The organism is Rhizobium sp. R634 (genome assembly GCF_002211305.1).
GTDB lineage: Bacteria > Pseudomonadota > Alphaproteobacteria > Rhizobiales > Rhizobiaceae > Rhizobium.
Genome location: NZ_LOKW01000006.1, coordinates 165,556 through 221,729, shown reverse-complemented (window position 1 = coordinate 221,729; position 56,174 = coordinate 165,556). Strand labels below are relative to the sequence as shown.

Genomic DNA, 56,174 nt, shown 5'->3' with positions numbered 1-56,174 from the left:
CTGCGAAATCGGTCTCTTCCTTTTCGACGCCTTCGCCGAGGAGAAGACGGGCCATGCCGGCAACTTCGATCGGCGCGCCGACGGCCTTTTCAGCTTCCTTGACGGCGGCTGCGACGGTCAGGTCGGGGTTGATGACGAAAGCCTGCGAAAGAAGGGCGACTTCCTCGAAGAACTTGCGCATGCGGCCTTCGACCATCTTCTCGATGATGTTGTCCGGCTTGCCGGAAGCGCGCGACTGCTCGATGAAGACGTTGCGCTCGCGCTCGGCGACGGCGGCATCGACTTCCTCCGGACGGATCGCCAGCGGCGCAGTCGCGGCGATGTGCATGGCGACCTGGCGGCCGATGGCATTCAGGGCTTCCTTGTCACCGGTCGACTTCAGGGCGACGAGAACGCCGAGCTTGCCGAGGCCGTCGGAAACGGCATTGTGGATATAGGTGGCGACGACGCCGTCTTCGACGGAGAGCGCGGCCGCACGGCGAAGGTTCATGTTCTCGCCGATCGTTGCAACCGCATCCTTGATCGTGTCGGAAACGGACTTGCCGGATGCCGGATAGGTCGCCGCAGCAATAGAATCGACCGTGCCGTCAGTCGCAACGGCGACCTTGGCGACGCCGCGGACGAGATCCTGGAAGGCGTCGTTGCGGGCGACGAAGTCGGTTTCGGAGTTGACTTCGACGACGACGGCCTTCGTGCCTGCGCTCGAAACACCGATGAGGCCTTCTGCGGCGGTGCGGCCGGACTTCTTATCGGCCTTAGCGATACCCTTGGCGCGCAGCCAGTCGATCGCCGCTTCCATGTCGCCATTGGTTTCAGCAAGAGCCTTCTTGCAGTCCATCATGCCTGCGCCGGTCTTCTCGCGCAGTTCCTTCACCATTGCAGCCGTAATCTCGCTCATTAGCTTCCTCTTGTCGGTTCACACGGTGGGCCGCTAAGCGCGGCGCGGCACCGGATTGACGCACGAAATGTACCTGTATCTATGACAGCGTGATGAAGACGCGTCACAGCGAAACTTATCTGGCAAAGAGCCTGAAGCCTTTGCCCTGAAACAGGCAAGGCCGCCGAACTTCGATGAGTCGCGAGCGGCCTTCCCCAATCCCTAAAAGCTTTGGCGGAACTTTCGTTCCGCCTACTTTGATCAGCCTTCGGCTGCTTCTTCGAGAGCCGGCTCGACCGGAACTTCGGAGGAGGCGCCGAGATCGCGGCCGGACGAGCTCTGCTGACGCGCGATGCCGTCGATGGCGGCGCGGGAGATCAGCTCGCAGTAAAGAGCGATTGCGCGCGATGCGTCGTCGTTGCCCGGGATCGGATAGTCGATCAGGTCAGGATCGCAGTTCGAATCGATGATGGCGACAACCGGGATGCCGAGGCGCTTGGCTTCGTCGATCGCGATCTTTTCCTTGTTGGTGTCGATGATGAACATCAGGTCGGGGGTGCCGCCCATATCGCGGATACCGCCGAGAGCCTTGTCGAGCTTTTCACGCTCGCGCTCGAGGTTCAGACGTTCCTTCTTGGTGAAGCCCTGGGCTTCGCCGCCGAGGATCTCGTCGAGCTTGCGCAGGCGCTGGATCGAGTTGGAGATCGTCTTCCAGTTCGTCATCATGCCGCCGAGCCAGCGCGAGTTGACGTAGTACTGGGCCGAACGCTTGGCGCTGTCGGCGATGATCTCCGACGCCTGGCGCTTGGTGCCGACGAAGAGAACGCGGCCGCCGCGGGCAACTGTGTCGCTGACGACCTGAAGGGCGCGCGACAGCATCGGAACGGTCTGGGCTAGGTCGATGATGTGAATGTTGTTACGGTCGCCGAAGATGTACGGCTTCATCTTCGGGTTCCAGCGATGCGTCTGGTGGCCGAAGTGAACGCCTGCTTCAAGAAGCTGGCGCATAGAAAAATCAGGCAATGCCATGCCTTTATACTCCTTTTCCGGTTGAACCTCCGCAAGGCGAACAGCATCCTCTTCGAAGATGCCACCGGGCGGAACGATCCGGATTTCTCCCGGACGATCCCATGCCTTACGTGTGGAATGCCGGTGCCCATACATTCCGTTCGGCATAAATGCAAGCAAAACATTCCGTTTGGAATATTGTACTGAGAAAGCGCCCCGCATTCGCCCACGCGCCCGTCACGCAAAATGGGGAGATGACGAATGCAGGAAACATCCGGCGCCGCGAATGCCGCTGCGAGATGGATCTATGACAGCCGCAGACGGCTCAGTTGCAAGGTTCTGCCTTGCGGTCGAGCAGCTCGAGCTTGGCGAGCTTTCCCGTCAGGACGAAATCGCCGTAATCCATGGTCAGATCGCGGGTAATGCCGTTCTCATAAAGCTTGAAGGACATGCGATAGACCGGCACCGCATCGGTTTTGGCATTTTCGTTGAAATAGGCGATCGTCACCGGCCAAAAGGCGGTCTTGGAGAAGGCGCCGGCGTTGCCGGCATCGGCCTCGTCGGTCACCGGTGTTTCCTGCTTGCCGACGATCGTCGTCGTCACCAGCGACTTATCGCCGTCATCGGAACCATCGAAGACGCGGGCTTCGAAGAAGCGCTTGCCGTCCTTGGCATTCTGGATCACATCCAGCATATGTTCCGTGGGAAAGCGGCTTTCGGCCAGCTGGAGCTCGCGACTTGCCGGCTGCTTCAGATCGACCTTGACTCCATCCGGCCGATCTTCGGCCGCGCCGTTGACCTCCTTGTCGAGCTGCTGGTCGGTGAAGGACTTGGTATCGAAGGTGAATTTGCCGTCCTTCAGGTTCTCGAAGGTCTTCGTCTGCTGGTCGCTGACGCGCACGCTGTCGCCGGTATCGATCTGCGTCACGAAGCGGAAATTGGTGGTGAAGCCCTGGCAATAGTTGCCGTCGAATTCATAGACCATCCGGCCGTACATGGCGGCGATGCCCGAGCGGTCCGAGGCGTCCTTCAGCTCCAGATCGTAGACGGCGCGATGGGCGACGAGGCCGGTCGCTATCGCCGCGCTCGCCGCAGGCGCGCCCGCCCATGCATTGGCGGAAACGCTGGCGAGAAGCAGAGCGGCAAGCGACGATCGGAACATTCATTCACTCCTGTTGGACTCGGCCGCAATGTTATATGAACTCTTTCGGCCAAATCGAGGCTCGAAGCTGTCATATTAAAGATTCTAGTCTTGATGCATAATTTTTGAAACATTGACAACAAAAGCGGAGACGAAAATGTCCAATGAAATCGCAGCGCGCCTCAGTGAGATGGGGATAAACCTGCCCGAAGCCGCAGCCCCTGCCGCAAACTACGTTCCCTATGTCATCAGCGGCAATCTTCTCTACATCTCCGGCCAGCTGCCGCTCGAAGGCGGCAAGGTCGCCGTATCCGGCCATCTCGGCAAGACGGTCGACGTTGCGGGCGGCCAGCGCGCCGCCGAACTCTGCGCCGTCAACATCCTCGCCCAGGCGAAGGCGGCACTTGGCGGCGATCTCGGCCGCATCCGGCGCGTCATCAAGCTGAACGGCTTCGTCGCCTCGGCGGCTGATTTCGTCGAGCAGCATCTCGTCATCAACGGCGCGTCGAACCTGATTGCCGGCGTGCTCGGCGAGGCGGGCAAACATGCGCGTGCCGCCGTCGGCATGGCAGCCCTGCCGCTGAACGCCGCCGTCGAGATCGATGCTATCATGGAAATCGCCGAATGACGAATGCGGCCTGGATCAAGGACGCGCCGGTCGCCCATCGCGGCTATCACGACCTCAACAAGCACGTCTGGGAAAACACGCTTTCGGCCTTCTCGCGCGCCGTCGAAGCCGGCTTTGCGATCGAATGCGACCTGCACTACGCCTCCGACGGCGTGCCGATCATCTTTCACGACGAGGATCTGAAGCGCCTGTGCAATCTCAACGGCGACGTTCGCGAGCGCACATCGAGGGAACTTGGGCTGATCGCCGTCGGCGGCACGAGCGACAAGATACCGACGCTCCGTCAGCTCCTCGATCTCGTCCAGGGGAAGGTGCCGCTGGTGCTGGAACTCAAGGGCCGCGAGGCCGATGACGAGGGATTTGCCGAAGCCGTGCTCGAAGTGCTTCAGGACTATGAGGGCCAGGTCGCGCTGATGAGCTTCGACCACTGGTTGCTGCGCGATCTGAAGGCGCTCGATGCACCCTACCCGCTCGGACTGACCGCCAACGGCAATACGCCGGAAGAGATCAAGACGCATGCCGCGGCAATGGAGATGGGTCTCGATTTCATCTCCTTTTATTATGGCGATCTGCCGAACGCCTTCATCACAGGCGAACGCGAGAAGGGCATTCCCGTGATCACCTGGACGGTGCGCGACGAAGAGGCACGCCGGCGCACGTTCGAAAATGCCGATCAGATGACCTTCGAGGGCTTCGACCCGCGTGTGGCGGTTTGACGCTCGCTTTTTGGCCAAGATCATGCGCAGACTGAGGCAGAGCCGAACCATCTCCCCACAGGCTTCGCATTTGCCCCATGACTGATGAACTATCCATTCGTGTAGAACGCTCCTTCACCGCGATTTCCCCGGAGAGCTGGTCCAAGCTTTCCGGGGCGTCGAAGGCCTGCAGTACGCTTGCCTATAACCCGTTCGTTTCCCACGCCTTTTTGTCGGCGCTGGAGGAATCAGGTTCGGCCACTGCCGAAGCCGGCTGGCTCGGGCACCATCTGCTGCTCGAGACCGATCGCGGCGAACTGATCGGCGCCCTGCCCAGCTATCTCAAGAGCCACAGCCAGGGCGAATATGTCTTCGACCATGGCTGGGCCGACGCCTTCGAGCGGGCCGGCGGGCGGTATTACCCGAAGCTTCAGTGCTCGATCCCGTTCACGCCCGCGACCGGGCCTCGCCTTCTCGTCGCCGAGGGGCTGCAGCGGTTGCCGATCCAGAGCGCCATCGCCGAAAGCCTGAAGGAGGTCGTGCGCCGGCTCGGCATCTCCTCGGCCCATGTCACTTTCGTGCCCGATGACGAGATCGGCGTCTTCGAGATGGACGGCTATCTGCATCGTACAGATCAGCAGTTCCATTTCATCAATGACGGCTATGCCAATCACGAGGAATTTCTCGAAACGCTTGCCTCGCGCAAACGCAAGGCCTTGCGCAAGGAGCGCCGCGCCGCGCTCGAAAACGGCATCAGCATCGACTGGCTGACCGGGAAAGACCTGACGGAACGCATCTGGGACCAGTTCTTCAAATTCTATATGGACACCGGCGGCCGCAAATGGGGCCGGCCCTACCTCACCCGCAAGTTCTATTCGCTGATCGGCGAGCGCATGGCCGACGACATCCTGCTCGTCATGGCCAAACGTGACGGGCGTTATATCGCCGGCGCGATCAACTTCATCGGCGGCGAAACGCTCTACGGCCGTCACTGGGGCTGCATCGAGGATCATCCCTTCCTGCATTTCGAGGTCTGCTACCACCAGGCGATCGACTTCGCCCTTTCGAAAGGGCTGAAGCGGGTCGAAGCCGGCGCGCAGGGTGAACATAAGCTCGCCCGCGGCTACCTGCCGGTGACGACGCATTCCGCCCATTATGTCGCCCATGCCGGCCTTCGCCGGGCGATCGGCGACTATCTCGCGCGCGAGCGGGCCGATGTCGAGCACATGGGCGAGATCTTGAGCGAGCACAGCCCCTTCCGCAAGGGCGAGCGCCTGCAGGAGGATTGACGCGGCCCCGCCGACCGCGCTACCCGATCAAGCAGAAAACGAGGAGATTTCGCGATGACCAGATCGGCCGCCTATGACGATAACAACATCTTCGCCAAGATCCTGCGCGGAGAGATCCCCTCGCACCGTATCTATGAAGATCAGCATACGGTCGCCTTCATGGATGTCATGCCGCAGGCGCCGGGCCATGTGCTCGTCGTTCCGAAGGCGCCTTCCCGCAATATCCTCGACGCCGATCCCGCCACCCTCGCCCATGCGATCACAGTCGTCCAAAAGGTCGCCAATGCGGTCCAGGACGTCTTTGACGCCGACGGCGTGTTCGTCGCCCAGTTCAACGAACCGGCCGCCGGGCAGACGGTGTTCCACCTGCATTTCCACGTCATCCCTCGCCATGAGGGCGTGGCGCTCAAGCCGCATTCCGGCAAGATGGAGGATGGCGCCGTGCTCGCTGCCAATGCCGAAAAGATCAGGGCCGCGCTGGCGTAAGGCCGTTCATCGCCTTAACAAGAAGCTTTCTGCGCACCGACCCGTCACGATTTTTGCGGCCAGAAGGGAACCGCAATATGGAATCGATTATCGAGATTGCGACGATAAAAGATGTCGAGCCCTGGGCGCAGCTTCGCGCTGCGCTATGGCCGCATCACTCGCTTGAAGATCATCGAGCCGAGTTGAACCGGGCGTTTCTTTCAGAAAATGGAGAAGCCATTGCGTTCATCGCTCGCAATGCTGCGAATGAAGCCGTCGGGTTTGCCGAAGCCACTTTGCGGCATGATTACGTGAATGGATGCAGCAGCTCGCCCGTTCTGTTCCTCGAAGGAATTTATGTCCGGTCCATCGACAGACGAAAGGGCATCGCACGATTGCTTTGCAATGTTGTTGCTGATTGGGGGAAGTCGCTTGGGTGTGTTGAGTTTGGCTCAGACGCGCTGCTTGAGAATTCAGCCAGCCATGCGATGCATGCCGCATTGGGATTTAAGGAGACACAGCGCGTCGTGTTCTTCCGAAAGCCTCTGTAGGCCGGTGTTGCCCTTCCGCGAGGATGGCCGGTCGCAAACTTACACGCAGTTAAGGGCCGGGGAAAACCCGGCCCTTTCCAATTCGGTGACGTATCTCACTTCTTGCGCGGAACCTTCGGAACCGCGCTACCCTTTTTCGGAGCGTCGCGGACCTCCGGCTCGGCCCGCGGGACGGTCTTGGCGCGGGTCTTGCGAGCCGTCTTCGTCTTCAGTTCGCCGTCGTCCTCGTCATCGGCTTCGGGATGCGCGACCTCGGCCTCCGGCTTCGGCTTGATCGGGGCCGTATCCGGTATGGCCTCCAGCACGATACCCGGCTTGCCGTCTTCCTTCGGACCGACGGTGACGTTGACGACGCCGCCCTTCTTCAGCTTGCCGAAGAGGATTTCGTTGGCAAGCGGCTTCTTGATGGTGTCCTGGATGACGCGGGCAAGCGGGCGGGCGCCCATCTTCTCGTCGTAACCCTTTTCGGACAGCCAGGCGATCGCGTCCTCGTGCAGGTCGAAGGTGACGTTCCTTTCGGAAAGCTGGGCCTCCAGCTGCATGATGAACTTCTGCACGACCTTGTGGATGACGGCCGTCGGCAGCGCCGCGAAGGGAATGATCGCGTCTAGACGGTTGCGGAACTCCGGCGTGAAGAGACGGGTGAGCGCCTCCTCGTCCTCGCCGGTGCGCTTGGACGAACCGAAGCCGATCGCGGCCTTGGCCATTTCGGACGCGCCCGCATTCGTCGTCATGATCAGGATGACGTTGCGGAAGTCGATCTTCTTGCCGTTATGGTCGGTCAGCGTGCCGTGGTCCATGACCTGCAACAGGATGTTGTAGATGTCGGGATGGGCCTTCTCAATTTCGTCGAGCAGGACCACGCAATGCGGATGCTGATCGACGCCATCTGTGAGAAGACCGCCCTGATCGAAGCCAACATAGCCGGGAGGTGCGCCGAGCAGACGGGAAACGGTGTGCCGCTCCATATATTCCGACATGTCGAAGCGCAGGAGCTCGACGCCGAGCGACGAAGCAAGCTGCTTTGCCACTTCGGTCTTGCCCACACCGGTCGGGCCGGAGAAGACATAGGCGCCGATCGGCTTGTTCGGCTCGCGAAGACCGGCACGCGCCAGCTTGATCGAGGTCGAAAGGGCTTCGATCGCGATATCCTGGCCGTAGACGACCGAGCGCAGTTCCTGCTCGAGATTGGCAAGCACGGCTTCATCGTCCTTGGAGACGGTCTTCGGCGGAATGCGCGCCATCGTGGCGATCGTCGCCTCGATCTCCTTTTCGGTGATGAGCTTGCGGCGCTTGGAGGGCGGCAGCAGCATCTGGGCCGCACCCGTTTCGTCGATCACGTCGATCGCCTTGTCTGGCAGCTTGCGGTCGGAGATATAACGAGCCGACAACTCGACGGCCGACTTAATGGCGTCGTTCGAGTAGCGCAGATGGTGATATTCTTCGAAATAGGGCTTCAGGCCCTTCATGATCTCGATCGCATCATTGATCGACGGTTCGCTGACGTCGATCTTCTGGAAGCGACGGACCAGCGCCCGGTCCTTCTCGAAGAACTGACGGTATTCCTTGTAGGTGGTCGAACCGATGCAGCGGATCGCACCGGACGAAAGAGCCGGCTTCAAGAGGTTGGATGCATCCATGGCGCCGCCCGACGTCGCACCCGCACCGATGACGGTGTGGATTTCGTCGATGAAGAGCACGGCGCCCGGATATTCTTCCAGTTCCTTGACGACCTGCTTCAGACGCTCTTCGAAATCGCCGCGGTAGCGCGTGCCGGCAAGCAGCGTGCCCATGTCGAGCGAGAAGATCGTCGCATCGGCGAGCGCTTCGGGAACCTTGCCTTCGACGATGCGCTTGGCGAGACCTTCGGCGATCGCCGTCTTGCCGACACCCGGATCACCGACGTAGAGCGGATTGTTCTTCGAACGGCGGCACAGAATCTGAATGGTGCGGCTCACCTCGGCGTGACGGCCAATCAGCGGATCGATCTTCCCGCCCTTGGCTTTCTCATTGAGATTGACGCAATAGGCCTTGAGCGCATCCTGCTGCTTCTTGGGTCCGCCCTCTTCCTCGCCGCCGCGTGCCGTCGGCTTGCTTTCCGATTCTTCCTCGGCGCCGCGCGGCGGACGAGAGTCCGAAGCGCCCGGCCGCTTGCCGATGCCGTGGGAGATATAGTTGACCGCATCGTAGCGGGTCATCTCCTGCTCCTGCAGGAAATAGGCGGCATGGCTCTCGCGCTCGGCAAAGATCGCGACGAGCACGTTGGCGCCGGTCACTTCCTCGCGGCCGGAAGACTGCACGTGGATGACGGCGCGCTGGATGACACGCTGGAAACCGGAGGTTGGTTTCGAATCCTCGTCATATCCGGTGATCAGGTTGGAAAGTTCGTTATCGACATATTCGACGAGCGTCTTGCGCAGCGCGTCGAGATCGACATTGCAGGCGCCCATGACCGCGGCCGCATCGGCATCGTCGATCAGGGCAAGCAGCAGATGCTCGAGCGTGGCATATTCATGATGCCGCTCGTTGGCAAAGGTCAGTGCCTGATGGAGCGCCTTCTCTAAGCTAGGCGAAAATGTTGGCACGTTGAGATCCTCACTTCTTTTCCATGACGCATTGCAGCGGATGCTGGTGCTGCCGGGCGAAGTCCATCACCTGGCTGACCTTCGTTTCCGCTACCTCGTATGTGAATATTCCGCATTCGCCGACGCCGTGGTTGTGGACATGCAGCATGATGCGGGTGGCACTTTCACGATCCTTCTGAAAAAAACGCTCCAGAATATGAATGACGAATTCCATGGGAGTGTAGTCGTCATTCAAAAGCAGTACGCGGTAGAGGTTGGGCTTCTTGGTCTTCGGCTTGGTGCGCGTGATGACCGAGGTTCCGCGATTTCCGTTGTCCCCGTTCCTTTCGCTGTCGTTCTGCATCCGGATCGGCTTTGCGATCATTGTCATTCATTCCTCGATCAATCCGGCAGAGCATGGGAGGGTGCTTTTCCCGCCGAATATCTGAAACACTAACTTAGTTCATAATGGGCCGATTTTAAGCCCCCTGTCAGACACTGCAATCAAGAAATGCCGGCATGCACGGGAAAGACTAAAAAAGTCCCCGGCCGATCTCTGGCGGACGCAGCAATGAAAGTGGAAACAAAAAAAGACCGGCTACAGATGCGTAGCCGGTCTTCGTTTTTCAATATGTAGCGGAGGTTGCGCTACTGAATCTGCATCACGCGGCAGCGGGCGTCGCCGGCTGCGGCGATTTCGGCGACTTGACGGCGGCGGCAGCAGCAGCGATCGGCGCCTCATAGGGTTTGTAGGCAGATTTCGCGAGATCGGCATACATTTCGCCGAGCTTCGTCGTTTCGGAGACGAAGCTTTCATAGGCGGACTTGACGTAGCTTGTCTGCAATTCGAAAGCGGCCTCGAAGCTCTTGGCGCCGGCCAGCGTTTCGAAGTGCGTCACCGCGTCCTGAAAGGACTTTTTCGAATATTCGGCGGCTTCGGTGGCGATCGCCTGAAAGCCCCTCGCCGTGTCGGAATAGGTTCTCAGCGCCGTATCGACGGCTTCCTTGCTCTTCCTATTGGCATCGTCGAAGTTGAACATGACCGTCCTCCGTTGGGCTATTGGGGTGGCGGCAGGGTAGCTGCAACGCACAAATAGTCAAGTAGTCTTGTGCGATGCAAAACACTAAAAAGTTGCATGACAATTATAAAACAAAGCCTGCGCGCCGGGGCACGTACGTCTTTAATTGATTTTGCTAATATATATCAGAATGCCACAACCGGAGGCTTTAAATAAATTTTCACTCGAGGGCAAAAAAACGAAAAAAGGCCGGGCGGATCGCGCCGCCCGGCCTTCTTGAAGCTTTCGAACGCGATTAAAGATCGACGTCGAGAATGGCCATCGAAAAGTTGTAGGAGCGGTCACCGTCCTCATCATCGACGTAGACGACGCCCAGAAATTCTTCGCCGAGATAAACTTCCGCAGAATCATTCTTGCGCGGACGCGCCTTGACGACGATCTGCGGGTTGAGCGTACGTTTGAAATAGGCGTCGAGCTTCTTGATTTCTTCTGGCTTCACTCTGTCATCTCCGTAAGCGGTCTTGATTGGCCGCTTCTTGCACAGGAAAAGCAGCGGTGTAAAGGCAAGGTTGCCACTTGGCGTGGTCTGTCCCCGCCCGGTTCCGCCGACTTCCTATTCCTTTTCCAATGGCGCTCAGATATCGGCGCCGATCACCTGGTCCATGTTGCGCGACGGCTCGGAACAACCAGCTTCGCCGACGACCTTGGCCGGAACGCCTGCGACCGTCTTCTTCGGCGGCACCGCCTTGAGCACGACGGAACCGGCGGCAACGCGCGAGCAATAGCCGATCTCGATATTGCCGAGGATCTTCGCGCCGGCGCCGATCATGACGCCGCTGCCGATCTTCGGGTGGCGGTCGGCGCCTTCCTTGCCCGTGCCGCCGAGCGTGACGCCATGCAGGATCGAGACGTTGTCGCCGATGACCGCCGTCTCACCGACGACGAGGCCCGTCGCATGATCGAGGAAGATGCCCTTGCCGATACGCGCCGCCGGATTGATGTCGGTCTGGAAGACGCTGGAGGAGCGGCTTTGCAGATAAAGCGCGAAATCGCGCCGGCCGCGGTTCAGCAGCCAATGAGCCAGACGGTGCGTCTGCAGCGCATGGAAACCCTTGAAATAGAGCACCGCCTCCATGAAGCGCAGGCAGGCGGGATCGCGGTCGTAGACGGCCTGGATATCGACGCGCAGGATGGAGCTCCACTCCGGCCAGTCGAGGAGCATTTCCTCGAAGGTCTGGCGAAGCAGGTTTGCCTGCATATCGGGATGATCGAGACGTTCGCAGATGCGATGGATGACGCATTCCTCGAGCGAACGGTAGTTGATGACAGTCGAATACAGGAAGGCGGCGAGAACCGGGTCGTTTTCGGCCGCGATCCGTGCTTCCTCCCGCAGGCTGTCCCAGATGGGATCCATCACCTTCAAGGGATGGCCAGCCTCAAAAGCACGAATGTCTGTCTTTGCGACCATCGCCGCTCTCCTTGCTGCCAACAGGAATGCCGTTTTCGGAATGCCAATATATAGAGGAAAACGCCAATAACATAAATGGGTGCCGCCGCCATGGTTTTTTAGCATGGCTGTTCGCCATCACGATCATGTCACCGGCGATGTCACCCCTCGGCGACCTTTGCGTAGAAGGCCAGCACCGCCTGTTTGAAAACCTTGTCGCCGACGGCGAGCATATGATCGCGGCCGGGAATATCGAGCGCTTCGGCATTCGGCATCAGCGCCGCCAGTTCCTGCGGCGAACCGGCGATATCATCCTTCGTGCCGACGCCGATCAGAGTGGGCATGTCGAGCCTGCCCATGTCCGATCGGGCGACGAGATCACGCGAGCCGCGAATGCAGACGGCAAGGGCGACGCGGTCGCTCTTCGTCTGCTCGGCGAAGGCGCGGAACATCCGGCCGCGGGCATGCGTCACCTCGTCGAGCGAGGGAGCAAGCAGCGCATCGGCGATCGGGTCCCAGTCGCCGACGCCGTCGGTCATGCCGATGCCGAGGCCCCCGAGCACAAGGGACCGGACACGATGCGGATTGGCGAGCGCCGTAAAGACCGAAATGCGCGCGCCCATCGAATAGCCCATGATATTGGCCTCCGGGATGCCGAGATGATCGAGCAAGGCGATCGCGTCGCCGGCCATGACCCAGGGGCGATAGGCTTCGGCGTCGTGCGGCTTGTCGCTTGCGCCATGACCGCGATTGTCGATGGCGATCACCCGATAGCCGGCATCCCCCAACGTCTTCAGCCAGCCCGGATGCACCCAGTTGACGTTCGCCGTCGAGGCGAAACCGTGGATCAACAAGACAGGCACGCCGGACGGATCGCCTTCGTCGAAAAAGGCAAGTTTCAATCCATCATGGGTGAAGCTTGAAAAGGCGGGCGTGTTCAGGTTCATCGGGTCTTCCTTTTTGGCGCGACCATAATCGAGCCGCCAGTCAGCGTGAAGCCAAAAACTGTGCCCAAAAACTGTGACCGGCTCGGCGCTTTGGCTCTACACATTTGCGGCGAAGGCTTATAAAGTCCGCCCACATTTCTAAGCATTCGGAGAGCAATATGGCCGGCCACAACATCCCCCACTTCCAGAATGACGGCGGTCACCGCGTTATCGAAGTCGGCGTCAAGGAATTCATGTGCACCGGTGCCTCGGCTCCCTTCGACCACCCGCATATCTTCATCGACATGGGCGACGACAACGAGAAAGTCTGTTCCTACTGCTCGACGCTCTATCGCTTCAATTCCTCGCTCAAGCCCAGCCAGACCAATCCGGCCGGTTGCGTCTTTCACGTGAAGGCGGCGTAATCCGTCCAGAATCTGGATCGGACAGACAATGCCTGCCGAACATGCCGCCATCATCGGCGCCGGTATATCAGGACTGGCCGCGGCCCTTTCGCTTTCGCGTCGCGGCATCAGCTCGGAAATCTTCGAGCAGGCAGGCGAACTCACCGAGGTCGGCGCCGGGCTGCAGGTATCGCCGAATGCTTCCCGCATCCTTGACGAACTCGGCATTCTGGAAGGGCTGTCGAAGGTCTGGCTCGAGCCGGACACGATCCGGCTGATATCGGGCAGTTCGCTGCGCCAGCTTGCGGCGGTGCCGTCGGGCAAATTCGCGCGGGAACGCTGGGGGGCGCCCTATGGCGTCCTGCATCGCACGACATTGCAGAAGGCCCTGCTGGCTGCGGTCGAGGCCGATCCGCTTTGCCGGCTTCATCTCGGCGTGCGGATCGAGGCTGGCCTGCCGCCGCTGGAGCGCGCCGCCGATCTCGTCATCGGCGCGGACGGTGTCTGGTCAAAGCTCCGGCAATCCGTTCCCGGCAGCCCCTCGCCGCGTTTTTCCGGCAATATCGCCTACCGCTTCACCATTGCCGAAGCGGAAGCGCCCGCCTTTCTCGATCGGACATCCGTCTCGGCCTTTCTCGGCGGCTCGGCGCATCTCGTCAGCTATCCCTTGAAGGAAACCGGCAGCTTCAACATGGTGGCGATCACCGCCGGCAACCTCGCGCCGCAGACCTGGCAAAGTGAGCCGACGGCCGAGCAGCGCGTGCAGCTGCGGAAGCGTCTTTCCGGCTGGAACGCCGCCATCCTGTCGCTGTTCGAAAGACAGGCGAACCTGACCTTCTGGCCGCTGTTCGAAACCACCGCAGGCGCGTGGCACGATGGCCGAAGGACAGTGCTGATCGGCGACGCCGCCCATGCGATGATGCCATTTGCCGCGCAGGGCGCGGCGATGGCGATCGAAGACGCTTACGAGCTTGCCGGCTTTCTTTCGGACCGCCCGATATCGGAAGCGCTGGCGCTTTTCGAAAAACATCGCGCGCCGCGCATCGCAAGGCTTCGCCAGCGCGGCGCCTTCAACCAGTTCGCCTATCATGCCAAGGGGCCGATCCGGATCGGCCGCGATCTCGTGCTCGGCCTCAAGCCGCCGCAAAGCCTGGCGGCGGATCTCGACTGGATCTACGGCTACAAGGCCGTGCGCCTGCCCTAAGGCGCCGCGGTCAGACGGCGCTTGCGGCGGCAAAACCCCGTTCGATATCGGCCTTGAGGTCGGCCACATCCTCGATGCCGATCTGCAGACGGATGACTGGGCCTTCCGTCGGCGCCTTGGCGACCTTGCGGTCGTTGAGGTTGGCGTGCAAAGCGAGGCTTTCGAAGCCGCCCCAGGAATAGCCGAGACCGAAAACCTGAAGCGCGTCGAGGAAGGCGTGCGCCTTCGCCCTGGACTTCTCGGGACTGCCCGCGGCAAGCACGAAGGAGAAGATGCCGCTCGCACCCTTGAAGTCGCGCTTCCAGATATGGTGGGAGGGAAAACTCGGCAGGGCCGGATGCAGCACGCGGGCGACGTCCTCCCTGCCCTCCAGCCATTCGGCGATCGCGAGCGCGCTTCCATAATGCCGCTCGAGGCGCAGGCCCATGGTGCGCAGTCCGCGCAGGATCTGATAGGCATCGTCGGGAGCGCCGCAGATGCCGAGCGCGCCGTTCGCCTCCTTCAGCCGCTCCCAGTGCTCGGCATTGGCCGAAACCGTTCCAAGCAGGATATCGGAATGGCCGGACGGATATTTGGTCGCCGCATGGATGGAAATGTCGACGCCGTGATCGAGCGGCCTGAAATAGAGCGGCGTCGCCCAGGTATTGTCCATCATGACGACGGCGCCGTGGCGGTGCGCAACCGCCGAGATCGCCGGAATATCCTGCATCTCGAAGGTATTGGATCCGGGCGCCTCGGTGTGGACGATCTTGGTGTTCGGCCGGAACAGCGCTTCGATGCCGGCGCCGATCGACGGGTCATAATATTCTACATCGACGCCGAGACGCTTCAGCATCGTATCGCAGAAATGACGGGTCGGGCCGTAAACCGAATCGACGACGAGCGCATGGTCGCCAGTGGCGACGAAACCTAGGAACGGAATGGTGACGGCCGCAAGGCCCGACGGAACGAGGATCGTGCCGGCCGAACCTTCAAGTGCGTCGATCGCCTCGCAGAGCGCATCCGTCGTCGGCGTGCCGCGGGTGGCGTATGTGTATTTTTGCGCCCGCGTCTCCATCGTGCGGGCATTCGGAAACAGCACCGTCGAAGCATGCACGACCGGCGGATTGACGAAGCCGTGATAATCGAATGGATCGTTGCCGATATGGGTCAGGCGGGTGTTGATGCCGGCGTTCTGCAGCAAACTGTCTTTATCTTTCATGTCGGAAATGGCCTTTGGCGAAGGAGCGCGAAAGCGAACATTTGGACGCCTCGCCGGTTCCGGTCAACCCCTCGAGGACAGCGAACAGGCAACGCGCCGTTTTCACGAAATTTTGGATTTTCGCGTTATTTTTCCGCAAGAGACCGCCTATTTGGTAGCCAGCAGCCCAGGAATGCGGCGCAATATACCAAAATCCCGAAATTTGCCGCAATTATTGATGGCGACACTTGACCATGGTGACATTTGCGACTGTGATAGAGTCACTCGCGCCGGGAGGGTGTCGAGACAATGGGGGCGGCAGAGTTTTTCGCCGGAACTCCCCACAAGAAAAGATAAGACAACGGAAAAGGTTGGGAAAAAATGAAGAACAAGCTTCTGTCGGCCGCGATCGGCGCAGCAGTTTTCGCTCTTGGCACCTCGGCTGCTTCAGCCACGACCCTTGGAGATGTAAAGGCAAAGGGTTTCATTCAGTGCGGCGTCAACACCGGTCTCGCCGGCTTTGCCGCGCCTGACGCTTCCGGCAATTGGGCCGGCTTCGACGTCGACTTCTGCAAGGCTGTCGCCGCTGCCGTCTTCGGCGACCCCACCAAGGTGAAGTTCACCCCCTTGAGCGCCGCCAATCGCTTTCCGGCTCTTCAGTCCGGCGAAATCGACGTGCTCGCCCGTAACACGACCTGGTCGATCAACCGCGACACCGCTCTCGGCCTGAACTTCCGTTTCGTCAACTACTATGACGGCCAGGGCTTCATGGTCCGCAAGAGCCTGAACGTGAAGTCGGCGCTCGAACTCTCCGGCGCGTCCGTGTGCGTGCAGTCGGGTACGACCACGGAACTCAACCTCGCCGACTACTTCAAGGCGAACAACCTTCAGTACAACCCCGTCGTCTTCGAAAAGCTGGACGAGGTCAATGCCGCCTATGATGCCGGCCGCTGCGACGTCTACACGACCGACCAGTCCGGTCTCTATTCGCTGCGCCTGACGCTGAAGAACCCGGACGAACATACGATCCTGCCGGAAATCATCTCCAAGGAGCCGCTCGCTCCGGCCGTTCGCCAGGGTGACGACCAGTGGTTCGATATCGTCAGCTGGGTCGGCTATGCCATGATCAATGCCGAAGAATTCGGCATCACTCAGGCGAATGTCGACGACATGAAGAACTCGCCGAACCCTGACATCAAGCGCTTCCTGGGCGTCGAGGCCGATACCAAGATCGGCACCGATCTCGGCCTGGCCAACGACTGGGCCTACAACATCGTCAAGAACGTCGGCAATTACGGCGAAACCTTCGAACGCAACATCGGCCAGGGCAGCCAGCTGAAGATCGCACGCGGTCTCAACGCTCTCTGGAACAAGGGCGGCATTCAGTACGCACCGCCGGTTCGCTGAGCGGCATCACGCATGAAAGCCGGAAGGGCGGGCGACCGCCTTTCCTCCTCCTATAAAAAAGCTCCGAAAAGGAGCGCATAACGTGGGGAATTGGCCAGGTATGACGCACCAGATTGCGGGTTCAACACCTATACCCAGGAGTGGCTGGAGTTTTCAGTCCGCCCTCTACGACCCGAGAGTTCGGGGTATCTTCTTCCAAGTTCTTACCATCGTGTTGCTGGTCACCTTCGTGTGGTGGGTCGCGCACAATACTGCCGTCAATCTGGCGCGCGCCAACATCGCATCGGGCTTCGGCTTCCTGAACGGCCGCGCCGGCTTCGAAGTCGGCCAGTCGCTGATCGCCTATTCAAGCGATTCGACCTACGGCCGGGCGCTGCTGGTCGGCCTGCTGAACACGCTGCTGATCGCCGTTACCGGCATCATCACCGCTACCATCATCGGCTTCATCGTCGGCGTTGGCCGTCTATCGCGGAATTGGCTGATTGCCAAGCTGTGCACGGTTTATGTGGAAGTGTTTCGCAATATTCCGCCGCTGCTCGTGATCTTCTTCTGGTATTCCGGCGTTCTGGCGGTTCTGCCAAACGCGCGCGAGTCGCTGCATCTGCCTTTCGGATCGTATCTCAACAATCGCGGCCTTTCCTTCCCCAAGCCGATTTTCGGTGAAGCTTTCTGGCTCGTCGGCGTCGCCTTCGTCATCGCGATCGTCGCCGTCATCGTGACGGCTCGATGGGCGCATCGCCGGCAGGCAGCAACAGGTCAGCCGTTCCATACGATCTGGGTTTCGACCGGACTGCTGATCGGCCTGCCGCTTGTTGCGTTCCTGCTCGCAGGCATGCCGCTTTCCTTCGATTATCCGATCGCGGGCAAATTCAACCTCACCGGCGGTTCCATCGTCGGGCCGGAGTTCATGTCCCTCTTCCTGGCGCTTTCCTTCTATACCGCGGCCTTCATCGCCGAGATCGTGCGCGCGGGCATTCGCGGTGTGCCGAAGGGACAGACGGAAGCTGCGGCCGCACTTGGGCTGCATCCCTCGTCGATCACTCGCCTCGTCGTGATCCCGCAGGCCTTTCGCATCATCATTCCGCCGCTGAGCAGCCAGTATCTCAATCTCACCAAGAACTCGTCACTGGCGATCGCCATCGGTTTTGCCGATCTCGTCGCGGTCGGCAGCACGACGCTGAACCAGACCGGTCAGTCCGTCGAGGTGATTCTCATCTGGATGGTCATCTATCTCAGCCTCAGTATCGTGACCTCGCTGTTCATGAACTGGTTCAATGCCAAGATGGCGCTGGTGGAGAGATAAATGAGCAACAGTTTCGTCAGAACCGCCATGCTGGCGCCGGAGCCGCCTCCCGCGGGAGAAAAGGGTGCCGGAGCCTGGATCCGCCGCAACCTGCTTGCGACACCGACGGACATGGTCCTTACCATCGTGGCCCTGGTCTTTCTTTCCTGGGCTCTCTTTCATGCGATCGACTGGCTCTTCGTGCAGGCGGTCTGGACCGGGTCGGATCGCACCTTCTGCGCCACGACCGTTCAGGGCGGCATTCAGCCGGACGGTTGGAATGGTGCATGTTGGGCCTTCATCAACGCCAAGTTCGACCAGATCATCTACGGTGGCTACCCGATCGACGAACGTTGGCGGCCGACACTGGTCGGCATTCTCTTCGTACTCCTGCTGGTTCCGATGCTCATCCCTTCGGCGCCGCACAAGGGCCTGAACGCCATTCTGCTCTTCATCGTGCTGCCGATCGTTTCCTTCGTTCTGCTGTACGGTGGATTCGGCCTGGAAGTCGTCGAGACTCCGCGCTGGGGCGGACTGATGGTGACGCTGGTGCTCTCCTTCGTCGGCATCGCGGTCTCCTTCCCACTCGGCATTATCCTGGCGCTCGGAAGGCGCTCGCAGATGCCTGTTATCCGTACGGTCTGCATCATCTTCATCGAAGTCGTCCGCGGCGTGCCCCTAATTACCGTCCTCTTCATGGCGAGCGTCATGCTGCCGCTTTTCCTGCCGGCCGGCTGGACGGTCGACAAGCTCCTGCGCGCGATCATCGGCGTATCGATCTTCGCCTCCGCCTATATGGCTGAGGTTATCCGCGGCGGTCTGCAAGCAATTCCCAAGGGTCAGTTCGAGGGTGCGGATTCGCTCGGCCTCGGCTACTGGCAGAAGATGCGGCTGATCATCCTGCCGCAGGCGATCAAGCTGGTGATCCCGGGCATCGTCAACACTTTCATCGGCATGTTCAAGGATACCTCCCTGGTGTCGATCATCAGCATGTACGACCTGCTCGGCATCGTTCGCTTCTTCTTCACCGATCCGAATTGGGCAACCGCAGTAACGCCGCTGACGGGACTGATCTTCGCCGGCTTCGCCTTCTGGCTTTTCTGCTTCGGCATGTCGCGCTATTCGGCGTTCATCGAACGTCACCTCGACACCGGCCACAAACGATAAAATGAGGGAAAACAATCATGGCTGAAGCTCCAGCTAAAAAGCTCACCGTTTCCGCAACGGAAGTGGCGATCGAAATCATCAACATGAACAAGTGGTACGGTGATTTCCATGTGCTGCGCGACATCAATCTGAAGGTCATGCGCGGCGAGCGCATCGTCATTGCCGGCCCGTCGGGTTCCGGCAAGTCGACGATGATCCGCTGCATCAACCGCCTGGAAGAGCACCAGAAGGGCAAGATCATCGTCGACGGCACCGAGCTCACCAACGATCTGAAGAAGATCGACGAGGTCAGGCGCGAAGTCGGCATGGTGTTCCAGCACTTCAACCTCTTCCCGCATCTGACGATCCTGGAAAACTGCACGCTGGCGCCGATCTGGGTGCGCAAGATGCCGAAGAAGCAGGCGGAAGAAATCGCCATGCACTTCCTCAAGCGCGTCAAGATCCCGGAGCAGGCCAACAAGTACCCGGGCCAGCTCTCCGGCGGCCAGCAGCAGCGCGTGGCGATTGCCCGCTCGTTGTGCATGAACCCGAAGATCATGCTGTTCGACGAGCCGACCTCGGCGCTCGACCCTGAAATGATCAAGGAAGTGCTCGACACCATGGTGGGCCTCGCCGAAGAAGGCATGACCATGCTCTGCGTCACCCATGAAATGGGCTTTGCCCGCCAGGTCGCCAACCGCGTCATCTTCATGGACCAGGGGCAGATCGTCGAACAGAATTCGCCGGCCGAGTTCTTCGACAATCCGCAGCACGAGCGCACCAAGCTGTTCCTCAGCCAGATCCTGCATTAAGTCTCGAGCTGAAGCTTTCCAAAAGACCCGCCGCGCCTCCCGGTTCGGCGGGTCTTTGCGTTCAGCGGGACGCCGACGCCTGCAACAGGCTGCAGAGACCGGCAAGGCCTGAATCACCGCCGCCAGAGGAGATGTCGACGCAACGGATGAGCATCTTGCGCCGCTGGTCGGCTGGCATGGCGCGGAAGGCATCCAGCGTGCGGGCCTGCGATGCGCTGACGGCGCCATCAGGCGCAGCAGTTGTCATACGTTTCGCCTCATTCACGTCGCCAATGGCAAGATCGGTGTTCACGCCGTTTCCGCCACCAACTGACGCCGTGGCGCCACCAACTGACGCCGTGGCTTTGGCATCGATGCCGTTGGAGCCGCCGGTCCGGGTGTTGATATCGCCGTTGACGCCGCGGCCGCCGCCGAGCCTAGCTTTGGCGCGAGTCCCGAGACCGTCGCCGCCGCCGATTCCGGCATTGACGTCGGCATCGATACCGCGACTGCCGCCGGCGCTGGCGTTCGCATCCGCGTTGATGCCGCTCGAGCCGCCAATGGACGCATTGGCCGTTGCATCAACGCCGTTTCCGCCGCCGAGCGAAGCCCCGACATCGGCGCTGGCGGCATTCCCCGCGTTCACAGACACGCCGATGTCGAGCGCATGTGCCTGACCTGCCGGCATGGCAAGGGCCGCGCAGACGGACGCAAGCAGGGCAACTGGCAGTCTAAGGTGCATATGGGTCATGATCTTCCTCCGTTTCCATGTGCCGAACAGTGTCCGGCAGCCGAAAATCGAGGAACGCGCGTGCCTTCGATCGATCGGACGCCTGCTCTCCAGGACGTCCATGCCAAGCCAACGTGAAGGAGTAATCAATGTTTCCTGTCGGCGCTTCTCGAACCGGCGCGACGGCCGAAAATAACCAATAGTGGTTATCACAAGGCAAGCGGCGCGGAAACGACTGTGCCAAAAGCAGACATCCGAGGCAAATCCCGGCCTATATCGCGGCCCTGTCGAAAGGATAGCACAAGGATCGCCTCCAATAGGACGATAGCTGGGTCGATCACGCTGGCGGTGGTTATGTCGACCTTTCCTCTCTCCGCTGAGAGGGCAAAAATAAACTTCCGCTCTTCTGGATATGCCTTGCTGGAACGCCATGTTCAGCATGTCCTAATTTACGAAGCCGGAGGTTCACGAATGGGCATTTTCGACAAAATCAAACATGCAATCTTTGGAGAAGCCAAAGCTGCCGAGCCCGCTGCCGCCAGCGCGCCGAAGGCAGAGCCGGTCCAGGCTCCCGTCTCACCGTCGCCCGCGCCCAGCCAGGCGCCGACGGCTTCTCCGGCGCAGAGTAAGGCGGCCCCGACCCCGGCAGCAGCAACAGTCGATATCGTCCCCATCCTCGACGCGGCTGTAAAGAAAAGCGGCCAGAAACTCGACTGGCGTCACTCGATCGTGGACCTGATGAAGGCTGTCGGGATGGATGCGAGCCTCGCCGAACGCAAGGAACTCGCCGCCGAACTCGGCTATACCGGCGACACAAACGATTCCGCGAAGATGAATATGTGGCTGCACAAAGCACTGATGAAGCGGCTCTCGGAAAATGGCGGCAAGGTTCCGGCCGATCTCCTGGATTGAGTGATGACGGATGGCTGCCGCCGTTTTCGGCCGCAGCCATCCGGCCATAGAGGCTCGGACATGCAAATTCTCATTTTCCGGCCGCACGACCAAAAGTCACGCGCCTATGCAGATCCTATTCACAGTCTCCTTGCTCATCAATGCGGGAACCAATAATATCGTACTCGATTACTTCGTATGATCGATCACGGGAGACTGTCCAATGAGATTAATGGCAGCAGTTGGTCTTACGCTCAGCCTGGGCTGTATTTCGGCCGCAGAATCCCCTTCAAACTATCAGTCCTATCATGGCGGCATCCGGGTCGACACCGACCCCGTGCTCCTCGCACGATACGACAAGGCGCTTCAACGCTGCGTGCCGGAAGCAAGCTCATTGCGCAGAGGCTCACCGGATCCACAGAGCCTGGAATACAATGCGGCGCTGAGAAGCTGCCTCTACAGGTACAGCTTCGTCGATAGAGGCGTCTACGCCTATCCCATCCCCAAGGTCTATTTCGATCATTTCTTGGATCGCTGAGAAGAAGCTCTCGGCTACGACATCAGCAATTTATTCCACCTTTCAGCGAAATCAGTAGTTGCACTTTGTCGCATAGTGGTCATAGGACGGCCGCGACAAAGAGAGATGACTGACGTTTTGATGCGGAAACGAGAATTGATGGCCGCGGTCGCGCTTGGAGTTATTCATGGAGGGCGGGCGATGGCGGCGTTAAATAAAAGCGTGGATGTTGCGGCGCTCGCGGTCCTGAGACCCGGGATGCCGATGGCGAAAGTCCAGGCAGCGATGGGGTCGGCGTGGAAGCCACTTCCCGCGCATAAAGGCGGCAAGATCGATCTGCTTGAGAACAGCCATGGATTCGTTGCATGGATTGATCAGAACGGCTTCATCGGAATGCTCAATTACGATCATCGCTTTCTGCGTCCCGTCGAAGGGATCGCCATGGGAATGAAGATCGAACAGCTACGCGCAGCCATGCCATCTCTCAAGATCGGAGACGATATTCCGATGATGCGAGGCGTGCGTATGGGCATGCGGCACTATCCGGAGGGTTACACTTTGCGGGTCCGCCTCACGCTGGAGACCGTCAACGAAATCGGCTTTTCCAACCCGGCGGCGGAATATCCGGAGCCGACGGAACCACCTTATCCGGCGGCAGCAGGCATCCCCGGCGCGCCATTTGCCGACCCAAATCTCAAGCTCGTCGTGCTGTCATCGCTTCTCGACGCTAAGCAGATTGATCTTGGAACCCCGGCACAGCTTGCGACCCACCTCCTCGGCCGGGCCGTCGATCTTGAGCACGAAGGCTATGAAATCATGCCCGAGGCGCAGGATTATCTGGCGCGATATCCGCTGACTGACGAGTTGCTTGCCACGGTAGAGGAAATCGCCTTCGACGGTGGAGGAAGCGTCTATAGGTACGTCTGGTATTTCTGGGACGGCGAGGACGATGTCTTCAACGTCACCGACCTCTCAGGGATCGAGCTTTGCAGGAATCTCAAAAGCTTTTCCGCAATCTCGATGATCGGAAAGATCGACATTCAAACGCTTCTGTCATTTGAGAGACTGGAGTATCTGAGTCTCAGCACCGGGGCAGACCATATCGAAACGCTGCTCGAGCTGCCGACGCTGAAAGAAGTGAGAGTTCTCGACGACGAGATTTATGACGAGGTCACAAAGGTGGGGACACCAGCGAGGCGTGTCTTCGATACGCTGAAGGACCGCGGAGTGCGCGTGTGGGTACACTGGGTCTCTGCCACGGAGCCCACGCCGCCTGCCTTCGAATGACCCGATCGGCAATACAGCAACGTCGGTCCGCATCCGCATGAGAGCGTGGTTTAAATCACCTACGTCTTCAGTATGAACAACGAAAAGATGGCGACCCCTGCAGGAATCGAACCTGCGACAACCTGCTTAGAAGGCAGGTGCTCTATCCAGCTGAGCTAAGGGGCCGTTGCTGGCCGCGCTCGGGAAGCGCGACCGGATGCGGCATATGTGGACGAGAAATCTCAGTGCGTCCACGGCTGCGTACGGGTATAACGGAAATTATCCGGATAGGCGACGACCTGGCGGGCCGGATCTTTCGGCGCGATGACACGGTATTCGATGCCGTTGCGCTGGGCGTAGGCTTCCGCAAGCGCCTGCGTCTCGAAGGTGAGCTTCACCTGCTGGCGCGTGTCGCGAGAAGAAGTATAGCCCATCATCGGATCGATCTTGCGCGGTGACTCCTGATCGAATTCGAGCACCCAAAGATGGGTCTTTGCCTTGCCGGACTGCATGGCGGTCTTGGCTGGACGATAGATCTTGGCAGACATGACTGCGGCGTCTCCGAAAATAGGGTCTCGATCCCGTTGCCGGGCCTTTGCTTCACCACGAAGGGATAATGCAAAGAGATGAATTTTGCTTATCCGCGAATCCCCCGTTTTTCAAGAAAAAAGGCGGCTGGTGATACCGGCGCAGGTTTCGCCTTGTGGCAGGCGGCGTGGGGAAAAAGTCAGTCTTGGCGGCTGAAGTCGCTGGGGATATGTTTCCCCAGCCCGGCCCCGCAACACCTTGAAATGCGGGAGATTCGGGGGTCGAGTTCCCGAATGTTACCGGCTGTCTCATGTTGTGATTGCAACGAGATTGCCGCACACAACGCTCGGCACTAGTTTACGCCCCAGTCGGGTTCAGCGGATTTGCAGTTATGATGAGACGTTCGGCAGAGTTCAATGCGATTGTGATCGGCGCTGTCATTACGGCCTTCTTCTACGTTGCCATCAGCTACGCACAATATATCGGCCTGATCGGTCAGGGCTGAGACGTCCGATCGCGCCTTGAGGGCGCTAAACAGGTCGCATCATCAAGTTTTTCTGTGGGGCATCCACATCCAGGCGAGGAATCTCCTGGCCGGGCAGGTTTTATGGGTTGCGACGGCAAAGCGAACCGTGTATTCCCCCTGCCATTCACGGCACGGAGTGTAGCGCAGTCTGGTAGCGCATCTGGTTTGGGACCAGAGGGTCGGGAGTTCGAATCTCTCCACTCCGACCATTCAATATCCTGATATTGTTGAATTCCTTGAGGGCCGCGCGCTCACGCGCCGCCGTCACTTCGCCTTGGTCGTCGTAGCGCTTACGATCCTGTCGCCGGTCTCAATCCCGAGCTTGGCGACGATGCCGGCGTTGAGTTCGACGACGTATTTCACCTCGCCCATCGAATCGATGACGTCGCGCGAATAGGGTTTGGCGTTTTCCTTGATGTGGCGGATCGTACCGGTGTCGTCGGCAAAAAGCATGTCGAGCGGCAGGATGGTGTTTTCCATCCACATGCCGACGCGCCGCGACTGGCCGAAATCGAAGATCATGCCGGCGTCATCGGCCATCGCCTTGCGGAACATCAGGCCGCGCGCACGCTGATCGGCTGACGAGGCGACCTCGACGGTGAAATGCAGCGTCTTGCCCGCGGCGGTCTGGATGAGCAGCGGCTCCTTGTCGAACCGAACCTCCTCCTGGGCCAAAGCTGGCAGGGCGGCGGCCATGAAAAAAAGCGCCAGAATGGCGCTTCTTATCGCATGAAACAGAATGGAGCCGCGCATATCAGTGCGACCGGCTTGCCGGGCTCGGAACGTCAGGATGGATTTCCGCAGCCATGAGGCCCTTTTCGCCGTCGCCGAAGCGCACGAGGACGACCTGGCCGGGGCGCAGTTCCGTCAGGCCGAAGCGGCGGAGCGTCTCCATGTGCACGAAAATGTCTTCCGTACCCTCGCCGCGCGTCAGGAAGCCGAAGCCCTTGGTGCGATTGAACCATTTGACGAGCGCGCGCTCGAGCCCGCTCGTCGCGGTGACCTGCACATGTGTGCGCACCGGCGGCAGTTGCGAGGGATGAACCGCCGTCGACTGATCCATCGAGAGGATCTTGAAGGCCTGGTAGCCGCGCTCGCGGCGCTGGACGAGGGCGACGATGCGCGTTCCCTCAAGGATCGTCTGGTAACCGTCGCGGCGGAGGCAGGTCACGTGCAGGAGAACGTCCTGCATGCCATTATCCGGGACGATGAAGCCGAAACCCTTGGCAACGTCGAACCACTTGACGACCCCGGTGATTTCAACAAGATCGACCGCCTCGCCCGATAGCTCATCGAGATCGGAGTATTGGTTCGATGAAATCCTGTCAGCCATATCGCCAGCCCCTCGAATACGCGTCACACTGTTACGGTTAACTGATTCTTGAAATCAAGATTAACATCTTGGTAACGGATAAGCGCAAGTCCTAGTTTTCGGTTATTCCCAGGTGCACATTTTATAATGATGACTTGCCCGAAGCTGACCACGGCTAGCCGAAAAGGGCCAGCCCCAATAAAGGAGTAAATAGAATGCGTTATCTTCATACTATGGTGCGCGTCAAAGACCTGGACGCCTCGCTCGCCTTTTATACCACCCTTTTCGGCCTGGAAGAGATTCGCCGCCATGAAAACGAGAAGGGCCGCTACACCCTGGTTTTCCTGGCCGCCCGCGACGATGTCGATCGTGCACGCAGCGAAAAGGCACCCTGCCTCGAGCTTACCTACAACTGGGATACGGAGGATTATAGCGGAGGACGCAATTTCGGCCACCTCGCCTATGAGGTCGACGATATCTATGCAACCTGCCAGAAGCTGATGGACAACGGCATCACCATCAACCGGCCGCCGCGCGACGGGAACATGGCTTTCGTGCGCTCGCCGGAAGGCATTTCGATCGAAATCCTGCAGAAGGGCAGCCCTCTTCCGGCCGCCGAACCCTGGGCTTCGATGGGCAATACCGGCGCCTGGTAAGGTTTTTGCCGCAAGGCTTTTGCGAAGCTTGCGGCTTTTGCGATTTCGGGTCCGGCCGGCGCCTTGGCGCTTGCCGCGATCAGGCCCCGCAGGCAATCTCCGACCGACTCGAAGCGGTAAAGGGCGTTTCGGCCCTTTTTCCGCATCAACAGGAGACCGGTCGCTTGCGTAATACTGAGATGCGGATGCCCCTGGCGGGCGCTTTGCTGATCGCCACCTCGGTGCTGGCGCTGGCGGGTTGCGTGTCGAACAAGAAGGCGCTCGATTCCGCCGCAGCCATTCCGGCGGCACCGTCAACTCAGACCGCGGCGTCTCAGCCTGCCACCGCAGCACCTGCAGCGACCGCCAAGCGCTCAATTTACACCGATCCCCGACTCGTGAATGTTTCCGGCGCCCAGGCCGCGCCCCAGGTCGCCGCGCAGGATCCGAATGCCGCCGTCCCGCCTGCGGATCCCGCCGCGGCGGCGCCTGCCAACATCGGCGGTCTCGTCATGCAGTCGACCCGGATCAATGCGCAGGCGATGAGCATCTTCTCCGACCGTCAACCGGCGCCGCAGAACAACAGCACTTCCACGATCATTCAGCCGCAGGGCGCAAACGCTTATGCGCCGGTGGACGGCGTTTCGCCCTCGAGGAGCAGCGTCTATAGCCAGCCGCCCGCACAGGAGCAGCCGGCGGAGCCGGTGCTGCCGCAGCAGTCCTCACAGAATACCAGCACCCAGCTTGCGCCGTTTCAAACCGCCTCGCTGGCAACCGGCAGCATTCAATCCTCGACGATGAACGCACTCTACAGCGCCCCGAAGCAGAACCTGCTCGGCAGCCTTTCCGGTCTCCTGCACAAGGCAGCCCTGCCCGGCATGACGCGCATCGCACCGAACGGGCTGCATCTTCAGAACGACAAGGTCGAGGTCGGCTGCTTCAAACCCAATCTGCTCAATATCATCAAGGCGGCCGAAACCCATTTCGGCCGGCCCGTTGTCGTCACATCAGGCCATCGCGACGAAGAACATAACCGTCTGGTCGGCGGCGCCGACGAATCGATGCACAAAAGCTGCGAAGCCGCCGACATCCAGATCGAGGGCGTCTCGAAATGGGATATTGCCGCCTATATCCGCTCGCTCCCGAACCGCGGCGGCGTCGGCACCTATTGCCACACGGATTCCATTCACGTCGATACCGGCAAAACCCGTGACTGGAACTGGGGCTGCGGCGGCAAACGCGCGCCCATAGCGACCGCAAGAGCGATCTGATCGCCCCAACGCGACAGGGCATAACGCAACGTCAGCTCTATCCCAGATGCCTGCGACAACGCGCGCAAGCTATTGATTCGGCTATCCTAATCCTCTGCTTTATGCCAGCCGAAAGAACTGTCATTTTTTTGAAAAAAATCGAATTTGCCGCTTGCGGGATCGAAAGTGCCTGACTATAAGGGCGCCACCACGAAGGAAGCGCCCTTCGTCTATCGGTTAGGACACCAGATTTTCATTCTGGGAAGAGGGGTTCGACTCCCCTAGGGCGTGCCACTCCTCTTCATTATTGAAGCATCCGTGATCTGCTTGCAGATATCGCTCCCCTTTCCTATTTTAACGAAATCGGCACGCGCCCTTCGTCTATCGGTTAGGACGACAGATTCTCATTCTGTAAAGAGGGGTTCGACTCCCCTAGGGCGTACCAGCTCGATTATCGCAATCCGACCGAAGCCATCCTGGAATGCCGGATTTTTTCCGACTGCATACGCTCTCGGCGACGGGATTTTCCACAGCGGAAAAAAATCGGCGAAAACGGTGATTTTTTCGCGTCTTGGCGCTTGCGGCTTTCGAAGGTGCTGACTATAAGGGCGCCACCACGAAGGAAGCGCCCTTCGTCTATCGGTTAGGACACCAGATTTTCATTCTGGGAAGAGGGGTTCGACTCCCCTAGGGCGTGCCACTTCTCTCTCCAAATTTCATGTCGTTCAGCGCCTTGCGACGCGATCTATTTCGCCGGCGCGGCGTCGCAGACGCGCAACTGGATGCGGCGCGCGCCCTGATAATGCTCGGCGCCCAGCGAGCCTGCGACGTGCAGGCTGGCGCCGCGGGAATTGAGGAGCAGGCTGCCAAGCGACGTCTCGGCGGCGCGGAAAGCGATGCCGTCGAGTCTCGATCCGTCCATCGCCTCCAGTGTCACCTTCACATGTCTCTCGCCGACCAGGCGCGCGTCGCGCACGCGATGGGCAGGCACAGCAAAAAGCGGTTGCGCATGGCCGGAGCCATAGGGGCCGGCGGCCTCCAGGCGGTCGATGAGTTCCAATGTGGCGCCACTCGCGCCGATCGCGCCATCGATCTTCAGCGTCTCGTTGGCGACGAGGCTCGCCACCGTCCTTGCCGCCTTCTCCGTGAAGAAGGTTCTCAGCCTGCCGAGATCGGCACGTTCGACCGTGAGCCCGGCGGCCATGGCGTGGCCGCCGCCCTTGACCAGAATCCCTTCTTCGACGGCCGCGCGCACCATCCTGCCCATGTCGAAGCCGTTGATGGAGCGGCCGGAGCCGGTGCCGCGGCCGGAGGGATCGAAGGCGATCGCGAAAGCCGGCCGCTTGAACTTCTCCTTCAGGCGCGCCGCGATCAGCCCGACAATGCCGGGATGCCATTTCTCATGGGCCGTGACGATGACGGACGCGCCCTCGCCGTCGCCATATTCGGCAAGCGCCTCGGCTTCCGCCTCCTGCAGCATGATGGCCTCCATTGCCTGACGCTCCCGGTTGAGCTCGTCGAGGCGCTGCGCGATCATTTCCGCCTCACCGGCATCGTCGAGCGTCAACAGGCGGCTTCCGAGTGCGGCATCGCCGATCCGCCCGCCGGCATTGATGCGCGGGCCGATCAGGAAGCCGAAATGATAGGGTGTGACCGGTCCGGCGAGCCCAGCCTTGCGGAAAAGTGCGGCAAGGCCGGCATTGCTCTGGTGCCGGGCGGCGACCAGCCCCTTCACGACATAAGCGCGGTTGAGGCCCTTCAGCGGCACGACATCGCAAACCGTCGCCAGTGCCACGATATCCAGCCATTGCAGCAGGTCGATCGCCAGGATGCGCTTGTTGCCGGCCGCACGCAGTAGCCTGAGCGTGGCGACCAGCACCATGAAGACCACGCCGGCCGCGCAGAGATGCCCCTGCCCCGACAGATCGTCCTCGCGGTTCGGATTGACCAGCGCATGACAGGGCGGCAGCTCGTGTGTCACCTGGTGGTGATCGATGACGACGACATCGATATTGCGCGCAGCCGCCGCGGCAAGCGCCTCGTGGCTGGTGGAGCCGCAATCGACAGTGACGATCAGCCGGGCGCCGTTATCGATCAGCTGATTGATCGCAGCCGGATTGGGCCCGTAACCTTCGAAGATGCGGTCGGGAATATAGATGCTCGCCTTGACACCGAAATGGCTGAGAAAGCGGAACATCAGCGCCGAGGAAGCCGCACCGTCGACATCATAGTCACCGAAGATCGCGACGTTCTCGCCGCGCTCTATCGCGCTTACGAGGCGGGTCGCGGCCTTTTCGCAATCGGTCAGCTTATGGGGATCGGGCATCAGGCTGCGGATGGTCGGATCGAGGAACTCGATCGCTTCGTCCACCGTCACGCCGCGCCCGGCCAGCACACGGGCGATCAGATCCGGCAGCCCGTGGATCTGCGACATGGCCAGGGCACGGTTCTGCCCGGCCTGATCGAGCCGCGCGACCCAGCGATTGTCGAGCGCGGATTTCTCCACGCCGAGAAACGCGCGCTGTACGGGATCGACGAGATCTGCCATGCCAAACTCCGCTGACTTCATCTGCTCTTTCTACAGGAGCAGCGGAGATAACATAGCGACGGGTTTGCAGACACGGATTTTTACCAGAATATCGCCCAGATGATCAGGGCGATGCCGGCCAGTTGCACCAGCAGGAACGAAAACAGCGTCAGCAGAATGGCCCAGTTTCGGCCTTCCCTATCATTGTCGCCGTCGGTCTCATCCCGAGCCCCCCGGCGAACTTCATGGCGGGCCGGCTTGAGGATTTCCTCCATCGCACCGGGATCGTCCCGCGGCACCTCATCCGTGTAGCCATGCCCCTTCCCGGCATGGCTGTCCTTGCTCATGAAAAATCTCCACCCGGCGACTCACTGTCTTCCCGTTTATTTATATCAATATTTCGGTATCTGTTAATATAGCCTTCCGTTAGGGAAGGTTAGACAAATCACAGTAAGTTTACGGCTAAAGGTTGCGGGAGTTGACCTGATGTGAACAGCCGGAACCGCGTTAATAGGTTGTGCGACGGTCCACACGGTTCCTAGACAGCCATTCGATGACAATCGCCAGAAAACGCGAGGGGAGCTTCGATTGGTCTTTTCAGGAAGCCTGCGTCTCAATACTGCCGAAAAGTAATAATCAATACAATCTCAGCGATCGGACGGTCCGATCGCTGAGCGAACAGCGCCCTGAAAATCGACCTGGGAACCGTCTGACGCTGCGTTGTCATGATGCTTCTCGACGAAGGGCTTCCATACTCCTTGCAATTGACCGCCGTCACAGCGCTGTGACGCGCATTAATGTTAATAATATCAATAATGCAGGGTAGATTGACTTCGCTATATTACGAGGGGCTAATTAAGACATAACAGCCATGTGGGAGTTAGCGTAATGAAGAGAGTTCTAGTAGCAGGCGGAGCTGGTTTCATTGGTTCGCATATGTGCGACAAGCTTTTGCTCCGCAAGGATGTCAGCAAGCTCGTGGTCGTCGACAATCTCTGGACCGGCCGGGCGGAGAATCTGGCCCACATCAAGGATCCGCGTCTGCATTTCGTGCGCTCCGACGTCGAAACACTTCAGACCTCCGACACGTTCGACGAGATATACCATTTCGCTTCTCCGGCCTCGCCGCCCTGGTACATGAAAGAGCCGAAGCGGACGATCTCGGCCAATCTGCTCGGCGCCTTTCGCCTGCTCGACCTCCTGAAGAAGGGCGGCCGCTTCTGCTTCACCTCGTCGTCCGAGGTCTATGGTGATCCGCTGGTCTCGCCGCAGCCGGAAAGCTACAAGGGCCAGGTCGATTGCACCGGGCCGCGCTCCTCCTATGACGAAAGCAAGCGCTGCACCGAATCGCTGCTGTTCGAACTGCAGCGCACCCAGGGGCTGGATGTCCGGGTCGTGCGGCCCTTCAACTGTTATGGGCCGCGCACGCGGCCGGATGACGGCCGGGCCGTCTCCAACTTCATCACCCAGGCGCTGACCGGCCGCTCGATCACCGTCTTCGGCGACGGGCTGCAATCGCGCAGCTGGGGTTATGTCGACGACATCACCGAGGGCTTCGCCCGCTATTTCTGGATGAACGAGACCGATTACCGGGGACCGCTCAATGTCGGCAATGACCGCGAGATCTCGGTGCTCGACGTCGCCAAATATGTCTCCAGCCTGATGGGCGGCGTGCCGATCGTCTTCAAGCCGTCGCCGCCGCAGGATCCGACCAACCGGCGGCCCGATCTGACCAACGCCAAATACGTCATGCCGGAATGGTCCTGCAAGGTCAGCTATGAAGAAGGCGTGGCAAAGACGCTCGACTGGTTCAGGGCGGAATTGAAGCCTCGCGCCCCGAAAGCCAGCGCTATCGGCGCCCGCAGTCCACGTCAGCGCAAGCCCATGCAACTGAGTGGTTTCTCGAGTCTCTGAGGTGAGCGTGACGATAAGGGGAACGATCCCGCGCGACATGAAAGACGTCGTCTTTCCAATGCCCATCCAATACCTGGATCCCTCCTCGTATGACGTTGGTACGGATGCTCCGGCGATCGGCGCCGGGCTCGTGGTGTTCATGTCCGAAGGTCTTCCCGTAGGCCAGGCCTATGTCGAAAGCCCCGAAAGTCCGGCTGCCTTGTTTGCGAAGACCGTGCAGCCGGATATCGTCGAGAACGCGCGGCAGGTGACACAGGCGCCGATCGTGAACCGCGATGTCAGCGTTCTCATCTGCACCAAGGATCGGCCTGAAGAACTTGCCCGATGTCTGGCATCCGTGCCGAAGCAGTCGCTTCCTCCGGTCGAGATTATCGTGGTCGACAATGCGTCGGCCGGCGATGCGACGCGTCGTGTCGTGGAGGCAGCCGGCGCCACCTATGTCAGGGAAGACAAGATCGGGCTGGACCATGCCCGCAATGCCGCCGTGCGCGCTGCAAGGACCGAATTTGTCGCATTCACCGACGACGATGTGGTGCTTCACGAACGATGGCTCGAAAATCTGATGAAGGCATTCGATCGACTTGACATTGGATGCGTCACCGGACTTGTCCTGCCTGGAGAGCTTTCCACCCCCGCCCAGCTGATATTCGAAACCCATTGGGGCTTCGGCCGGGGTTATCGGCGCAAGGACTTCGATCAGGATTTCTATCGCCAGCACGAACGATACGGGGCGCCGGTCTGGCTGGTCGGTGCGGGAGCAAGTCAGGCCTTTCGCCGAAAGGTATTCGATGAATCCGGTCTGTTCGACGTCCGGCTGGACATGGGAGCGGCCGGATGCTCCGGCGATTCCGAATTCTGGAATCGCCTCCTCCATCACGGCCAGACCTGCCGCTATGAGCCGACGGCGGTTTCATGGCATTTCCACCGCAAGGAGATGGAAGGGCTGGCGAAACAGATCCACCAATATATGAGCGGCCATGTGGCGGCGCTGCTGGTGCAGTATCAGAATACCGGCAATCGAGGAAATCTGCGCCGCATCTTCGTCTCGCTTCCCGAATATTATTTCAAAAGGTGGAAAAGACGGCTCCGGAAGGGAACGACGTCGCACGACTTTTTTCTGAAGGAAGAGGTTCTGGGCAGCCTGCATGGCGCCTTTTATCTTCTCAGCCGCTGGAAAGTGCAGCCATGGTGACTGCGCCGAGGCCTGCAATTTCGTTTCTCATCCCGGCCTTCAACGCTGCCGCTACGCTGGCGGATTGCCTGGGCAGCCTGAAAAATCAGACAATCACTAGCTGGCAGGCGGTGGTGGTGGACGATGGTTCGCGCGATGAAACCTGGGAGGTGCTTGAAAAGATTGCCAGGGCAGACAGCCGGATCACGATCCACCGTCAGCAGAATGGCGGCGCCGCGGCAGCGCGCAATGCGGCGGCCGAACTTGCCCTTGCCCCCCTGCTCTGCATGCTCGATGCGGACGATTGGCTGGATCCCGCTTTCATCGAGACCATGCTGCCGATCGCCAAGGACCAATCTAAACCGCTTATAGCCCATTGCAGCTATCGCCGCGTCACAGCCGACGGCCGGATGCTGAAGATCGAGGACGCGCCAGATCTTACTGGCGATCGTGCAATCTCCGAATTGTCGTCATTCTGTGCCCTCGCCATTCATACGGCCGTTTTTCCGCGCAGCCTTTTCAAGCAAATCGGCGGCATGGATGCCTCGCTGCAAACCTGCGAAGATTGGGATCTATGGCTTCGCATGGCATTCGCCGAGGCTCGCTTCCAATCGGTGGACAAGTGCCTCGCCTTCTACCGCATGAAGGAAGGCTCTCTGTCGGCCGATCCGGTCAAGATGGTGCGGGACGCGGTTTTCGTGACGAAAAGGGCGCAGGCGCTGCAAGCGGAACACGGATTGCCGACGCAGCGTGAAGACGCCGCCTGGCTGACGCCGGCGCTCAGCCAGCTTCGGATGCTGGTCTGGGTCGCGTCGGCCAATCTTTGCCCGGAGGACCATCTCACGGAACTGGCGCGGATTCTGCCGGAATTTCCTGATGCTTCAGGTTCCGAGGACCTTATGGCATTGGTGATCCTTCATGGATTGCAGACGGGACGGCTGGTCCAGAATACCGCTGAATTGGTCGATGTCATCGACGCCTGGGCGCCCACGGTTGCGCACCTCCTCAGCCTGATCGAAAGCCATTCGTTTCCCGGAACGGCACGCAAGATAGAGCAGCTCATTGCCTGGCGACTATCGTCAGAAGCCCTCTCGCGTTCCTTCAGGCTTGGGCGCGTTCAGACGGCCGGCGTCGACGCCAGGCATCTCGCCCCGATTTCGAAGGCAGCCGAAGCCGATACGCTGCTGCTGCAGCTTTCGTCCGGCCAGGAGCATATCGGCACCCATGTCGGACCGCTATGGGGAGATCTGTCCGTCGGCGCACTCGTGCATCTGATCGTCCGGGAAATGCATGCGGGCAATCGGCTGCCCGCGCCGGTGACATTCGCCTATGCGCGCGATTGGTCTTCCGAAGTCGTCCGCAACTACCGAGGCTTCCTCGGAATCCTTCGCCGGGGAGGAAGACGGCGGGGCCGGCTCCGCCGCCTTGTTCGCTCGACCCACGAGAATGCTCTCATAAAATCCTCGGCGGACGGCGGTAGAAACAACGGTCCGCTCCCTTCCGTGGCAAAGCCGGTTGGCGAGCCGCACAGTGCCGTTGCAGCCGAGCACCCCGAAAACCAGACCGGAAAAAATGCCGTTCCGTCCGAGGCCGTTTCCAAGGAAGAATATTGGGAGCGCGTCTTCGAGCGCCCCGATCCGTGGAACTATCTCTCCGTCTATGAACAGGTCAAATACGAGCAGACACTGAGCCTTGTCCCGGAAGGGATAGGCAAGGCCCTGGAACTTGCCTGCGCGGAGGGGATATTCTCCGCAAAGCTGGCGCGGAAGGTCGGGACACTCACGGCGACGGATATTTCGCGGCGCGCGATCGAAAGAGCATCCCAGAGATGCCGGGAGAGCCACAACGCCGAATTTCGTGTCCTGGATTTCGCAGGCGACGACATTCCGGGTGGGCAGGACCTGATCGTCTGCTCGGAAGTCCTCTACTACATGGACGATGAAAAGGTTCTGGAACGGGTCTGCCGGAAGATCGCCGCAGCCTTGAAGCCGGACGGCTATCTGATCACGGCGCACGCCCATCTCAGGCGTGACGAGCCCGATAGAACCGGTTTCGATTGGAGCAACCCGTTCGGTATCGGCACGATCCGGAAAATTCTTTCAGAGCTGCCGGAGCTGGCGCTGGAAGAAACGATCGAGACCGAGCTTTACGCCATTCATCGGTTCCGCAAGCGCGAGACGTCTGCCCACACGACGCGGGTCGAGTCTCATGGCGTTCCCTTGGAGACCGATGTTGCCAAGCACATTATCTGGGGACCAGCCGGCGTCGATCGGGCGGCGGCCTGGTCGAACGAGACGGCGACGTCGGTCCCGGTGCTGATGTATCATAGGATTTCGGACGAAGGTCCGGATCGGCTGCGGCGCTACCGGATCGCTCCAGATGTATTCCGACAGCAGATGCAGTTTCTCAGGCGGCAGGGTTACTACACGCTGACGGCGGATGGTCTGGCCGAACTGCTTCGGGCCGGAAAGCCGATCCAGGGACGACCGGTCGTCCTGACTTTCGATGACGCCTATCTCGATTTCCTTGCCAATGCCTTTCCGATCCTTGCCGAGAACGGCTTCGGCGCGGATGTTTTCGTGGTGACGGATAAGGTCGGCGGCCGATCGGATTGGGATGCTTCCTATGGCGAACCGGCCGCGCTGATGTCGTGGAACGATATCGAAGAACTTCATCGACAAGGCGTCCGGTTCGGCTCGCATCTGGCCTCCCACAGGCCGGCAAGCGCGTTGGACAATAGCGCGTTGCTCGCCGAAGCAGCCCTTTCCCGCAACATGCTCGAAAATCGCCTTGGTGCTGCGGTGAGTTCCATCGCACTTCCCTACGGCAGCACGGATTTTCGCGTTCCCGGCATTCTGGCCGAGGCTGGTTATGAGATTGGGTTCACCACGAGGCCGGCGAAAGCGGAGTTGTTCGACAATGTGCTGTCGCTTCCGCGCCTGGAGGTTCGCGGCGATCTCCCCATCAAGGCGTTCGCCGAAATGATGGGCCAAGCCGAGGCGTTTATCGGATGAGCGCCATGAACACCGGCACCCCTTTGGTTAGCGTCGTCATTCCCGCATACAATGCGGAAAAGACGCTGGCGCAAACGCTTCGAAGCATATTGGCCCAGACTTACCAACAGCTGGAGATACTCGTCGTGGACGACGGGTCCCGGGACGGCACTTTCGAACTGGCGAAGGAGTATGGTCTTTCCGATCCTCGCATCCGCGTTCTTCGCCAGGAGAACGGCGGCGTTGCGCGCGCGCGCAACCACGGTGTCCGGGAGGCACGCGGCAGCTATGTCGCGCCGATCGATGCGGATGACCTCTGGCATCCCCGGAAAATCGAGCTGCAGGTTCAGGCGATCGGGACGCTCCCCATGGGCCTCGGCGTCGCCTATAACTGGTATGCGGCGATCGACGGCAACGACGTGATTTTCGGGCATTCGAGACCCGTGCTCCATGAGGGCGATGTCTTCGAAGCGATGGTCAGGGAAAATTTCATCGGGAACGGCAGCACACCCCTTATGCCGCGCGCGGAGGTTCTGGCATGCGGCGGCTATGATGCCGGCCTGCGCGATCAGGGAGCCGAAGGATGCGAGGATCTGAAGCTTTATCTCGCATTGGCGGCAAGACTGCCCTTTGCGCTGGTTCCTGATTTCCTCACCGGATACCGCTTCACCGCCGGCAATATGTCGAGCAACGCCACGCGCATGCTGAAATCCCACGCACTTGTCATGGCAGACATCAAGCGGCGCCATCCTGCTCTTGCCGACACGGCGACGCTCGCGGAATTCGACACGGCGCGCTGGTATTTCAAGAAAGCGTTTAGCGGCGGCGACTACGGGCAGGCTGGGAAACTGGTGCCCATTCTGGTCCGGGAATTTCCCTCGATGCTTGCCGTCCGCGCCGTCAGGGATCTCTGGCGCTCGGCGAAACGGCAGCGCAGAAGATTGTTGAAGCGTCTGTCCGGTAAGTCTTCCGTTTCCCCGAAAGGGGCAGCACCGATAGACGTGGCGCTCCCCGTCAGCGGCACTTCCTTTTACGGCCTCATCGCCGCCGCACCGGCCAGGCAGAATGGCTCCTTCACGGAACCCCGGGCGGACCGTCTATGACGAAGCTACGGAAACCCATTCGCGGCAGACCGGCGAGCGCGTTCAACATTATTGTCGCGGCGCGTTTCCGCGAACTGCTCGAGCTTGTTCCGTCGCTGCGGCTGAAGACCTCCATCCTGATCGTCATCGGCATCCTGACCGGCCTGTCGGAAATGGTGGGGATCACTTTGCTGGTCAGCCTGGTTTTCGTTCTCAGCCAGCAAGGTCCACTGTCCGGCCCGGCCGTCGCCTGGCTTCCGGCCTTCTTTGGCGGATTCGAATCTTCCGTGACGAAGCCGATGCTGGTGGCCGTCCTGGTATGCGCGATCATCCTCAGGATCGTTCTCGGCTTCGCCAACGAGATCATCGCGAGCACTGTCAGCCATCAGATCAGCGAGAGTATTCGCCAGCGGCTATATTCAAAGATCCTGACGATCCCGTTCCAGCGTTTTCAGCATTATGAGCGCAGCGACCTGATCAATGTGATCGCCACCGAATCCTATTCGGTGGCCTCGGCTCACGCCAGCCTGGTGCGACTTGGGGTCAATCTCGGTACGATTGTCATTTTCGGCGTGGGAATGGTCATCATGGCATGGCCGATCGCCGTGCTCGCAGTCGTGTTCGGTGTCATCCACAATCTGAGCCTCGGGTTGTTTGCCGCTGCCTATCGGCGTCTCGGTGCCACCAGCCTTTCAGCGGTGGAGGAACTCACCCATCTGACCTGGACGACGCTGCAAACCATGAAGGCGGTCAAGAGTTTCGGGCTGGAAGATCGCTACAGAGGCCTGTTCGAGACCTTGTCCCGGAAGGTAGGCGAAACCTGGCGACGCTCGGACCGGATGGGAGCGGCGACCTCTCTCCTCAGCGAGACGCTGACCTTCGGCGTGATCCTAACGATCATCCTCTCCTCACAGTTCCTGCCGGTGGATTTCCAGGCCGCCTTATCCGCGACCATCCTTCTCTACAGGCTTCAGCCGCATATCAAGCAGTTCGATTCGCAGCTGCTGCGCCTGCATGAAATCGAAGCTTCGCTGCAAAACGTGCTCGCTCTGACCGCGGAACAGGACGACGCCAGGAAAATCGCGGGCGGAGCGCAGCTGCCGCATCTGAAACATGAAATCGTCTTCCACGACGTGTCCTTCTTCTACGACGCGGCCAAGATGCCGGCCGTAAACCACGCCAGCTTCTCGATCAAAGCCGGCGAGACGACGGCGCTGACCGGCCCCAGCGGCTCCGGCAAAACGACGATCATCAACATGCTTCTCGATCTCATTCAGCCGACGGATGGCCGAATCACGATCGATGGCCAAGACCTCTCGGCGATCGAACGTTCCAGCTGGCTGAGGCTGCTCGCCGTCGCCGGCCAGGATGTCGAGCTCATGGAAGGCACCGTCCTCGACAATATCAGCTTCCGCCGTGATATCCCCGAGGAGGATGTTCGCTGGGCCGCGGATATGGCCTGCGCGACGGAGTTCATCGAGAACCTGCCCTATGGTTTCGACGAATGGCTGGGGGACGAAGCGATACGGCTTTCGGGCGGCCAGCGGCAGAGGATAGGCTTGGCGCGTGCGCTTGCAAGCCGTCCTGAAATCCTGCTGCTGGACGAAGCCACCAGCGCCCTCGACGAGCCGACCGAAGCGCGCGTGCTTTCCAACCTGCTCAAGGAATACGATTCCCGCACGCTGATCATCGTCAGTCACCGGTCGGCGACCACAGCCTTGATGCAGAACCAGATTCGTCTTCATCCAACCGCGGTTGGGGAGGGGTAGTGGGATGGAAGCCTCCTCTCTCTCTGAAATACCGGTTTCGGTCATCATCCCCGCCTATAATGCGGCGCGCTATATTGCGTCCACGCTTCAATCGGTGAGAGAGCAGACACACGCAAAGCTCGAAATTCTCATCATCGACGACGGCTCCACGGACAGCACTCCGGATATCTGTCGTCAGATCGCAGCGGACGATCCCCGGGTCCGCATCATTTCGACGGAAAATCGAGGCGTGGCGACAGCGCGCAACATCGGCATCGAGGCCTCGACATCCGATTATGTCGCCTTCGTGGATGCGGATGACCTCTGGCACCCCTCCTATGTCGAGACCTTGTTGTCGGCCCTTCATCCCCTGCCCTCCGACTGGGGCGCCGTATACGCCCTTCACCGCATCATCGATTCCGAGGGCTATTGCACCAAGGCCAGCTCCGGCCTGAGCGCGAGGGGAATGGTCTTGGCCCGTCATCTCATCTTCCGCTTCGTCGGAAACGGCAGCGGCCTGATGATCCGCCGCGCGGTTTATGACGCGGTGGGCGGCTATGACCCGAGCTATGCGGAACGCGGGATCGGCGGCTGTGAGGATCTTGATTACGAGCTACGCGTGGCCGAAGCGTTCAAGATCGAGGCTGTCCCCCTCGGTCTGGTAGGATACCGGATTCATTCGGCCGCCATGTCTTCCGACAGTTCCAGAATGGCCCGATCCCTTCTGGCGGTGTACGAAGGCGCCATGGCCCGCAATCTGCAGCTTCCGCGATGGGTCGTCGATTGCGCCTTCGCATCGGTTCATCTCTATGCCTTTTCCAAATTCACCGCAGCGAAGAACTGGAAAAACGCGGCCAGTTCGCTGAAGCAGATCTTCCGTTTCAGCCCACGCCTCGCCTGCATCGTCTTCTTCGGCTTGATCCTGTCAAAACTGCGCAGGGCGGCAAACAGGATGCGGTCGAAGCTGGTAACGACCCCAAAAAATCTCATGAGATTCGATCAGCTGGATCCGCACGCGCCTTTAGGTGCCGGCCTGTCGAGCTTTCGAACGAAAAAGCTCTTGATGCAGCTTTCTGAAGTCGATCAGGCGCTCGACATCTCGCACCGCCAGCAGAAACGCGGCAGGTCTTTCACCGGGAATGGGCCGATCGGCGATGGCGACCCATTCGCTCTCTGATATCGAGCGGGTTCTTCCGTCTCCGCCTGAACTCAGCCTTCCTCTTTCGGCCGCTCGATACGAATGACCTGCGGCTCGCCGAAAAGATAACCTTCCGACTTGATAGAGGCGACTGCCCTGCGCACCGACTCTTCGGTCGTCGCGTGGGTGACGAGGATGATCGTCTGGTGGTGCGACGGCGCCAGATGCTGCTTGGAACGCTGGACGATCGATTCCAGCGAGATGTGGTTTTCGGCCATGCGGGTGGCGACGCTCGCAAAGACGCCGGTGCGGTCGAGCACGGTCAGGCGAATGAAATAGCCGCCCTCATGGCTCTGCATCTGCGCCTTGCGGTAAGGCTCCAGCGCCTTTGCGGGATGGCCGAGCACCGGCACGCGCTGGGCGCCCGGCTGGCTTTTGGCGATATCGGCGATATCGCCAAGCACCGACGAAGCCGTGGAATTGCCGCCGGCGCCGGGGCCGACCATCAGCAGTTCGCCGAGCACGTCGGATTCGATCGCCACCGCATTGGTGACGCCGTCGACCTGGGCGATGACCGAATCGACCGGCACCATGGTCGGATGCACGCGCTGCTCTATGCCGGTATCGGTGCGCTGGGCAACGCCTAACAGCTTGATGCGGTAGCCGAGTTCGGCCGCAGCGTGGATATCCTCGATCGAGATATTGGTGATGCCTTCGAGATAGATGTCATCGGCCGCGATGCGATTGCCGAAGGCGAGCGTCGTCAGGATGGCAAGCTTGTGGGCCGTGTCATTGCCCTCGATGTCGAAGGCAGGATCGGCCTCGGCATAACCCAGCCGCTGCGCTTCCTTGAGGCATTCGGCGAAGGACAGCCCCTCCTTCTCCATCTTGGTCAGGATGTAATTGCAGGTGCCGTTCATGATGCCGTAGATGCGCGAAACGGCATTGCCGGTCAGCGATTCACGCAGCGCCTTGATGACGGGGATACCGCCGGCGACCGCCGCCTCGAAGTTCAGGAGCGAGCCCTTCTCTTCCGCGATCGCCGCAAGCTCGACGCCGTGATAGGCAAGCAGCGCCTTGTTGGCTGTCACCACATGGAGACCGCGCTGCAGTGCCGTGCGCACAGAGACGTTGGCCGCACCTTCGGCGCCGCCCATCAATTCGACGAAGACGTCGATGTCACCCTTTTCGGCAAGCTCTTCCGGCCGGTCGAACCAGGTGACACCTGAAAGATCGACGCCGCGATCCCGCGTCTTGTCGCGCGCAGAGACCGCCGTAATCGTGATCGGACGCCCGCAGGTGACGGCAAGCTCGTTGCTCTTCTGCTGAATGATGCGGACAAGCGAGGCGCCAACGGTGCCCAAGCCCGCAATGCCGATTTTGAGGGCATCTGCCATGGATCGATCCTGAAATATCTGTGTGGCGGCAGCCGCGGACGGCGGCTGCCGGAGAGTTGGATTAGCGGTGTGCGTTCAGCGAAATGACGTTATGCATCGTTTCGTCCGCCGTCGACATGAACTTCTTGATGTTGCGCGCAGCCTGGCGGATGCGGTGTTCATTTTCGACAAGCGCCAGACGAACGTAGTCGTCTCCCTGCTCGCCGAAGCCGATGCCCGGGGCAACGGCGACGTCGGCCTTCTCGACCAGCAGCTTGGAAAACTCAAGCGAGCCGAGGTGACGGAACTTTTCCGGGATCTTGGCCCAGGCGAACATGGTGGCAGCCGGCGGCGGCACGTCGAAACCGGCTTTGCCGAAGCTTTCGACCATGACGTCGCGGCGACGCTTATAGACGTTGCGGACTTCCGCAATGTCGGAACCATCGCCGTTCAGCGCGTGGGTCGCCGCGACCTGGATCGGCGTGAAGGCGCCGTAGTCGAGATAGGACTTGACGCGGGTCAAAGCGGCGATCAGCCGCTCGTTGCCGACGGCAAAGCCCATGCGCCAGCCGGGCATGGAGAAGGTCTTCGACATCGAGGTAAACTCGACCGTCACATCCATTGCACCCGGCACTTCGAGAACCGACGGCGGCGGAGCGCCGTCGAAGTAGATCTCGGAATAGGCAAGGTCGGAAAGCACGATGATGTCATGCTTCTTGGCGAAGGCGACGACGTCCTTGTAGAAATCGAGCGTCGCGACGAGGGCCGTCGGGTTCGAGGGATAGTTGAGGATCAGCGCCAGGGGCTTCGGGATCGAATGCTTGACGGCACGCTCGAGCGGCGGGAAGAAGCTCTCGTCCGGTTCGACCGACATGGAGCGGATCACGCCGCCTGCCATCAGGAAACCGAAGGCGTGGATCGGGTAGGTCGGGTTCGGGCAGAGGATGACGTCGCCGGGCGCGGTGATCGCCTGCGCCATATTGGCGAAGCCTTCCTTGGACCCCAAGGTGGCGACGACCTGGGTATCCGGATTGAGCTTGACGCCGAAACGGCGAGCATAATAGGCAGCCTGGGCGCGGCGCAGGCCCGGAATGCCCTTGGAGGAGGAGTAACGGTGAGTGCGCGGATCCTGCACGACCTCGCACAGCTTGTCGACGATCGACTGGGGAGTGGGAAGGTCAGGGTTTCCCATGCCGAGATCGATGATATCGGCGCCGCCCGCTCGCGCGCTTGCTTTCAAACGGTTGACCTGTTCGAAAACATAAGGCGGCAAACGCCGGACTTTGTGAAACTCTTCCATTTCATTCCCCATGGAAAGGCGGCATTTCGGGCCGCGGTCGAAGTTCGTTCCGTCTCCCGGCGGCTGCGACACGAACTTCAGAATCGCAACGCCGTATTCACATCAGACCCAAGTCACGCGGCAAATCTTTGACGGAAAGGCCGCGCTGGCACGCATTATCGGGAAAATTGCATCTTCCGATCCCTGTCGAAGGCTTTGCGTCCAAATTGCCTGAAAGGCAAGGTTTATTTGGAGATTTCGGAGAGCGTCTCGGTGCCGTGTTCGGCGGCGAGCCGGCGCATCTCGGCGACCTTGGCCTGATATTCGGCTTCCGAGATCGCGCCGGTCTTGCGCCGAGCGGCGAGTGCGGTCAGCTGATGCTGCAATTCGGCCGCCTGCTCGTCGCTCATCTGCACGTTGGCAGCCGTCAGCGGCGCGCCGAAATTCGGATAACCGTCCGGCGACTTCGCAAGCCCGCCTTCGACCGCTTCGCCCTTGGTGGCCGGCATGACGACGGCGGTCGGGGCCGCTCGCTTGGCCGCGGCTGCCGCCTTCTCTTCCGCGGTCAGATTGCATCCGGCAAGCGCCATCGCCGCCGCGGCGCAGATCAGTGCGGTGCGGTTGAAGGTTGCGATGCGCCGGATGCTGTTGTTCGTCATGCCTCAAAAATCCAGTTCTGACTGCTTCGACTGTTAAATTTGTCGCAGCCACAAAGCAATAGCACGAGCCGATGCGGGTGGAACTTGTTTTCTCGCTCGGTCACGATGTACAACAAACGGATAAAAAGAGTGCTGCCGCCGGAGGAAATGGTGACCGACAGCAAGCAGGAGAGTGGCGGCCAGAAGAGTGGCGGCAAAGCCGGTTTCGACGCGACCGATCTCGATCCTTATCTGTTGAAGGATCCAGAGGCCATGACGATGAATTTCGCCCGGGCGCTCGAAAATCTCGGGAAAGCCGCCGCGGCATGGCTTGCGCCGCGCGAGCGCGGCGAGATCGCCGACACCGTTGTCGATCCGATGACCGACATGGTCAAAACGCTCTCCAAGGTCACCGAATACTGGATTTCCGATCCGCGCCGCACCCTTGAGGCGCAGACGCAGCTGATGTCCTCGTTCTTCGGCATCTGGATGCGCTCGATGCAGCGCATGCAGGCCATGCAGGGCGAGCCCTTGCCGCCCGAGCCCGACACCCGCAAGGACAAGCGCTTCGCGGATGAGGACTGGCAGAAGAACCCTTTCTTCGATTTTCTGCGCCAGGCCTATTTCGTCACGACCGATTGGGCCGAGAAGATGGTGTCGGAGACCGATGGCCTCGACGAGCACACCAAGCATAAAGCCGGCTTTTATGTGAAGCAGATCACGGCAGCGCTTTCGCCGACCAATTTCGTCGCCACCAATCCGCAGCTCTATCGCGAGACGATCGCGACCAGCGGCGAAAACCTGGTGCGCGGCATGAAGATGCTCGCTGAGGACATCGCCGCCGGAAACGGCGATCTCCGCATCCGCCAGACCGATATGACCAAATTCGCCGTCGGCCGGGACATGGCGCTGACCCCGGGCAAAGTGATCGCCCAGAACGACATCTGCCAGATCATCCAATACGAGGCATCGACGGAAACAGTGCTGAAGCGGCCGCTGCTGATCTGCCCGCCGTGGATCAACAAGTTCTATATTCTCGACCTCAATCCGCAGAAATCCTTCATCAAATGGTGCGTCGACCAGGGCCAGAGCGTCTTCGTCATTTCCTGGGTGAACCCGGATGCGCGCCACGCCGAGAAGGACTGGGGCGCCTATGCCCGCGAAGGCATCGATTTCGCGCTTGATACAATCGAGAAGGCGACCGGCGAGAAGGAAGTCAACGCCGTCGGCTACTGCGTCGGCGGCACGCTGCTGGCGGCAACGCTGGCATTGCACGCCAAGGAAAAAAACAAGCGCATCAAGACGGCCACGCTCTTCACCACCCAGGTCGATTTCACCCATGCCGGCGATCTCAAGGTTTTCGTCGACGAGGAGCAGCTTGCCGCGCTCGACGCGCATATGAAGTCGGCCGGCTATCTCGACGGTTCGAAGATGTCGATGGCCTTCAACATGCTGCGCGCTTCCGAGCTGATCTGGCCTTATTTCGTCAACAACTACCTCAAGGGCCAGGAGCCCCTGCCCTTCGACCTCTTGTTCTGGAACGCCGATTCGACCCGCATGGCGGCGGCAAATCATGCCTTCTACCTGCGCAACTGCTATCTCAGGAACGCGCTGACACAGAATGAGATGATCCTCGACGGCAAATCCGTGTCGCTGAAGGACGTGAAAATCCCGATCTACAATCTCGCCACCCGCGAGGATCACATCGCCCCCGCCAAGTCCGTCTTCCTCGGCAGCCAGTTCTTCGGCGGCAAGGTGGAATTCGTCGTCACCGGCTCGGGACATATCGCCGGCGTCGTTAATCCGCCCGACAAGAAGAAATATCAATTCTGGACGGGCGGTCCTGCCAAAGGGGACTACGAAAACTGGCTCGAACAGGCGACCGAGACGCCGGGGTCGTGGTGGCCTCATTGGCAGGCCTGGATCGAGACGCAAGATGGCAGACGCGTGCCCGCGCGCAAACCCGGCGGCGATGCGTTGAACGCGATCGAGGAAGCGCCGGGAAGTTACGTGATGGAACGGGCCTGAAAAGGCCACCTATCTCTTTTCGAGACGGCTGCGAAAACAGCCGCGCCGCGTAAACAAATTAGAAACCATAATTCGTCATCCTTGCGAAACAGTCGGCAAGTCGCATTTGGTCTAAATTCGGCCCATTTGCGCCTTTACCGGCCCCGGCGAAGTTTTGTCAGTCAGTGCCGCCGGCCTGCGTAGCGAGTTTGAAAGACGAGTGTAGTATGGCGTTTGCGGTCGGGACGTTGGATAACGTCGCCCCTCTTAGCGGATCTGCTCTGCGTTCGCGCAGATCTCGCGGTTTTTTTTACGGTGTCGTCGGCGCCGGACTTCTGACCTCCACATGGCTGATCGCGACCTTCGCGACAATGCATTCAGTGAGCGTGCCGGCTTCTCCGTCCGACAGCTTCACGCAGCTTGTATCAGCGCCGAAGCTCAAGCCGGCAGCGAAGCCTGAACGACTGATCCATGTGGGCAAAGCCGATCGCCTGGCGGCCTTCGATGCCAAGCCGGTGGTCGCCCTGACGGCCGACCTCATCCATTCGCATGCAAAAAAGACCAATGCTGCCGCGACGGCATCGCTGGCGCTTGCGAAAAACAGCCGACTCCTTACAGCTGGCGAACCGGCGGTCGCCGTTGCCGCCGCGCCCGCCGATACCGCCAAATTCGCCAAGGACGATATCGTCACCTCCTCGCCGGAAGTTGCGCAAGTCGAGACCGATGGGGAAAACGAAGACCGCATCATCATTCCGTCCAAGGAAACTGTCGCAGCCGTCGAACTTCCTTCCCTGCTCGCACTTGCCGATGCGGGATCGAAGCAGATTGCGCCGGCACCGGTCGAGCCGGCGGCACTTTCCGCCAAGACGGCATCGCAGCCGCAGGAAAATCCAGCGCCGGTCGTCGTCGCCGAGGCCGAAGAGCAACAGCCGTTCGATCTCGTGCTGGCGCCGGATGCCGGTTCGGTGCCGCTTCCGATGGCGCGTCCTGATGGACTCATCGGCAAACCGGCGCCGGCCGCCAAGGGTGCTCAGCGCTCTGCCGAGCCTGCGCTTGCCTATGCCCAGCCGAACGCGCCGATCGAAGATGACGAGGACGATGCCGTACCGCGCTACGACAAGCCGCTCTTCTCGCCGAAACTGCGCGCAGGTGTCGCGATCTACGATATCGAAAACAGCACCGTCTATCTGCCGAACGGCGAACGGCTGGAAGCCCATTCCGGACTTGGCAAGATGCGCGACAAGCCGCGCTTCGCCGACAAGAAGATGCGCGGACCGACGCCGCCGCACACCTATGTCCTCACCATGCGCGAGAGCCTTTTCCATGGCGTCGAAGCGATCCGGCTGACGCCGGTCGAGGGCTCGGACGCCATCTTCGATCGCGTCGGCCTGCTTGCCCACACCTATATGCTCGGCAAGAACGGCGATTCCAACGGCTGCGTATCCTTCAAGGATTACAAGCGCTTCCTGGCCGCCTTCAAGCGCGGTGACATCAAGCAGCTTGTGGTCGTGCCGCGGCTGAACAACAAGCCGGGCTCGACGCTCGCCTCTTTGTTTTCGTCACGTAGCTGACCGGCAGGCTACTTCAACCAAACTGCTATTCGCTCCACCGCTTCGGCGATCTCCGCTTGAGAGCCTGCGTAAGACAAACGCAGCGTGCGATGTCCTTCCAACGGATCGAAATCGAGGCCCGGCGTTGCGGCGACATTGATTTCGGCGAGCATGCGTTTGGCAAAGCCCATGCTGTCATTGGTGAATCTGGAAACATCGACATAGGCATAGAAGGCGCCGTCCATCGGTGAAGCAGGCGCCAGGCCGATCTGCGGCAGGCGGTCGAGCAGCAGATTTCGGTTTGCGGCATAACTTGCCTTGACGCCATCGAGTTCTTCATGCGCGCCGAGAGCGGCAGTGGCGGCGATCTGGGAAAGTTCGGGGGGCGAGATATAAAGGCTCTGCGCCACACGCTCGATCGGCCGGACCAAGCGTTCCGGCAGCACCATCCAGCCGATTCGCCAGCCGGTCATGCAATAATATTTCGAGAAGGAGTTGATGACGATCGCCTCGTCCGTCAGCTCCAAAGCGCTCGCCTCCTCTCCCGCGAAGGTCAGCCCGTGATAGATTTCATCGGAGATGAAGGCGATGGAGTTCGCCGCACAGTAATCCGCAAGCGCTTTCAGCCCGTCGCGGCCGGTCACCGTGCCGGTCGGATTGGCGGGGCTGGCGAGCAGCACGCCTTTCAGCCTCACGCCGCTTTCCCTTTGCGCCGCATCGAGGCTTTCGGGCGTCAGGGTGAAATGGGTTTCGGCCGTTACCGGCACCTCGACGACCTTCAGACCCAGAGCGCCGAGGATATTGCGATAGGCCGGATAACCAGGCCTTGCGATCGCGACCGAATCGCCGGTGTCGAAGAGCGACAGGAAAGCGAGATTGAAACCGGCCGAAGAACCTGTGGTGACCGCGATCCGCGCCGGATCGATTTCCAGGCCGTGCCGATCCCTGTAGTGGAGGGAAAGCGCCGATTTCAGCCGCGCCGTTCCCAGCGCGTCCGTGTAGCCGATCCGCCCTTCGGCAAGCGCTTCGCGCGCAGCTTTGAGAGCAGCCTCGGGTGCGGGATGAGAGGGCTGGCCGACTGCCATGGAGATGACGGGATGCCCGCCCGCACGCCGCTTCGTCGCCTCCGCCAGGACATCCATGGCGTGAAAAGGCTCGACTTCGCTGCGTTTCGATATGGAAAACAAGTTCGCTTCTCGCTCGGCTTCTTCGATGACGGCCAGACAATTGCCGCATTAATCGGCTCATCACAATCCCGCGAGGGTCGCGCAGGGATGAAAATTCCTGTTTGAGCAGAACCCGACGCGCCGTACCTTGACGCAACGCGTTCAAGTCCATAACCCGGCGACGGTCTTTGCGACCAGGACCGCACCGCCGATGACGAGGATATCATGGCCTTCTTCTCGAAAACCTTCACCGCAGTGGCGCTTGTTGCATCGGTCGCCCTTCCCTTTCCGGCGGCAGCGCTCGACGACCAGCAGAAGAAGGAATTCGGCGAATTCATTAAGCAGTATCTGATCGAGAATCCCGAGATCATGCTCGATGTCCAGGAAGCGCTGCAGAAGAAGCAGGAAGCCGCGCGGCTGGTGAAGGCCAACATGGCGATCGAAGAGAACAGCACCGATATCTTCGAATCGAAGAACGACGTCATCCTCGGCAACCCGAAGGGCGATGTCACGGTCGTCGAATTCTTCGATTATAACTGCAGCTATTGCCGCCATGCGCTTCCCGACATGCAGGCGATGCTGAAGAAGGACAAGAATGTCCGCTTCGTGCTCAAGGAATTTCCGATCCTGGGGCCGGACTCGGTCGCCGCCCACAAGGTCGCCGATGCTTTCCGCAAGGTCGCGCCGGAGAAATACGCCGATTTCCACGTCGCCCTTCTCAGCAGCGAAGGCCGCGCGTCGGAAGACAGCGCGATCGCGGTCGCGAGCACTCTCGGCGTCAGCGAAGACAAGCTCCGCGCCGAGATGGCGAAGAGCCCGAATGACGAAATCGTTCAGGCGACCTACCAGCTCGCCTCCAGCCTCGGCATCAGCGGCACGCCCTCCTATGTGATCGGCACCGAACTCGTGCCGGGTGCAGTCGGGCTCGACGATCTCGAAAGCAAGGTCAAGAACATGCGCAGTTGCGGCAAGACCGCCTGCTGAGCAGGCGGGCCGCCGGCCGGCCTCTCATCAAATCGCCAAGATCGAAGCGTTTCAGCCATGTGGACAAATGTGGCGCGATTCCCGCCGGTCCAGCCGTAAGGGCTTTCATTCAGCGTTCGCGGAGTCTATAGGTTGCCGTCGTGCATTTTACGGAACATTCGATGACGCAAACGATTTTTGTCCTGAACGGCCCCAACCTGAACATGCTGGGTAAAAGAGAGCCCGGCATTTATGGCGGCAAGACGCTCAAGGACATCGAGGCGGACTGCAAGGCCGCCGGCCGTGAACTCGGCTTCGATATCGATTTCCGCCAGAGCAACCACGAAGGCACGCTTGTGGACTGGTTCCATGAGGCGGACGAAAAGGCCGCCGGCGTTGCCATCAACGCGGGCGCCTACACGCATACATCGGTTGCGCTCCATGATGCGATCCGCGCTATTTCCATTCCCGTCGTCGAACTCCACATATCCAACGTCCATGCACGGGAAGAATTCCGCCACAAGTCGATGATCGCGCCGGCATGCAAGGGCGTGATTTGCGGCTTCGGGCCTCACAGCTACATCCTGGCGCTCCACGCGCTGAAGAACATCACGGCATAAGAAGAAGACAGGGCAACACCATGGCTGAAAAGAAATCGGGTATCGATCAGGCACTGATCCGCGATCTCGCCAACATCCTCAACGACACGGATCTGACCGAAATTGAGGTCGAGCAGGACGACCTGCGCATCCGCGTTTCGCGCGCCGGCGCGATGCAATACGTCCAGGCGCCGATCGCAGCACCGGCCTTTGCCGCGCCCGCCGCCGCCCCGGCAGCAGCAACTGCCGCTCCGGCCGCAGCGCCCGGCCGCAACCCGGCCAACGTGGTCAATGCACCGATGGTCGGCACCGTCTACATGGCGCCGGCTCCGGGCGCACGTCCCTTCATCGAGGTCGGCGCGACCGTCAAGGAAGGCCAGACGCTCATCATCATCGAAGCGATGAAAACGATGAACCAGATCCCTTCGCCGAAATCCGGCAAGGTGACCGAGATCCTCGTCGATGACGGACATCCCGTCGAATACGGCCAAGCCCTCGTCGTCATCGAATAGGTCGATGCCCATGATTTCGAAAATCCTCATTGCCAATCGCGGGGAAATTGCCCTTCGCGTGCTCCGAGCCTGCAAGGAGCTCGGCATCGCCTGCGTCGTGGTTCATTCCACCGCCGACGCCGATGCCATGCATGTGCGCCTCGCCGACGAAAGCGTCTGCATCGGTCCGCCATCCTCGCGCGAGAGCTATCTGAACATCCACCAGATCGTCGCGGCCTGCGAGATCACTGGGGCCGATGCCGTGCATCCGGGCTATGGCTTTCTGTCGGAGAATGCCAAGTTCGCCGATATCCTCGATGCCCATGGCATCACCTTCATCGGCCCGACGGCGGAGCACATCCGCATCATGGGCGACAAGATAACCGCCAAGACGACGGCGCTGGAACTCGGCATCCCCGTAGTTCCGGGCTCGGACGGCGAAGTGAAGACCGAAGAGGATGCGTTGAGGACGGCCGCCGAAATCGGCTATCCCGTGCTCATCAAGGCGACAGCCGGCGGCGGCGGACGCGGCATGAAAGTCGCCAAGAGCGAAGCCGACTTGATCGAAGCCTGGTCGACGGCGCGCACGGAAGCGGCCGCCGCCTTCGGCAACGATGCCGTCTATATGGAAAAATATCTCGGCAAGCCGCGCCACATCGAGATCCAGGTGTTCGGCGACGGCGAAGGCAACGCCATCCATCTCGGCGAGCGTGACTGCTCGCTGCAGCGCCGCCATCAGAAGGTCTGGGAAGAGGCGAATTCACCGGCGCTCAACGTCGAGCAGCGCATGAAGATCGGCCAGATCTGCGCCGATGCCATGAAGAAGCTGAAATATCGCGGCGCCGGTACGATCGAATTCCTCTACGAAAACGGCGAGTTCTATTTCATCGAAATGAACACCCGCCTGCAGGTCGAGCATCCGATCACGGAAGCGATCACCGGCATCGACCTCGTGCACGAGCAGATCCGCGTCGCTTCCGGCGGCGGTCTGTCGGTGACGCAGGACGAGATCCATTTTTCCGGCCATGCCATCGAATGCCGCATCAATGCCGAGGATCCGCGCACTTTCGTGCCCTCGCCCGGCACGATCACGCATTTCCATGCGCCGGGCGGCCTCGGCGTGCGCATCGATTCCGGCGCCTATCAGGGCTACAAGATCCCGCCCTATTACGACAGCCTCATCGGCAAGCTGATCGTGCACGGCCGCACCCGCGTCGAATGCATGATGCGCCTGCGCCGCGCGCTCGATGAATTCGTGGTCGACGGCATCAAGACGACGCTGCCGCTGTTCCAGGAACTCGTCTCCAACCAGGATATCGCCAACGGCGATTACGACATCCACTGGCTGGAACACCATCTCGCCAACACGCCGGCGGCATAGGACAGGAATGGCAGGACCGCGCAGGAAGTCACCAGGCATTACCCCTGAAATCCTCCTGCGCGCCTATTCCATCGGCCTATTCCCGATGGCCGAATCCGCCGACGACCCGGAGATCTTCTGGGTCGAACCGGAGTTGCGCGGCGTGCTGCCGCTCGATCGGTTCCACGTGTCGAAAAGCCTCGCCAAGACGGTGCGCCGGCAGCCCTTCCAAATCCGTTTCGATCACGACTTCGATTCCGTGATCGCGGCTTGCGCGGAGGAGACATCCGGCCGCCCGAGCACCTGGATCAACAGCACGATCAGATCGCTCTATTCGACACTCTTCGACATGGGCCATGCCCATACCGTCGAAGCCTGGGACGGTGACAAACTGGTCGGCGGCCTTTACGGCGTCTCGCTCGGGTCGGCCTTCTTCGGCGAAAGCATGTTTTCACGCCGGACGGACGCCTCGAAGATCTGCCTGGTGCATCTCGTCGGCCGGTTGCGGGAAAAAGGCTTCACCCTGCTCGACACGCAGTTCACCACCGAGCATTTGAAAACATTCGGAGCGATCGACGTGCCGAAGGCCGATTATGCCGTTCTGCTGGCCGCAGCGATGGAATCGCCACACCTCAAGTTTTAAACGCAATCGTTTCAGCCCTGCGTTGATTTTTTGGCCGATCTGAATAGGTTCGGAAACGCAACGGGGGATAGAATTTTGAAACGATATTTTGCTGCGGCGCTCCTTTTCGCTTTGTTCACGGGCCAGGCCGGTGCCCGCCCTTACCAGGAGATGTTTCCGAACCGGACCGATTTTTCCGAGGCGGAAAAGCCATTGCTGGAAAAACTCGATTTTCAGCAGGGCGCGATCAAGCTGCCCGAAGCGAAGGCGACGCTGAACGTGCCCGCCGACTTTTATTATCTCAATCCTGCCGATACGAAAAAGGTGCTCGTCGACATCTGGGGAAATCCGGCGGAAGCGGCCGAAGGCACGCTCGGCATGATTTTCCCGGCGAAATATGCGCCGACCGATGCAGAGTCCTGGGGCTCCATCGTCGGATACAGCGCTGACGGCTACGTCTCGGACGCCGACGCCGCCACGACGGATTATGATGAGCTGCTGCAGAACATCAAGGATTCGATCCGGGAAAATAATGTCGAGCGCCAGAAGCAGGGTTTCCAAAAGATCACGCTTGTCGGCTGGGCTTCGCTGCCGCACTACGACACATCCGCGCATGCCTTGCATTGGGCCCGCGACCTGATGTTCGGCGATGATCCGCAAGTGCCGCACACGCTGAACTATTCCGTGCGCGTACTTGGCCGCGAGGGTGTATTGCAATTCAATTTCGTTGCCGGACTCGCGCAGCTGCCGGAGATCAAGGACGTCATTCCTACCGTCACGAAGCTCGTGCAGTTCGACAAAGGGAAAGCCTATACGGACTATGTCGACGGCGACAAGATGGCCGCCTATGGCATGGCGGGAATGATCGCTGCCGGCGCGGGCGCCAAGGTCGCTGCGAAAGTGGGACTGCTGGCGCTTGCCCTCGCCTTCTTCAAAAAGGCCGGCATCCTCGTCGTTGTTGCGCTCGCCGGTGCGCTCCGTTTCGCCAAGGGGCTTTTCACGAGGAATAAAACACCCAACGCATGAGGTTTACGGCTGGGGCCAAGGCGCATCGCATCAATCAGCTGCATGCGCCGCGCTTCCAATATTGGCTGGAGCTAGCTACCGCACCGCTTTCAAGTCGCCTCCAGGTGACAATGATCAGCGCGCGGGTGCCTTGGCGTTACCTGGCGCCGGGACGTCCGAGGTCGTCTTGCAGTCTTTCAGCCAGACGTCGTAGATCGGGTGCTCGACGGCGTTGAGGCCGGGGCTGTCGGCGAACATCCAGCCGGTGAAGATGCGGCGGATCTTGCGATCAAGGGTGATTTCATCAACCTCGACGAAGCCGTCGATCTTCTGCGCTTCGGCCTGATCGCGCGAGTAGCAGGCCTTCGGCGTCACCTGCAGCGCGCCGAACTGTACCGTCTCATTGACATAGACATCGAAAGTGGTGATGCGGCCGGTAATCTTGTCGAGACCGGAGAAGACGGCAACCGGATTATCGATGCGCGCGGCATTTGCCGCCTCCATCGGAAGCAGGGCCGAAAGCGCCAGCAGCGATCCGGCGGCACGCAGGACGATGTTCCGCGTGAAGAGCTTCATGTACCCGTCTCCAGAATTTTCAACCATGGCCGCGATCAGGCGCGGCCAACCTGCGGGTAAAGGTCAATTGTGGCCAAAAGCCGGGCTTGGGGTCGCCCGGTCGAGCCGTCTCAGTTGCCGGGCGTCCAGGCGTCGTAATCGCCGGTGACGCGCGGCCGCTCACCCGAAGCGGCGAGCGAGCCCGGCGGGCGGTAAGCCTGCGATGAACCCGTGAGGTTGGGACGGTGCGGCCTCTGCCATTCCTTGGCGGTATAGTTTTCCTTGGACGGCGGAACATCGGTGCGATGATGCATCCAGCCATGCCAGCCCGGCGGGATCGCGGAAGCTTCGGCATAACCCTTGTAGATCACCCAGCGCTTCGGCAGGCCGTAGGAAGACATGCCGCCTTCGTAGTAGACGTTGCCGAATTCATCCTCTCCGACACGCTTGCCAAAACGCCAGGTCGCAAAACGCGTGCCCATCGTCTGACTGTTCCACCAGGTGAAGGTCTGAACCAGAAGATTCCACATGTCTTTTCCTTGCGCTCGCCGGGACGCGAGCCAAACACCATTCGTTTCCTGCTTATGCCGTCGCCAAGCCGAATTGTCCAGCGATTCCACGCGAAGAGCGGGTCATTTCAAAGCCATCTTGAAGCCCAGATGCGAGGGCTTGAAGCCGAGCCTTTCATAGAAACGGTGGGCATCCTTGCGGATCACATTCGAGGTCAGTTGTATCAGCCGCAAACCGCGGCCTTTTGCCTCGGCGATGGCGAATTCGATCATCAGCGCGCCGATCCCCTGCCCGCGCATGTCTTCCCGGGTCTGCACCGCCTGGATGATCATCGCCGAGGAGCCGCGGCCGGTCAGAGAGGTCGTCACCATCGTCTGGAACGTGCCGACGATCTCGCCATCGCGCTCCGCGACGTAAAGCGTCTGGTGGGGCGATGCCTCGATGACGGCGAAGGCCCTGGCGTAATCGGGAAAGGCCGCCGGATCCGCCGTATCGCCGTGGCCGCCGAGCGCATCGGCGGCAAACAGCGCCACGAGGGCCGGCAGATCGCCGCTGTGCGCTTTGCGAACGAGAACATCGGGCAACTCGATCCTCACGATTTCAATGGCTTTCGAGCGGTTTTTCGAAAATCAACGACGGTATGCCGGATTGCCCGGGCGCGCTGTTGTCGTTGCGGCCAACCTCGGTGAAGCCGTGCGCCTGATAGAAGGCGATCGCCGCAGCATTGCGCGGCTCGACTTCGAGACGCATGATCTCCGCATCGGGGAAGCAGGTTTCGAGTTCGGCGAAAATATCCCGGCCGATGCCCTGGCGCTGCAGCGGCGGGCTGACGTAGAGCAGATGCAGCATGACGGTTTTCGTCAGCTCCTGCGACATGACCGCATAGCCCATGCCGCCGATGTTGCGGCCGTCATCGGCCACGAGGAATTCGCCATCCTTGCGCGCGAGCCGCGCCTTCAACGCCGCCGGTGACAGAAGGTGGGCGATCAGATCGTCCACCCTGGCTTTGCCATGGAGACCGTCATAGGTGGCGTGAAAGCTCTCCACCAGAAGAGCGCGCACCTTTTCCAGGTCGCGCTCTCCGGCGGTGCGGACGAAATACACCGCTTATTCCTCGATGCCGAGCTTCGCCTTGACCAGCGCCTGGACGGCCTGCGGATTGGCCTTGCCGCCGGTCGCCTTCATCACCTGGCCGACGAACCATGCCGCCATGGTCGGCTTCGCCTTGACCTTTTCCACCTGCTCGGGATTGGCGGCAATGATCTCGTCCACGGCCTTTTCGATCGCGCCGGTATCCGTCACCTGCTTCATGCCGCGCGATTCGACGATCTCGGCGGGATCGCCGCCTTCGGTCAGCACGATCTCGAACAGATCCTTGGCGATCTTGCCGGAGATGGTTCCCGATTTGATGAGATCGATAATGGCGCCGAGCTGGGCCGGCGAAACCGGCGTCTGCTCGATATCCTTGCCGGTGCGGTTCAGCGCGCCGAGCAGATCGTTGATGACCCAGTTGGCCGCCGTCTTGCCGTCGCGGCCTGCCGCCACGGCCTCGAAATAATCGGCGATCGCCTTTTCGGAGACGAGCACGGAGGCATCATAGACCGACAGGCCGAGTTCGCGCACGAAGCGCTCCTTCTTGTCGTCAGGCAGTTCCGGCAGGTCGGCTTCGAGCGTCTTGATGAAGGCATCGTCGAATTCGAGCGGCAGCAGATCCGGATCGGGGAAGTAACGATAGTCGTGCGCATCTTCCTTGGAGCGCATCGAGCGCGTCTCGCCCTTGTTCGGGTCGAACAGGCGCGTC

The 56,174-nt window shown here is 60.4% G+C and carries 55 protein-coding genes and 5 tRNA genes (2 of these 60 only partly in view); 34 read left to right on the top strand and 26 right to left on the bottom strand.

Annotated features, from left to right (window positions below):
- The 3 genes from tsf to ATY77_RS10620 all read right to left on the bottom strand — a co-directional run.
- Positions 1–898 carry the 5' portion of a translation elongation factor Ts gene (gene tsf, locus ATY77_RS10630; RefSeq protein ID WP_088687280.1) on the bottom strand. Its footprint begins 29 nt before the window's first position, so the window shows 898 of its 927 coding nt (coding positions 1–898); the start codon lies at positions 896–898; its stop codon lies off the left edge, out of view.
- A 240-nt stretch (positions 899–1,138) separates the two neighbouring features.
- Positions 1,139–1,906: a 30S ribosomal protein S2 gene (rpsB, locus tag ATY77_RS10625; protein ID WP_008526906.1), complete on the bottom strand. Its 768-nt coding sequence runs from the start codon at positions 1,904–1,906 to the stop codon at positions 1,139–1,141.
- A gap of 304 nt (positions 1,907–2,210) precedes the next feature.
- Entirely contained in the window at positions 2,211–3,047 is an 837-nt protein-coding gene (locus ATY77_RS10620) for a cell envelope integrity EipB family protein (RefSeq protein ID WP_088687279.1), read from the bottom strand.
- 136 nt (positions 3,048–3,183) lie between these two features.
- Between ATY77_RS10620 and ATY77_RS10615 the strand changes: the two genes are divergently transcribed.
- From ATY77_RS10615 to aac(6'), 5 genes are all read left to right on the top strand, one after another.
- Positions 3,184–3,654, top strand: a complete 471-nt coding sequence (locus ATY77_RS10615; protein ID WP_088687278.1) for a RidA family protein — start codon at positions 3,184–3,186, stop codon at positions 3,652–3,654.
- Entirely contained in the window at positions 3,651–4,370 is a 720-nt protein-coding gene (locus tag ATY77_RS10610; RefSeq protein WP_088687277.1) for a glycerophosphodiester phosphodiesterase, read from the top strand. Before ATY77_RS10615 ends, ATY77_RS10610 begins: the two co-directional genes overlap by 4 nt.
- Before the next feature lie 77 nt (positions 4,371–4,447).
- Complete coding sequence (locus ATY77_RS10605) at positions 4,448–5,638, top strand: GNAT family N-acetyltransferase (protein WP_088687276.1); 1,191 nt, start codon at positions 4,448–4,450, stop codon at positions 5,636–5,638.
- Positions 5,639–5,692: 54 nt separating this feature from the next.
- Complete coding sequence (locus ATY77_RS10600; RefSeq protein WP_088687275.1) at positions 5,693–6,124, top strand: HIT family protein; 432 nt, start codon at positions 5,693–5,695, stop codon at positions 6,122–6,124.
- A 77-nt stretch (positions 6,125–6,201) separates the two neighbouring features.
- Positions 6,202–6,654, top strand: a complete 453-nt coding sequence (gene aac(6') / locus ATY77_RS10595; RefSeq protein WP_190237620.1) for an aminoglycoside 6'-N-acetyltransferase — start codon at positions 6,202–6,204, stop codon at positions 6,652–6,654.
- A gap of 95 nt (positions 6,655–6,749) precedes the next feature.
- Here aac(6') and clpA read toward each other — a convergent pair whose 3' ends face one another.
- The 6 genes from clpA to ATY77_RS10565 form a co-directional block, all read right to left on the bottom strand.
- The gene (gene clpA / locus ATY77_RS10590; protein WP_088687273.1) at positions 6,750–9,239 is read right to left on the bottom strand and encodes an ATP-dependent Clp protease ATP-binding subunit ClpA; all 2,490 of its coding nucleotides are present in this window, start codon (positions 9,237–9,239) and stop codon (positions 6,750–6,752) included.
- A 10-nt stretch (positions 9,240–9,249) separates the two neighbouring features.
- Entirely contained in the window at positions 9,250–9,603 is a 354-nt protein-coding gene (clpS, locus tag ATY77_RS10585) for an ATP-dependent Clp protease adapter ClpS (RefSeq protein WP_008526939.1), read from the bottom strand.
- Positions 9,604–9,880: 277 nt separating this feature from the next.
- Positions 9,881–10,258, bottom strand: a complete 378-nt coding sequence (locus ATY77_RS10580) for a phasin family protein (RefSeq protein WP_088687272.1) — start codon at positions 10,256–10,258, stop codon at positions 9,881–9,883.
- A 274-nt stretch (positions 10,259–10,532) separates the two neighbouring features.
- Positions 10,533–10,736 carry a DUF3126 family protein gene (locus ATY77_RS10575; RefSeq protein WP_008526943.1) on the bottom strand — a complete coding sequence of 68 codons (204 nt, stop codon included), beginning with the start codon at positions 10,734–10,736 and terminating at the stop codon, positions 10,533–10,535.
- 135 nt (positions 10,737–10,871) lie between these two features.
- Entirely contained in the window at positions 10,872–11,705 is an 834-nt protein-coding gene (gene cysE, locus ATY77_RS10570; RefSeq protein ID WP_088674154.1) for a serine O-acetyltransferase, read from the bottom strand.
- 140 nt (positions 11,706–11,845) lie between these two features.
- Entirely contained in the window at positions 11,846–12,631 is a 786-nt protein-coding gene (locus ATY77_RS10565; RefSeq protein WP_088687271.1) for an alpha/beta hydrolase, read from the bottom strand.
- Between the two features lie 158 nt (positions 12,632–12,789).
- On the opposite strand from ATY77_RS10565, the gene ATY77_RS10560 reads away from it, so the two are divergent.
- The gene (locus ATY77_RS10560) at positions 12,790–13,035 is read left to right on the top strand and encodes a zinc-finger domain-containing protein (protein WP_008526950.1); all 246 of its coding nucleotides are present in this window, start codon (positions 12,790–12,792) and stop codon (positions 13,033–13,035) included.
- A gap of 28 nt (positions 13,036–13,063) precedes the next feature.
- Positions 13,064–14,218, top strand: coding sequence for an FAD-dependent monooxygenase (locus ATY77_RS10555; protein WP_088687270.1), 1,155 nt, complete (start codon positions 13,064–13,066; stop codon positions 14,216–14,218).
- A 10-nt stretch (positions 14,219–14,228) separates the two neighbouring features.
- Here ATY77_RS10555 and ATY77_RS10550 read toward each other — a convergent pair whose 3' ends face one another.
- A complete protein-coding gene (locus tag ATY77_RS10550) occupies positions 14,229–15,419 on the bottom strand; it encodes a cystathionine beta-lyase (RefSeq protein WP_088687269.1) in 1,191 nt (396 codons plus the stop codon).
- Between the two features lie 360 nt (positions 15,420–15,779).
- Between ATY77_RS10550 and ATY77_RS10545 the strand changes: the two genes are divergently transcribed.
- The 4 genes from ATY77_RS10545 (at position 15,780) to ATY77_RS10530 (ending at position 20,045) form a co-directional block, all read left to right on the top strand.
- A complete protein-coding gene (locus ATY77_RS10545; protein WP_088687268.1) occupies positions 15,780–16,805 on the top strand; it encodes an amino acid ABC transporter substrate-binding protein in 1,026 nt (341 codons plus the stop codon).
- Positions 16,806–16,905: 100 nt separating this feature from the next.
- Positions 16,906–18,108 carry an amino acid ABC transporter permease gene (locus ATY77_RS10540; protein WP_088687267.1) on the top strand — a complete coding sequence of 401 codons (1,203 nt, stop codon included), beginning with the start codon at positions 16,906–16,908 and terminating at the stop codon, positions 18,106–18,108.
- On the top strand, positions 18,109–19,254 hold the full coding sequence (locus tag ATY77_RS10535) for an amino acid ABC transporter permease (protein ID WP_088687266.1): 1,146 nt from the start codon (positions 18,109–18,111) through the stop codon (positions 19,252–19,254).
- A 17-nt stretch (positions 19,255–19,271) separates the two neighbouring features.
- Positions 19,272–20,045 carry an amino acid ABC transporter ATP-binding protein gene (locus ATY77_RS10530; protein ID WP_064691464.1) on the top strand — a complete coding sequence of 258 codons (774 nt, stop codon included), beginning with the start codon at positions 19,272–19,274 and terminating at the stop codon, positions 20,043–20,045.
- Between the two features lie 61 nt (positions 20,046–20,106).
- Here ATY77_RS10530 and ATY77_RS10525 read toward each other — a convergent pair whose 3' ends face one another.
- Positions 20,107–20,775 (bottom strand): hypothetical protein, encoded by a 669-nt coding sequence (locus ATY77_RS10525; RefSeq protein WP_190237619.1) that lies wholly within the window; start codon positions 20,773–20,775, stop codon positions 20,107–20,109.
- A 450-nt stretch (positions 20,776–21,225) separates the two neighbouring features.
- Between ATY77_RS10525 and ATY77_RS10520 the strand changes: the two genes are divergently transcribed.
- The 3 genes from ATY77_RS10520 (at position 21,226) to ATY77_RS10510 (ending at position 23,449) form a co-directional block, all read left to right on the top strand.
- Positions 21,226–21,666: a DUF3597 domain-containing protein gene (locus ATY77_RS10520; RefSeq protein WP_088687265.1), complete on the top strand. Its 441-nt coding sequence runs from the start codon at positions 21,226–21,228 to the stop codon at positions 21,664–21,666.
- 202 nt (positions 21,667–21,868) lie between these two features.
- The gene (locus ATY77_RS10515; RefSeq protein WP_088674162.1) at positions 21,869–22,183 is read left to right on the top strand and encodes a hypothetical protein; all 315 of its coding nucleotides are present in this window, start codon (positions 21,869–21,871) and stop codon (positions 22,181–22,183) included.
- A gap of 138 nt (positions 22,184–22,321) precedes the next feature.
- Positions 22,322–23,449, top strand: coding sequence for a hypothetical protein (locus tag ATY77_RS10510; protein ID WP_245314321.1), 1,128 nt, complete (start codon positions 22,322–22,324; stop codon positions 23,447–23,449).
- 88 nt (positions 23,450–23,537) lie between these two features.
- On the opposite strand, the gene ATY77_RS10505 is transcribed toward ATY77_RS10510, so the two are convergent.
- Positions 23,538–23,614, bottom strand: a tRNA-Arg gene (locus ATY77_RS10505).
- Between the two features lie 56 nt (positions 23,615–23,670).
- Positions 23,671–23,976: an ETC complex I subunit gene (locus ATY77_RS10500; protein ID WP_088674164.1), complete on the bottom strand. Its 306-nt coding sequence runs from the start codon at positions 23,974–23,976 to the stop codon at positions 23,671–23,673.
- A gap of 638 nt (positions 23,977–24,614) precedes the next feature.
- On the opposite strand from ATY77_RS10500, the gene ATY77_RS10495 reads away from it, so the two are divergent.
- Positions 24,615–24,691 (top strand) — tRNA-Pro (locus tag ATY77_RS10495).
- 55 nt (positions 24,692–24,746) lie between these two features.
- Here the strand turns inward: ATY77_RS10495 and ATY77_RS10490 are convergent.
- Positions 24,747–25,235, bottom strand: a complete 489-nt coding sequence (locus ATY77_RS10490; protein ID WP_088687263.1) for a DUF192 domain-containing protein — start codon at positions 25,233–25,235, stop codon at positions 24,747–24,749.
- Position 25,236: 1 nt separating this feature from the next.
- Positions 25,237–25,815 carry a cold-shock protein gene (locus ATY77_RS10485; protein ID WP_088674166.1) on the bottom strand — a complete coding sequence of 193 codons (579 nt, stop codon included), beginning with the start codon at positions 25,813–25,815 and terminating at the stop codon, positions 25,237–25,239.
- A gap of 194 nt (positions 25,816–26,009) precedes the next feature.
- Between ATY77_RS10485 and gloA the strand changes: the two genes are divergently transcribed.
- The 5 genes from gloA to ATY77_RS10460 all read left to right on the top strand — a co-directional run bounded on the left by gloA (position 26,010) and on the right by ATY77_RS10460 (position 28,379).
- Positions 26,010–26,450: a lactoylglutathione lyase gene (gene gloA / locus ATY77_RS10480; RefSeq protein WP_088687262.1), complete on the top strand. Its 441-nt coding sequence runs from the start codon at positions 26,010–26,012 to the stop codon at positions 26,448–26,450.
- Positions 26,451–26,614: 164 nt separating this feature from the next.
- A complete protein-coding gene (locus ATY77_RS10475) occupies positions 26,615–27,700 on the top strand; it encodes a D-Ala-D-Ala carboxypeptidase family metallohydrolase (protein WP_088687303.1) in 1,086 nt (361 codons plus the stop codon).
- Positions 27,701–27,898: 198 nt separating this feature from the next.
- Positions 27,899–27,973, top strand: a tRNA-Glu gene (locus ATY77_RS10470).
- 76 nt (positions 27,974–28,049) lie between these two features.
- Positions 28,050–28,124, top strand: a tRNA-Glu gene (locus ATY77_RS10465).
- A 180-nt stretch (positions 28,125–28,304) separates the two neighbouring features.
- Positions 28,305–28,379 (top strand) — tRNA-Glu (locus tag ATY77_RS10460).
- A gap of 45 nt (positions 28,380–28,424) precedes the next feature.
- Here the strand turns inward: ATY77_RS10460 and recJ are convergent.
- Together recJ and ATY77_RS10450 are read right to left on the bottom strand one after the other, a co-directional pair.
- Positions 28,425–30,227 (bottom strand): single-stranded-DNA-specific exonuclease RecJ, encoded by a 1,803-nt coding sequence (recJ, locus tag ATY77_RS10455; RefSeq protein WP_088687302.1) that lies wholly within the window; start codon positions 30,225–30,227, stop codon positions 28,425–28,427.
- A gap of 80 nt (positions 30,228–30,307) precedes the next feature.
- A complete protein-coding gene (locus ATY77_RS10450) occupies positions 30,308–30,553 on the bottom strand; it encodes a hypothetical protein (protein ID WP_088687261.1) in 246 nt (81 codons plus the stop codon).
- A gap of 541 nt (positions 30,554–31,094) precedes the next feature.
- On the opposite strand from ATY77_RS10450, the gene ATY77_RS10445 reads away from it, so the two are divergent.
- The 6 genes from ATY77_RS10445 to ATY77_RS10420 are packed head-to-tail and all read left to right on the top strand — an operon-like array spanning position 31,095 to position 40,291.
- The gene (locus ATY77_RS10445) at positions 31,095–32,120 is read left to right on the top strand and encodes an NAD-dependent epimerase/dehydratase family protein (RefSeq protein WP_088687260.1); all 1,026 of its coding nucleotides are present in this window, start codon (positions 31,095–31,097) and stop codon (positions 32,118–32,120) included.
- Between the two features lie 37 nt (positions 32,121–32,157).
- Positions 32,158–33,312, top strand: coding sequence for a glycosyltransferase (locus tag ATY77_RS10440; RefSeq protein WP_088687259.1), 1,155 nt, complete (start codon positions 32,158–32,160; stop codon positions 33,310–33,312).
- The gene (locus ATY77_RS10435; protein WP_088687258.1) at positions 33,306–36,305 is read left to right on the top strand and encodes a trifunctional glycosyltransferase/class I SAM-dependent methyltransferase/polysaccharide deacetylase; all 3,000 of its coding nucleotides are present in this window, start codon (positions 33,306–33,308) and stop codon (positions 36,303–36,305) included. The genes ATY77_RS10440 and ATY77_RS10435 overlap by 7 nt, the downstream gene beginning before the upstream one ends.
- Positions 36,306–36,310: 5 nt before the next feature.
- Positions 36,311–37,387, top strand: coding sequence for a glycosyltransferase family 2 protein (locus ATY77_RS10430; RefSeq protein ID WP_245314320.1), 1,077 nt, complete (start codon positions 36,311–36,313; stop codon positions 37,385–37,387).
- On the top strand, positions 37,384–39,135 hold the full coding sequence (locus tag ATY77_RS10425; RefSeq protein WP_088687256.1) for an ABC transporter ATP-binding protein: 1,752 nt from the start codon (positions 37,384–37,386) through the stop codon (positions 39,133–39,135). Before ATY77_RS10430 ends, ATY77_RS10425 begins: the two co-directional genes overlap by 4 nt.
- 4 nt (positions 39,136–39,139) lie before the next feature.
- Positions 39,140–40,291, top strand: coding sequence for a glycosyltransferase family 2 protein (locus tag ATY77_RS10420; RefSeq protein WP_088687255.1), 1,152 nt, complete (start codon positions 39,140–39,142; stop codon positions 40,289–40,291).
- Between the two features lie 32 nt (positions 40,292–40,323).
- On the opposite strand, the gene ATY77_RS10415 is transcribed toward ATY77_RS10420, so the two are convergent.
- The 3 genes from ATY77_RS10415 to ATY77_RS10405 form a co-directional block, all read right to left on the bottom strand.
- Positions 40,324–41,649 (bottom strand): homoserine dehydrogenase, encoded by a 1,326-nt coding sequence (locus tag ATY77_RS10415; protein WP_088687254.1) that lies wholly within the window; start codon positions 41,647–41,649, stop codon positions 40,324–40,326.
- A gap of 61 nt (positions 41,650–41,710) precedes the next feature.
- Positions 41,711–42,928, bottom strand: a complete 1,218-nt coding sequence (locus ATY77_RS10410; RefSeq protein WP_088674177.1) for an LL-diaminopimelate aminotransferase — start codon at positions 42,926–42,928, stop codon at positions 41,711–41,713.
- A 224-nt stretch (positions 42,929–43,152) separates the two neighbouring features.
- Positions 43,153–43,566, bottom strand: a complete 414-nt coding sequence (locus tag ATY77_RS10405; protein ID WP_088674178.1) for a hypothetical protein — start codon at positions 43,564–43,566, stop codon at positions 43,153–43,155.
- A gap of 147 nt (positions 43,567–43,713) precedes the next feature.
- Here ATY77_RS10405 and phaC point away from each other — a divergent pair, with 147 nt between their 5' ends.
- Positions 43,714–45,573, top strand: a complete 1,860-nt coding sequence (gene phaC / locus ATY77_RS10400) for a class I poly(R)-hydroxyalkanoic acid synthase (protein WP_245309751.1) — start codon at positions 43,714–43,716, stop codon at positions 45,571–45,573.
- Between the two features lie 206 nt (positions 45,574–45,779).
- Positions 45,780–47,123: a DUF2778 domain-containing protein gene (locus ATY77_RS10395; protein WP_088687253.1), complete on the top strand. Its 1,344-nt coding sequence runs from the start codon at positions 45,780–45,782 to the stop codon at positions 47,121–47,123.
- Positions 47,124–47,131: 8 nt separating this feature from the next.
- Here the strand turns inward: ATY77_RS10395 and ATY77_RS10390 are convergent, their stop codons facing one another.
- On the bottom strand, positions 47,132–48,289 hold the full coding sequence (locus tag ATY77_RS10390) for an aminotransferase class I/II-fold pyridoxal phosphate-dependent enzyme (protein WP_088687252.1): 1,158 nt from the start codon (positions 48,287–48,289) through the stop codon (positions 47,132–47,134).
- 204 nt (positions 48,290–48,493) lie between these two features.
- Here ATY77_RS10390 and ATY77_RS10385 point away from each other — a divergent pair, with 204 nt between their 5' ends.
- The 6 genes from ATY77_RS10385 to ATY77_RS10360 all read left to right on the top strand — a co-directional run bounded on the left by ATY77_RS10385 (position 48,494) and on the right by ATY77_RS10360 (position 53,329).
- Positions 48,494–49,252 carry a DsbA family protein gene (locus ATY77_RS10385; RefSeq protein WP_088687251.1) on the top strand — a complete coding sequence of 253 codons (759 nt, stop codon included), beginning with the start codon at positions 48,494–48,496 and terminating at the stop codon, positions 49,250–49,252.
- A gap of 161 nt (positions 49,253–49,413) precedes the next feature.
- Positions 49,414–49,851 (top strand): type II 3-dehydroquinate dehydratase, encoded by a 438-nt coding sequence (gene aroQ, locus ATY77_RS10380; RefSeq protein WP_088687250.1) that lies wholly within the window; start codon positions 49,414–49,416, stop codon positions 49,849–49,851.
- 20 nt (positions 49,852–49,871) lie between these two features.
- Positions 49,872–50,342 carry an acetyl-CoA carboxylase biotin carboxyl carrier protein gene (gene accB, locus ATY77_RS10375; protein ID WP_088674184.1) on the top strand — a complete coding sequence of 157 codons (471 nt, stop codon included), beginning with the start codon at positions 49,872–49,874 and terminating at the stop codon, positions 50,340–50,342.
- A 4-nt stretch (positions 50,343–50,346) separates the two neighbouring features.
- Positions 50,347–51,702 (top strand): acetyl-CoA carboxylase biotin carboxylase subunit, encoded by a 1,356-nt coding sequence (gene accC, locus ATY77_RS10370; RefSeq protein ID WP_190233616.1) that lies wholly within the window; start codon positions 50,347–50,349, stop codon positions 51,700–51,702.
- Between the two features lie 7 nt (positions 51,703–51,709).
- Positions 51,710–52,324, top strand: coding sequence for a leucyl/phenylalanyl-tRNA--protein transferase (aat, locus tag ATY77_RS10365; protein WP_088687249.1), 615 nt, complete (start codon positions 51,710–51,712; stop codon positions 52,322–52,324).
- 75 nt (positions 52,325–52,399) lie between these two features.
- On the top strand, positions 52,400–53,329 hold the full coding sequence (locus tag ATY77_RS10360; protein ID WP_088687248.1) for a DUF2167 domain-containing protein: 930 nt from the start codon (positions 52,400–52,402) through the stop codon (positions 53,327–53,329).
- 114 nt (positions 53,330–53,443) lie between these two features.
- On the opposite strand, the gene ATY77_RS10355 is transcribed toward ATY77_RS10360, so the two are convergent.
- From ATY77_RS10355 to gatB, 5 genes are all read right to left on the bottom strand, one after another.
- Positions 53,444–53,884, bottom strand: a complete 441-nt coding sequence (locus ATY77_RS10355) for a DUF2155 domain-containing protein (RefSeq protein ID WP_088675328.1) — start codon at positions 53,882–53,884, stop codon at positions 53,444–53,446.
- A 110-nt stretch (positions 53,885–53,994) separates the two neighbouring features.
- Positions 53,995–54,393, bottom strand: coding sequence for an NADH:ubiquinone oxidoreductase subunit NDUFA12 (locus ATY77_RS10350; protein WP_088675327.1), 399 nt, complete (start codon positions 54,391–54,393; stop codon positions 53,995–53,997).
- A gap of 102 nt (positions 54,394–54,495) precedes the next feature.
- Complete coding sequence (locus ATY77_RS10345) at positions 54,496–54,969, bottom strand: GNAT family N-acetyltransferase (RefSeq protein WP_088687247.1); 474 nt, start codon at positions 54,967–54,969, stop codon at positions 54,496–54,498.
- Between the two features lie 4 nt (positions 54,970–54,973).
- Positions 54,974–55,477: a GNAT family N-acetyltransferase gene (locus tag ATY77_RS10340; protein WP_088687246.1), complete on the bottom strand. Its 504-nt coding sequence runs from the start codon at positions 55,475–55,477 to the stop codon at positions 54,974–54,976.
- A 3-nt stretch (positions 55,478–55,480) separates the two neighbouring features.
- Positions 55,481–56,174, bottom strand: partial view of an Asp-tRNA(Asn)/Glu-tRNA(Gln) amidotransferase subunit GatB gene (gene gatB, locus ATY77_RS10335; RefSeq protein ID WP_088687245.1) — the final stretch only. The gene runs 809 nt beyond the window's last position; only the last 694 of its 1,503 coding nucleotides appear in the window; the start codon falls outside the window, past its right edge — the gene reads right to left on this strand; its stop codon occupies positions 55,481–55,483.

Bases quoted from the DNA above. Each gene is read 5' to 3' on its own strand.
- rpsB (WP_008526906.1), bottom strand. From the start codon at position 1,906: ATGGCATTGCCTGATTTTTCTATGCGCCAGCTTCTTGAAGCAGGCGTT.
- ATY77_RS10620 (WP_088687279.1), bottom strand. From the start codon at position 3,047: ATGTTCCGATCGTCGCTTGCCGCTCTGCTTCTCGCCAGCGTTTCCGCC.
- ATY77_RS10615 (WP_088687278.1), top strand. From the start codon at position 3,184: ATGTCCAATGAAATCGCAGCGCGCCTCAGTGAGATGGGGATAAACCTG.
- ATY77_RS10610 (WP_088687277.1), top strand. From the start codon at position 3,651: ATGACGAATGCGGCCTGGATCAAGGACGCGCCGGTCGCCCATCGCGGC.
- ATY77_RS10605 (WP_088687276.1), top strand. From the start codon at position 4,448: ATGACTGATGAACTATCCATTCGTGTAGAACGCTCCTTCACCGCGATT.
- ATY77_RS10600 (WP_088687275.1), top strand. From the start codon at position 5,693: ATGACCAGATCGGCCGCCTATGACGATAACAACATCTTCGCCAAGATC.
- clpS (WP_008526939.1), bottom strand. From the start codon at position 9,603: ATGATCGCAAAGCCGATCCGGATGCAGAACGACAGCGAAAGGAACGGG.
- ATY77_RS10580 (WP_088687272.1), bottom strand. From the start codon at position 10,258: ATGTTCAACTTCGACGATGCCAATAGGAAGAGCAAGGAAGCCGTCGAT.
- cysE (WP_088674154.1), bottom strand. From the start codon at position 11,705: ATGGTCGCAAAGACAGACATTCGTGCTTTTGAGGCTGGCCATCCCTTG.
- ATY77_RS10565 (WP_088687271.1), bottom strand. From the start codon at position 12,631: ATGAACCTGAACACGCCCGCCTTTTCAAGCTTCACCCATGATGGATTG.
- ATY77_RS10560 (WP_008526950.1), top strand. From the start codon at position 12,790: ATGGCCGGCCACAACATCCCCCACTTCCAGAATGACGGCGGTCACCGC.
- ATY77_RS10555 (WP_088687270.1), top strand. From the start codon at position 13,064: ATGCCTGCCGAACATGCCGCCATCATCGGCGCCGGTATATCAGGACTG.
- ATY77_RS10550 (WP_088687269.1), bottom strand. From the start codon at position 15,419: ATGAAAGATAAAGACAGTTTGCTGCAGAACGCCGGCATCAACACCCGC.
- ATY77_RS10545 (WP_088687268.1), top strand. From the start codon at position 15,780: ATGAAGAACAAGCTTCTGTCGGCCGCGATCGGCGCAGCAGTTTTCGCT.
- ATY77_RS10540 (WP_088687267.1), top strand. From the start codon at position 16,906: ATGACGCACCAGATTGCGGGTTCAACACCTATACCCAGGAGTGGCTGG.
- ATY77_RS10535 (WP_088687266.1), top strand. From the start codon at position 18,109: ATGAGCAACAGTTTCGTCAGAACCGCCATGCTGGCGCCGGAGCCGCCT.
- ATY77_RS10530 (WP_064691464.1), top strand. From the start codon at position 19,272: ATGGCTGAAGCTCCAGCTAAAAAGCTCACCGTTTCCGCAACGGAAGTG.
- ATY77_RS10525 (WP_190237619.1), bottom strand. From the start codon at position 20,775: ATGACCCATATGCACCTTAGACTGCCAGTTGCCCTGCTTGCGTCCGTC.
- ATY77_RS10520 (WP_088687265.1), top strand. From the start codon at position 21,226: ATGGGCATTTTCGACAAAATCAAACATGCAATCTTTGGAGAAGCCAAA.
- ATY77_RS10515 (WP_088674162.1), top strand. From the start codon at position 21,869: ATGAGATTAATGGCAGCAGTTGGTCTTACGCTCAGCCTGGGCTGTATT.
- ATY77_RS10510 (WP_245314321.1), top strand. From the start codon at position 22,322: ATGGCCGCGGTCGCGCTTGGAGTTATTCATGGAGGGCGGGCGATGGCG.
- ATY77_RS10500 (WP_088674164.1), bottom strand. From the start codon at position 23,976: ATGTCTGCCAAGATCTATCGTCCAGCCAAGACCGCCATGCAGTCCGGC.
- ATY77_RS10490 (WP_088687263.1), bottom strand. From the start codon at position 25,235: ATGCGCGGCTCCATTCTGTTTCATGCGATAAGAAGCGCCATTCTGGCG.
- ATY77_RS10485 (WP_088674166.1), bottom strand. From the start codon at position 25,815: ATGGCTGACAGGATTTCATCGAACCAATACTCCGATCTCGATGAGCTA.
- gloA (WP_088687262.1), top strand. From the start codon at position 26,010: ATGCGTTATCTTCATACTATGGTGCGCGTCAAAGACCTGGACGCCTCG.
- recJ (WP_088687302.1), bottom strand. From the start codon at position 30,227: ATGGCAGATCTCGTCGATCCCGTACAGCGCGCGTTTCTCGGCGTGGAG.
- ATY77_RS10450 (WP_088687261.1), bottom strand. From the start codon at position 30,553: ATGAGCAAGGACAGCCATGCCGGGAAGGGGCATGGCTACACGGATGAG.
- ATY77_RS10445 (WP_088687260.1), top strand. From the start codon at position 31,095: ATGAAGAGAGTTCTAGTAGCAGGCGGAGCTGGTTTCATTGGTTCGCAT.
- ATY77_RS10440 (WP_088687259.1), top strand. From the start codon at position 32,158: ATGAAAGACGTCGTCTTTCCAATGCCCATCCAATACCTGGATCCCTCC.
- ATY77_RS10435 (WP_088687258.1), top strand. From the start codon at position 33,306: ATGGTGACTGCGCCGAGGCCTGCAATTTCGTTTCTCATCCCGGCCTTC.
- ATY77_RS10430 (WP_245314320.1), top strand. From the start codon at position 36,311: ATGAACACCGGCACCCCTTTGGTTAGCGTCGTCATTCCCGCATACAAT.
- ATY77_RS10425 (WP_088687256.1), top strand. From the start codon at position 37,384: ATGACGAAGCTACGGAAACCCATTCGCGGCAGACCGGCGAGCGCGTTC.
- ATY77_RS10420 (WP_088687255.1), top strand. From the start codon at position 39,140: ATGGAAGCCTCCTCTCTCTCTGAAATACCGGTTTCGGTCATCATCCCC.
- ATY77_RS10415 (WP_088687254.1), bottom strand. From the start codon at position 41,649: ATGGCAGATGCCCTCAAAATCGGCATTGCGGGCTTGGGCACCGTTGGC.
- ATY77_RS10410 (WP_088674177.1), bottom strand. From the start codon at position 42,928: ATGGAAGAGTTTCACAAAGTCCGGCGTTTGCCGCCTTATGTTTTCGAA.
- ATY77_RS10405 (WP_088674178.1), bottom strand. From the start codon at position 43,566: ATGACGAACAACAGCATCCGGCGCATCGCAACCTTCAACCGCACCGCA.
- phaC (WP_245309751.1), top strand. From the start codon at position 43,714: ATGGTGACCGACAGCAAGCAGGAGAGTGGCGGCCAGAAGAGTGGCGGC.
- ATY77_RS10395 (WP_088687253.1), top strand. From the start codon at position 45,780: ATGGCGTTTGCGGTCGGGACGTTGGATAACGTCGCCCCTCTTAGCGGA.
- ATY77_RS10385 (WP_088687251.1), top strand. From the start codon at position 48,494: ATGGCCTTCTTCTCGAAAACCTTCACCGCAGTGGCGCTTGTTGCATCG.
- aroQ (WP_088687250.1), top strand. From the start codon at position 49,414: ATGACGCAAACGATTTTTGTCCTGAACGGCCCCAACCTGAACATGCTG.
- accB (WP_088674184.1), top strand. From the start codon at position 49,872: ATGGCTGAAAAGAAATCGGGTATCGATCAGGCACTGATCCGCGATCTC.
- accC (WP_190233616.1), top strand. From the start codon at position 50,347: ATGCCCATGATTTCGAAAATCCTCATTGCCAATCGCGGGGAAATTGCC.
- aat (WP_088687249.1), top strand. From the start codon at position 51,710: ATGGCAGGACCGCGCAGGAAGTCACCAGGCATTACCCCTGAAATCCTC.
- ATY77_RS10355 (WP_088675328.1), bottom strand. From the start codon at position 53,884: ATGAAGCTCTTCACGCGGAACATCGTCCTGCGTGCCGCCGGATCGCTG.
- ATY77_RS10350 (WP_088675327.1), bottom strand. From the start codon at position 54,393: ATGTGGAATCTTCTGGTTCAGACCTTCACCTGGTGGAACAGTCAGACG.